Source organism: Demequina zhanjiangensis, from assembly GCF_030418315.1.
GTDB lineage: Bacteria > Actinomycetota > Actinomycetes > Actinomycetales > Demequinaceae > Demequina > Demequina zhanjiangensis.
Map to the genome: position 1 here is coordinate 168,943 of NZ_JAUHPV010000001.1, position 56,165 is coordinate 225,107.

Genomic DNA, 56,165 nt, shown 5'->3' on the forward strand with positions numbered 1-56,165 from the left:
CCGGCGTCCACCCGATCGAAGGCTACGTGGGCCACGGGATCGGCACGGCCATGCACCAGTCGCCCGAGGTGCTGAACTACCGCGCCCGTGGCCGTCTGGCGAAGGTGCGCCCGGGGCTGTGCGTGGCGATCGAGCCGATGTTCGTGATCGGCACCGCTGACTCCGACGTGCTCGCCGACGACTGGACCGTGGTCTCTGCCGACGGCAGCCGAGCGGCGCACTGGGAGCATTCGATCGCGGTGCACGAGGACGGCATCTGGGTGCTCACGGCCACCGACGGTGGCGCCTCGGAGCTTGCGCCGTACGGCGTGACGCCTGTCCGGCCGTGAGGCGGAGCATCAGGGTTCTCGCTGGCACAGGGCGCATGGCGACCGCCTGGGGGACTTCTCACAGGAGGACGGTCGACTCTTGCGGGATGGTGACACGACCCGTACGGTGGGCTTCGACGCGCCGTAGCCTCCCCTCCAGCAGGCGGGGCGTGGCGTGCGATGGCACGGAGGGAGGGGTGATGGCTCGAGGCTTCAACTACGCACCTGGCGCGAGCGAGGACGCGGCTCGCGCTGCTGAGCCTGGCCTCGCCCGTGAGGTGATCCTTGAGCTGAGCGGCTCCAAGAACGCAGTCGTCCGTGAGATCGTCGCCCAGCGCGATGATCTGACGCTCGCCATGTCGGTCACGCTCGCGCATGACTCCACGACCGATGTCAGGGCTGCGCTCGCCTCCAACACTCACGTGTCCTCCACGATCCTCGAGCACCTGTCCGGCGACCGCCAGCGGGACGTGGTGCTCGCGGTCGCGCGGAACGGATGCGCACCGCAAGGCGTGCTCGAGCAGCTCGCGCTGCACAAGCGCAGCGAGGTGCGGGATGCAGCGCTCGCCACGCTCGAGCAGCAGGCGGAGGTGCCTCCCGCCCCCGCCGATCCTGCGGAGGCCGAACCCGCGCCGTCGCATCTCACCAGTCTTCCGGCCCGCGCCGAGCGCGACGAGGTCTCGGAGAACGTCCCCCTGCCGTTCACCTCGAACGGCTGACACACGCACACGCGCGGCGCCCTCTCCGTGGACGCCGCAATGACAAGGAACCACGAGGAAATGGCATTCTCCTTCTCCCGCTCCAAGGCTGAGGACCTCGCTCGCGCGCAGGACCCGAGCACCGTCCCCGCCGACCTGGTCGCGCTCGCCATGCACAAGGACGACGCGGTGCGCGCCGCCGTGGCCGGCCGCCCTGACTGCCCGATGGCGACCATGCTCGTGCTCGCGCAGGACAAGGACTCCGACGTGCTTCAGGCGCTGGTGCAGAACCAGTCGGCGAGCCCCACGGTGCTCCAGATGCTCGCGGACAGCCGCAAGGGATCGGTCCGCACCGCGGCGCGCAGCCGCCTCGGCGCCGCGGACTGACGTAGTCTCACCGGCTCGTCACCCGTCAGCCAGCTGATCGTCAACTACGCCCGCTAGCGTCCTTCTCGCGCCCGTCCTCGTGGACGGCGCGCTGAGGGGAGCGACGGTGGCGCAGGACGAGAGGTCGTGGTCGCGCGCGCTCATGGCGAGCAGCGGCGTCGCACTCGACCATGACGACCGTGTGACAGGGCCGAGCCATGAGTGGCTGGAGGCTGGGGCGGCTGATCTCTCCCGCCCACGGCTGCTGGAGTTCGCCGCACATCGCGACGCCCGCATCCGCGAGACGATCGCCTTGCGACCCGACTGCCCGACAGGCCTCCTCGCCACCCTCGCCTTCGACGACGACCGATCGGTCAGGCGCGCGGTGGCCGCTCATCCCCGCATCGCGCCGGCGATCGCCACCGAACTGGCGCGGGACCGAGACCAGGAGGTGCTGCGCACGCTGGCCCGTAACTCCGCCGTGGACGAGGCCGTGGTCCGCGCACTCGCGTCGCATCGGCGCGGTGAGGTGCGGCGCACCGCGCGGCGTGCGCTCGAGGAACGGGCCTCACGTGGCGCCGATCGGCCTCACGGTCCCGAGCGCGACCTTGAGGACCTGATCCCGCCCGAGCTGCGGGATCGATGGCGCCCACCGAGCGCCGAGGCGAGCCCCGCGCCCACACGGAGTGCTCGCGCGTACGCACCGCGGCCGGTCGTCCCGTCGCGTCCGCCGGTGCCTGAGGGAGCCGCCGACGCTGCCTTGGAGAAGGTGCGGCCGGGAGAGCATGCGGCGCCCACCTTCATGCCGAGCGCCGAGGCGCTCGCAAGGTCGGACACCGCGCGCCAGATGTAGCATTCTTCACAAAGCGTCGCCAACCGGCCCGATGCTCACTAGATTGAGCGGGAATACGAGTGGCCCGAGCACGTGAAGCTTGCGGAGGGGCGTGACATGGCACAGGAACGGCAACCGTTCAGGGGTTTCGCACGCGCGGGAATCGAGCCCGGCGAGGAGCGCGGAGCAGCGCTGCTGGATACGGCGGCGGTGCGCGCCGCACGCGTGACGCATATCGGCGGGACGACGGGTTCCACGCCGGTGCCGGTGGTCAGCGCGGAGGCCGCTGCGGCCATCCTGAACGCTGGAACACCGATCACGTCGTCGCTCCCTCGAGTCGAGGTCGCGTCCGAGCCTCCCGCGCCCGTGCGATCCGTGTCTCCGATCGAGGTCGACACCGCTGGACAGGAGGGGGTCGACGCTCTGCAGCTCGAGTCCGAGCCACAGGCGACTCCAGCCGCTCCGTCCGCCTCCCAGGTCGACACGCCGGCGCTCATGGCTTCCTCCCCACAGGAGGGCGCCGTGCTCGCGGGCGAGCCCGTCGAGGCATCGGCTCAGCGAATCCTCGAGGAGCCCGCGGTCGCGTCGGCACCGCCAGTCGTCGAGGAGCCCGCAGCCGCGCCGTCCGCAACCGAGGCGCCGCAGCCGACGCGACCCGCTTCACAGCCTCTCGCGGGCGCCGCGCGGGTGTCCGCGCCTGCGGGGGACTTCGAGGCCTTCGCCAGCACCGCGAGCGCGTCCGCGCCCCCCATGTCGAGGACCCCGCTGGGCGTCGACCCCGAACTGCGGGACGAGCCTGACGCGGGCGCGCCGGACCTCGAGCCTGACGAGCCGATCGTCACCGGGGCAGGCGCTGCCCCACCGGCATCCGTCGAGGCCCCCGAGGTGGACGACTCGATCGTGGTGCTCGAGGAGCCCGTGCTGATCTCGGGCGGAGAGATCATCCGTCCCCGCACCATGCAGGCTCCGGTGAGGCCGCAGCCGGCGGAGCCGTCGGCGCTGACGCCGAACCCTGACTCGCGCGACGATCTTGCGCGCGCAGCCGATCCCGCGGTGGCGGGGCAGGAGCTGATGGGGCTCGCCACCCACCGACGCGCGGCAGTGCGTGCCGCGGTGGCGGCGCGCCCGGATCTCCCGGCGACGGTGGTCGTCTTCCTGAGCCGCGATCACTCCTCAGAGGTGCTGACCTCGCTCCTGCGCAACCCGCGCATTCCCGCCTCCACGGTGCGCTATCTGGCGGACCACCGCGATCCGCGCGTCGCGGACCTCGCGGTGCAGCGTCTGCGCAACGACTTCCGCTGACACCAGCGGGCTTGTCGCACGCGCGCAGAGGGACTATACTCGTCCGTCGGGCCATTTTTGTGTGCCCGAAATTTCATGTCCACCAAAGTTAGCGGAGTCCATGGCTAAGAAAGACGGCGTCATCGAGGTCGAAGGCACCGTGGTCGAGGCATTGCCGAACGCGTCGTTCCGTGTGGAGCTGACCAACGGCCACCTCGTCCTCGCCCACATCTCAGGCAAGATGCGCCAGCACTACATCCGAATCCTTCCCGAGGACCGTGTGGTGGTGGAGCTGAGCCCGTATGACCTGTCCCGAGGCCGGATCGTCTACCGCTACAAGTGAACGTCGCTGCCGGCCCTGGTAGGGACCGGGACCGACAGCGAAGGAAAGAACCATGAAGGTTAAGCCCAGCGTCAAGCCGATCTGCGACAAGTGCAAGGTCATTCGACGGGGTGGCCGCGTGATGGTCATCTGCGAGAACCTGCGCCACAAGCAGCGTCAGGGCTAGACACACAGAAGAAATCCTCGTTCAGGACCGGGAGACCGGCACCCTCGGCTCGGAGGCCGAGGCCCGCACAGACAATCAGCGGGATCTGAGCGTCAGACCTCCGACTACTGATGGAGTAGCAGCTACATGGCACGCATTGTCGGTGTCGACCTCCCGCGCGAGAAGCGCATGGAGATCGCACTCACCTATATCTACGGAGTCGGGCGCACCCGTGCGCTCGAGATCCTCGCAGCCACCGGTGTGAGCGGAGACATCCGCGTCAAGGACGCAGACGAGGCCGCCCTCGTCGCGATCCGTGACTACATCGAGGCCAACTTCACCGTCGAGGGCGACCTTCGCCGCGAGGTGCAGGCCGACATCCGCCGCAAGGTGGAGATCGGTAACTACCAGGGTCTGCGTCACCGCCGCGGCATGCCTGTCCGCGGACAGCGCACCAAGACCAACGCGCGTACCCGCAAGGGCCGCAAGAAGACCGTCGCCGGAAAGAAGAAGTAAGCCATGGCAGCTCCCACGCGTAAGCCGCGCAAGAAGATCAAGAAGACCGTCGCGCACGGTCAGGCGCACATCAAGTCGACCTTCAACAACACGATCATCTCGATCACGGACCCCTCGGGCGCCGTCGTGTCGTGGTCGTCGTCCGGTCAGGTCGGCTTCAAGGGCTCCCGCAAGTCGACGCCCTACGCCGCGCAGATGGCCGCCGAGGCCGCTGCCCGCCGTGCGCAGGACGCAGGCATGAGCAAGGTGGACGTCTTCGTCAAGGGCCCGGGCTCCGGTCGTGACACGGCCGTCCGCTCGCTGACGGCCGCCGGCCTCGAGGTGACCTCCATCAAGGACGTCACCCCGCAGGCGCACAACGGCTGCCGCCCCCCGAAGCGCCGCCGCGGCTAGCAGCACCGGTCGCCGGGGCCTCACAGCCCCGGCGACGGTCGCCGCGCGTCGCCACCCACACTTCCCTACGCTGACCCTGGAGCCCCCGAAGGGCCCCAGGTTTGCGAGCATCAAATAGCGGGTGCTCGGAAAGGAAACAACCGTGCTCATCGCACAGCGTCCCACCCTCACCGAGAAGGTCATCTCGGAGAACCGTTCGCAGTTCTCGCTCAAGCCGCTGGAGCCGGGCTTCGGCTACACGCTGGGCAACTCGCTGCGCCGCACGCTGCTGTCGTCCATCCCGGGCGCCGCGATCACGTCGGTGCGCTTCGAGGGCGTGCTCCACGAGTTCACGACCATCGAGGGCGTGAAGGAGGATGTCACCGAGATCCTCCTGAACCTGAAGACCCTCGTCGTCTCCTCGGAGCACGACGAGCCCGTCGTCATGTACCTGCGCAAGTCGGGTGCCGGTGCCGTCACCGCTGCGGACATCGCTCCGCCGGCCGGTGTCGAGATCCACAACCCGGATCTGCACATCGCGACCCTCAACTCCAAGGCGAAGTTCGAGGTCGAGCTGACCGTCGAGCGCGGCCGTGGCTACGTGCCCGCCTCGCTCAACAAGGTCTACGACGCCGAGATCGGTCAGATCCCCGTCGACTCGATCTACTCGCCGGTCCTGAAGGTCACGTACAAGGTCGACGCCACCCGCGTCGCCCAGCGCACCGACTTCGACGAGCTGATCATCGACGTCGAGACCAAGTCGTCCATCTCCCCGCGCGACGCGCTCGCCTCGGCCGGCTCGACCCTGGTCGAGCTGTTCTCGCTGGCGAAGGCGCTGAACGAGGACGCTGAGGGCATCGAGATCGGCCCGTCGGACTCCGACGAGGCGCTCGAGGAGGACTACAACCAGCCCATCGAGGAGCTGAACCTCACGCAGCGTTCCTACAACTGCCTCAAGCGCGAGGGCATCCACACCGTGGGTGAGCTCACCGCGCGCAGCGAGACCGACCTGATGGACATCCGCAACTTTGGCCAGAAGTCGATCACCGAGGTCAAGGAGAAGCTGGCCGAGCTCGGCTTCTCCCTGAAGGACTCGGGCATCGAGTACGACGCTGGCGCGGCCGCCGGCGTGTACTTCTCGGGCAGCGAAGACTAAGAGGAGAACACCCCTATGCCTACCCCCACCAAGGGAGCCCGTCTCGGCGGCGGCCCGGCCCACGAGCGCCAGATCCTGGCGAACCTGGCCCAGAGCCTCTTCGAGCACGGTCGCATCACCACCACCGTCACCAAGGCGAAGCGCCTGCGTCCCTACGCCGAGCGCCTCATCACCTTCGCGAAGCGCGGCGACCTCGCCTCGCGCCGTCGCGTGCTCGGCATCATCTCGGACAAGGGCGTCGTGCACACCCTGTTCACCGAGATCGGCCCGGGCTTCGCGGAGCGCGAGGGTGGCTACACCCGCATCACCAAGGTCGGCAACCGCAAGGGCGACAACGCCCCCATGGCCGTGATCGAGCTCGTCGAGTTCGGCGCTCCCGCCAAGAAGGCCGTCAAGGCCGAGGCGGAGAAGGCGACCAAGAAGGCTGCCCCGAAGGCTGAGAAGGTCGAGGAGGCTCCCGCAGAGGAGACCGTCGAGGCCGAGGCCACCGAGGCTGCCGCCGAGGGCGACGAGAAGTAACTCTCCGCAGGGCGTCTGACGCCCCGCAAGAACACCGGGACGGGCCCGCATGACCGAGCTGCTCAGCAGTGACGTCGTGCGGGCCCGTCTCGATTTCTCCTACGACGGCACGGGCTTCCACGGCTGGGCGGCGCAGCCTGGCCTGAGGACCGTGCAGGACGAGCTGGAGGCGGGCCTGTCGCGTGTGGTGCGCCGCACCGATGGCTCCTCTGCCGACGCCTTGCGCGTCACCGTCGCCGGGCGCACCGACGCGGGAGTGCACGCGCGCGGCCAGGTCGCCCATGTGGACATCCCCGCTGACGCGTGGGAGCGGCTTCCCGGGCGGACGGAGCGGGATCCTGCTCAGGCGCTACGTGCACGCCTGACAGGCGTGCTGCCACGCGACATCGTGGTGCGTTCCGCCTCGCGGGCCGCCGAGGGCTTCGACGCGCGATTCTCAGCGCTCGAGCGCAGGTATGCCTACCGCTTGTGCGACAGGCCGGAGCTTCGTGACCCGCTGCGGCGTCACCACGTGGTGTTCCACGCCCGAGCGTTGGACGTGGCCGCCCTCGCGGCCGCCTCGGACACCCTGACGGGGCTCCGGGACTTCGCGGCGTTCTGCAAGGCCCGCGAGGGGGCGACGACAATCCGTGATCTCGTCGAGTTCTCGTGGTCGCGCCCTGAGGAGGGGCCTGACGCCGGGCATGTGGTCGCGACCGTCAGGGCCGACGCGTTCTGTCACTCGATGGTCCGAGGCCTCGTCGGCGCCGTGCTGGCGGTGGGGGAGGGTCGACGCGACCTCGCCTGGCTGGGCGACGTCGCGTCCCACCCCGAGCGTTCCCAGGCGATCGCCGTGGCGCCCGCGCACGGTCTCACGCTCGAGGAGGTCGTCTACCCCGCGGACGAGGCGCTCGCGGCCCGAGCCGTCGCGACGCGAGACAGGCGCAGCGCCGACGAGCTCGAGGGCTGACGCGTTCGCACGTCGACTGGCCGGAGCTCCGGAGCTCCGGAGCGCCGGTGAGGCTGTTCACATCGGCTCGCGCGAGCGCTGTCCCAGGTGCCACAATGGGGGCATCGACCGAGTCCTGGCGGATGTCGGTGGCGTGCGAGTTCTCATTCCCACGTCCCACGGTTTGACCGGGGTACCGACACGCCGGTAAACTCGGTCGTCGTTGTGCGCTCCCCGTGGATGGTGCCTCCCACTCGCCTTTCGCAGGTACGCCGACCGAACCTCTGCGGGCCGTTCGGCCCGCGCCCAGAACTCAGAAAGTTAAGGCTTCACAGTGCGTACGTATTCTCCCAAGGCGGGTGACGTCACCAAGGACTGGTACGTCATCGACGCGACGGACGTGGTTCTCGGTCGTCTTGCCTCGCAGGCTGCTCAGCTGCTTCGCGGCAAGCACAAGGCGACCTTTGCCCCCCACGTCGACTCCGGCGACTTCGTGATCATCATCAACGCGGAGAAGATTGCCCTCACCGGCAACAAGCTCACGGACAAGATGGTCTACCGCCACTCGGGCTACCCGGGCGGTCTGAAGACCAAGGCGATCGGCGAGCTGCTCGAGCAGCAGCCCGAGCGCGTGATCGAGAACGCCGTCAAGGGCATGCTGCCCCACAACAAGCTGGGCCGCGCTCAGATCTCCAAGCTGAAGGTCTACGCCGGTGCCGAGCACCCGCACGCCGCGCAGCAGCCCAAGCCGTTCACCATCGCGCAGGTCGCGCAGTAGTCCTGAAGGAACGAAGAATCATGGCAGATGTGACGACCGACGTCGACAACGAGACCCCCACCGAGTACACGACCGAGTCCGCTCCTGAGCGTGGCAAGGGCACCTCGGAGATCGCCCCCGGCGCCGGCCTCGGCCGCCGCAAGGAGGCTGTCGCCCGCGTGCGCCTGGTCCCCGGTACTGGCAAGTGGCTGATCAACGGCCGCGAGCTCGAGAACTACTTCCCGAACAAGGTGCACCAGCAGCTCGTCAACGAGCCGTTCGCGCTCCTCGACATCGAGGGCAAGTTCGACGTGCACGCTCGCCTCGTCGGTGGTGGCCCCTCCGGTCAGGCCGGTGCGCTCCGCCTCGGTGTGGCCCGCGCGCTCAACGAGATCGACTCCGAGACGAACCGCCCGGCGCTCAAGAAGGCTGGCTTCCTGACCCGCGACGCTCGCGTCGTGGAGCGCAAGAAGGCTGGTCTCAAGAAGGCCCGCCGCGCGCCCCAGTACTCGAAGCGCTAAGCAGCAGAGCACCGCGCATGGCGCGACTCTTCGGCACGGACGGTGTCCGGGGCCTTGCCAACCGCGACCTCACGGCGGAGCTGGCGGTCGACCTTGCGGTCGCCGCGGCCCACGTGCTGGCCGAGCGGGGCGAGTTCTCCGGCCACCGTCCGCGTGCCGTGATCGGCCGCGACCCTCGCGTCTCAGGTGAGTTCCTGAGCGCGGCGGTCGCGGCCGGTCTTGCTTCTGCAGGGGTGGACGTCCTGTCGGTGGACGTCCTTCCGACCCCTGCGGTCGCCTACCTCACCGCCTCCACTGAGGCGGATCTGGGCGTCGTGGTGTCCGCCTCCCACAACGCCATGCCGGACAACGGCATCAAGTTCTTCGCCCGCGGCGGCCACAAGCTCGACGATGCGGTCGAGGAGGCAATCGAGGCGCAGCTCGGCGAGGACTGGGAGCGGCCCACCGGTGCGTCCGTCGGCCGCCTGGTGCGCGCCGAGAACCTCGCCTGCGAGTACATCGACCACGTCGTCGGAGCGGTCCGCGAGTTCACCGGCAAGGAGTCGCCGCTCTCCGGCGTGCGGCTCGTCGTGGATGCCGCGCATGGCGCAGCGAGCGTCGTCGGCCCCGAGGCCCTCCAGAAGGCCGGCGCCGATGTCATCGTCATCAACGCCGACCCGGACGGCCTCAACATCAACGAGGGGGTTGGCTCCACGCATCTCGATCCCCTCAAGCTCGCCGTGCTCGAGCACGGCGCCGACATGGGTGTCGCCTTCGACGGTGATGCCGACCGGTGCCTGGCCGTGGACCACACGGGCGCGGTGGTGGACGGCGACCGCATCATGGGACTGCTCGCGATCGCCATGCAGAGCGCCGGCGTCCTGTACCGGGACACGCTCGTCGCCACCGTGATGAGCAACCTCGGACTGCACCACGCGATGCGTGCCGCGGGCATCGAGATCGTCGAGACCGCTGTCGGCGACCGCTACGTGCTCGAGGCCATGCGCGAGAACGGCTACGTCCTCGGCGGCGAGCAGTCGGGCCACGTGATCCTCTCCAAGTACGCGACGACGGGTGACGGCGTGCTGACCGCTCTCATGCTCGGCTCGCTCGTCGCGTCCGGCGGCTCGCTGCACGACCAGTGCGCCTCCATCGCCACCCTGCCGCAGGTGCTCGTCAACGTCGGCGGCGTGGACCGCAGCCGGGTGCACACCGACTCGGCGCTCGCCGACGCGGTCGCAGCCGCCCGCACCGAGTTGGGCGACTCCGGCCGTGTGCTCCTGCGCCCGTCGGGGACGGAGCCGCTCGTGCGAGTGATGGTCGAGGCCTCGACCGAGGACGACGCCCACCGGTACGCGGACTCGCTCGCCGGCGTCGTCAAGGAACGTCTGGCGCTCTGACAGGCACGGCGCCCTGGCTGGTGCGTGCGCCCGACCTCCGCGGTCATCCTTCCGCCCTACGCGGAATCGGGGCAGCCCCCCATACCGTGGGTGCCGCGCGGCTGGAAGACTGGGCCGGGTGAACGACACCCTGGACTGGATCCTGCATCTGAGCAGCCGCCTCAACGAGTGGATCCTGCACTTCGCGGAATCCCTGTGGATCTATCCGCTGACGTTCCTGATGTCGCTGATCGACGGCTTCTTCCCTGTGGTGCCCTCGGAGTCGATCGTGATCGCCACATCGACCGCCTCGGTGCAGACAGGGACCCCGATCCTGATCTTCATCTTCCTCGTCGCCGCGACCGGCGCGTGGTGCGGGGATCAGGTCGCCTACTGGATCGGGTCGCGCTTCGACGTGCGCCGCTGGGGGATCTTCACACGCGACAAGGCGCGTCATTCGCTCGACTGGGCGGAGCACCAGCTCGAGCGGCGAGGCACGAGCTTCATCATCGCGGCTCGCTTCATCCCGATGGGGCGCGTGGCGGTGAACCTCATGGCGGGCGCGCTGCGCTTCCCGCGCAAGCGCTTCATGGGCGTGGACGCCGTCGCTGTGACGATCTGGGCCGTCTGGGGCATCCTGCTGGGCACCGTGGCCGGTTCGATCTTCGACGAGGACAACCTGTTCGTGTCGGTGGTCGTGGGCATCGTGATGGGTACTGTGCTCGGGTTCTTCGTGGACAAGATCCTGTCCCTCTTCGGGCTCACGAAGCCCGAGCTGCCCGATCTCGCCGGCGACATCGAGCAGCGGCTCGAGACCGGTGAGCTCGAGGTGAGGCCGACCCTCAAGGAGCGCCGTGCCGAGCGCCACGGCGCGCATCCTCGCGAGGACGACGACCAGTGAGCGACCCGTCCGCCGTCGAGGGCGTCGACGGCGTGGACGTCGGCTGGGAGGACGCCAAGGCGGCCAACCTCGCGAACTGGGAGGAGCGGGTGCCTCTCCACGTCGAGGGGTACGGCCTCAACTCCTTCCGTGACGATCCCGCGCATCTGTCGTCGGTGGTGCGCACGGACCTGGAGATGCTGACGCCCCACCTGCCCGAGGGATCGTTGGAGGGGCTGGACCTGTGCCACCTCCAGTGCCACATCGGCACCGACACGGTGTCGCTTGCGCGGGCCGGCGCGGCCCGCGTGGTGGGGGTGGACTTCTCCCCGTCGGCCCTGACGGCGGCAGCAGGCCTCGCTGACGAGCTCGGCGTGCATGCGGACTGGGTCCAGGGGGACGTGCTCGAGGCGCGGGCGCTCGTCGACGCGGCGCTCGGTGAGGACACGTTGTTCGACGTGGTCTACACGAGCATCGGCACCATCACCTGGCTCGCGGACCTGCACGCCTGGGCTCGCCAGATCGAGGCACTGCTCAAGCCAGGCGGGGTGTTCTACATCCGGGACAGCCATCCGATGATGTTCACCCTGGACGAGCGTCGAGACGACCTGACGATGGCGTTCAGGTACTTCGGCGACGGCCGGCCCATGCAGTGGGACGATGCGTCCACATACGTGGGAGACGGCACGATCGCGGCGACGCGCACCTACGACTACCCGCACGCGTTGTCCGAGGTCGTCACGGTCCTCCTGGAGGCGGGGCTCACGCTTGAGGCGATGCACGAGGGCCGCACGCTGCCGTGGCACTTCGCGCCTCGCATGGTGGAGGTGGGGGACGGCGAGTTCGCCTTCCCGGGAGACGAGGCAGAGCGGGTGCCGTGCACGTTCACGCTGGTGGCCCGGAAGCCCGAGTCGCCGCTCGACTAGATCTTGCGGAGCCTGACCGACTGGATGCTGTGGTCCGGGCCCTTGTCCAGGATGATCGTCGCCCGCGCCCGGGTGGGGGCGATGTTGCGGGCGAGGTTAGGCGCGTTGATGGTGTCCCAGATGTACGACGCGCGCTCCACGGCCTCGTCATCGGTGAGGTTCGCGTAGTTGCGGAAGTACGAGTCGGGCCGCGAGAAGGCGGTGCCGCGCAGGGTCAGGAACCTGTCCACGTACCAACGGCGCACGTCGTCCGGCTTGGCATCCACATAGATCGAGGCGTCGAAGTAGTCGGACAAGGCGAAGGCAGGGCTGCCTGGCTCGCGAAGCACCGGCGGAGCGAGGACGTTGAGGCCCTCGACGATGAGGACGTCAGGCTTGCGAACCACGACCCGCTCGTCGGGCACGATGTCGTAGGTCACGTGCGAGTAGACCGGTGCGGTGACCTCGGGAAGGCCCGACTTCACGTCGGCCACGAAGCGTCGCAGCGCCCGCCTGTCGTAGGACTCGGGGAATCCCTTGCGGGACATCAGGCCGCGCTTCTCGAGCTCGGCGTTGGGCAGCAGGAAGCCGTCGGTGGTGACGAGCTCCACGTGCGGCGAGTCGGGCCAGCGCGCCATGAGCTCGCGCAGCACGCGCGCGGTCGTGGACTTGCCGACGGCCACCGATCCGGCGACGCCGATCACGAAGGGCGTCCGGCCGGCGCGCTCGCCCAGGAACTCGCTCGTCGCGCGGTGAAGGCCGCCCGTCGCCTGCGAGTACAGGTCGAGCAGGCGCGACAGCGGTCGGTAGACGGTGTCGACCTCTTCCAGGGAGATCGGGTCGGCCACACCGCGGACTCGGCGGATGTCGTCCTCGGTCAGCGGCAGCGGTGTCGCGTCGGCGAGGGCCGCCCACTCCTCGCGTGTCAGGGTGACGAACGGGGTGCGAAGGGACGCGTCGATCGGGGCCACGGCACCATTCTGGCGCATGCTGTGGAGCCTGCGGGCACTGCCCCGGGTGCCGCCTAGACTGACGGCATGTGCGGAATCGTGGGTTATGTCGGATCCGGCGCGCCGAGTGCGCGCCCTGAGGGCGTCGTCATGGCGGGCCTGGCCCGTCTCGAGTACCGCGGGTACGACTCCGCAGGCCTGGCCATCGTCACCGACGATACGACGCACGTGGACATGGCGAAGAAGGCCGGCAAGCTCGTCAACCTGGGCAAGGAGCTCGCCGAGCATCCGCTGCGCTCCGGCACGGCCGCGATCGGCCACACCCGGTGGGCGACGCACGGTGCGCCCACGGACGTCAACGCCCACCCGCATCTGGCCGCTGACGGCAGGATCGCGATCATCCACAACGGCATCATCGAGAACTACAGCCCGCTGCGCGCCGAGCTGCGTGCCGAGGGCGTGCAGTTCCTGTCCGAGACCGACACCGAGGTCGTCGGCCACCTGCTCGCGCGTGAGGTGCTCGCCGGCCACGACCTGGTCCACGCCATGAGGCTCGTCGCCGCGCGCCTGGAGGGTGCGTTCACGCTGCTGGCCGTCGACTCCCACGAGCCACGCGTCGTGGTGGGCGCGCGCCGCAACTCGCCGCTCGTCGTCGGGCTGGGCGAGGGCGAGAACTTCCTCGGCTCCGACGTGGTCGCGTTCATCGAGCACACCCGCACGGCGCTCGAGCTCGGTCAGGACGAGGTCGTCGTCATCACGCCCGAGGGCGTAGAGGTCACCGACTACGCCGGCAACCCGATCGAGCGTGAGCCGTACAGGATCGACTGGGACTCGGAGGCGGCGCAGAAGGGCGGCTTCTCCACGTTCATGGACAAGGAGATCCACGACCAGCCGACGGCGGTCGCGGACACCCTGCGAGGCCGCATCGACGAGCACGGCAAGCTCAAGCTCGACGAGGGCGTCGTCGCGGACCAGGTGCTGAACTCGATCGACAAGATCATCGTGATCGCGTGCGGCACCGCGGCGTACGCGGGCATGGTCGCGCGCTACGCGATCGAGCACTGGACCCGCATCCCCGTCGAGGTGGAGTTGGCTCACGAGTTCCGCTACCGCGATCCCGTGGTCAACGTGCGCACGCTCGTGGTCGCCATGAGCCAATCGGGCGAGACGATGGACACGATCATGGCGCTGCGTCACGCGCAGCAGCAGGGGGCGCCCGTGATCTCGATCGTGAACGCGCAGGGCTCCACGATCGCCCGCGAGTCCGACGCGGTCCTGTACACGCGCGCCGGGCCGGAGATCGCCGTCGCCTCCACCAAGGCGTTCCTGGCGCAGATCACGGCCGCCTATCTGCTCGGCATCTATCTGGCGGAGCTGCGCGGCAACAAGTTCCCCGACGAGATCCGCACGCTGCTGTCGCAGCTGGATGAGATGCCGGCGAAGCTTCAGCGGGTGCTCGACACGGCGGAGCCGGTCCGCGAGCTCGCACGCTCGCTCGTGAACGACCGCAGCGTCCTGTTCCTCGGCCGTCACGTGGGCTACCCCGTGGCGCTCGAGGGCGCGCTCAAGCTCAAGGAGATCGCGTACATCCACGCGGAGGGCTTCGCGGCGGGAGAGCTCAAGCACGGTCCGATCGCGCTGATCGATGAGGGCCAGCCGGTCTTCATCATCCTGCCGAGCCCGAAGGGGCGCGAGTCGCTCCACAGCAAGGTGATCTCCAACGTGCAGGAGGTCCGCGCCCGCGGCGCCCGCACCTTCGTGATCGCGGAGGAGGGCGACACCGAGGCAGCCGAGCACGCCGAGCAGGTCTTCTACGTGCCGGCCTCTCCCGTGCTGATGAGCCCGCTGCTCACCGTGGTGCCGCTGCAGATCTTCGCGCACGAGCTCGCGTCCGCGAAGGGCTATGACGTGGACCAGCCGCGCAACCTCGCGAAGTCCGTCACGGTGGAGTGACCGTGGCAGTGGTGGGCGTCGGGATCGACGTGGTCGCCATCGAGCGGTTCGAGGACGCGCTCGAGCGGTCACCCGGATTCCTCGAGAGGGTGTTCACCCCTGCCGAGCGCGGGCTGGGCCACCACTCTCTCGCCGCGCGGTGGGCGGCCAAGGAGGCGCTCGCGAAGGCGCTGGGCGCGCCCGCGGGCCTGTCGTGGCAGGACTGCGAGATCGCTCGCGAGGATGGGCAGCGACCGCAGTTCGCGCTGACGGGCACGGTGGCGGCACGCGCCGCCGAGCTCGGCATCGCCACGCTCCACCTGTCGCTCACGCACGACGCGGGCATCGCCTCCGCCGTCGTCGTCGCGGAGAGCTGACCGGAACCCGCCTCGCAGACAGCATCTCAAGGAAGACTGGACCCATGAGCATCGCCATCACGATCGACCACGGCGCGATCGCCGACAACATCAGGGCGCTGCGCGCGCGTGCGGCGGGTGCCCAGGTGATGGGTGTGGTGAAGGCCGACGCGTACGGTCACGGGTTGATCGAGGCGGGACGCGCGGCGCGTGAAGGCGGCGCGGCGTGGCTGGGCACTGCGCAGCCGACCGAGGCTCTCGCGTTGCGCGAAGCGGGCGACGAGGGGCGCATCCTCACGTGGCTCTACGGCCCTGACGGGCCGTTCGACCGGCTGATCCCGGCGGGCATCGACCTCTCGGTCGGGTCGCTCAAGGTGCTCGAGGCGATCGCTGCGGCCGCGCGCGCCACGGGCGAGGCGCCCCGGCTGCACGTCTTCGTCGACACAGGCCTGGGGCGCGAGGGATGCCCGATCGATCTGCTGCCCGCGCTGCTGGACCGCGCGAAGGAGCTGCAGGATGCCGGGACGGTCAGCGTGGTCGGCATGTGGTCGCATCTCGCGTGGGCGGACAGACCCGGCCATCCGACGATCGACAGGCAGGCCGCTGTGTTCGCGACGGCGCTCGACATGGCCGCGGAGCGGGCGCTCACGCTCGAGGTGCGGCACCTGGCGAACTCCGCGGCGACGCTCACCCGCCCCGACCTGCACTTCGACCTGGTTCGGCCCGGCATCGCGATGTACGGATGCCCTCCCGTGGAGGACCCCGACGGCGCGCTGTGGGGCCTGAGGCCTGCCATGGCGGTGACGACCCGGCTCGCGCTCGTGAAGCCGGTGCACGCCGGGCAGGGCGTGAGCTACGGGCACGAGTACACGACGGACAGGGAGACGGTCCTCGGTCTCGTCCCCGTCGGGTACGCCGACGGGGTGTTCCGCTCGTGCGGCGGAGGGCGCGCAGAGGTGGCGGTGCGTGGTTCCCGCTATCCGATCGCGGGTCGCGTATGCATGGACCAGTTCGTCATCGATCTGGGCCCCGACACGGAGGCGACCGAGGGCGACGAGGTCATCCTGTTCGGCCCGGACGGGCCCACTGCCCAGGAATGGGCGGCCGCTGCGGGGACCATCGACTACGAGATCCTGTGCCGCTTCGGCGGCCTTCGACCGAAGGGTGAGGCATGACGACGTACGACGCCCCTGACGCCGACGCGATGAAGGCGCTCGGCCGCGACGTGGTGGGCCCCCTGCTGGGTGCCGGCGACCTGGTGATCCTCACCGGCGACCTCGGCGCGGGCAAGACGACGTTCACGCAGGGACTCGGCGAGGCCCTCGGCGTGCGAGGCCCGGTCGCGAGCCCCACGTTCATCATCGCCCGGACGCACCCGTCAGAGGTCGGCGGGCCGTCCCTGGTTCACGTGGACGCGTACAGGCTCGGATCGCTCGCCGAGCTCGACGACCTGGACCTTGATGCAGCGCTCGAGGACTCGGTGACGGTGGTCGAGTGGGGCGAGGGCGCCGCAGAGCAGCTGTCCCAGGACCGCCTTCATGTGGTGATCCGTCGTGAGCGTGGCGGCGAGCTCGACATGAACGCGCCAGATGCCGGGGTCCGGCAGGTCGAGGTGTCCGGGCACGGTGCTCGGTGGCAGGGCTCCTTCGGCGCCGACGCCTAGGCTGAGAGCATGATCCTCGCGCTCGACACGTCCGCCGCGGTCGCCGTCTCCGTCCTCGACGGTGATGACGTCCGGGCCTCCCGCACCGCTCACGCGCCCCGTGGCCACGCCGAGCTTCTCGCAGGCCTGATCCAGGAGGCGATGGAGGAGGCGGGCTGTGACCGTTCCGCGGTGGAGCGGATCGTCGTCGGCACGGGTCCGGCGCCGTTCACGGGACTGCGCGTCGGCCTGGTGACCGCGCGCACGCTCGGCTTCGCCTGGGGAGTGCCCGTGCATGGCACCTGCTCGCTCGACGCGGTCGGCGCCGCGCTCGCGGACGAGGGCGAGGTGACCGTCGTCTCGGATGCGCGCCGCAAGGAGCTGTACTGGGCCGCGTATCGCGATGGCGTGCGCGTGTCGGGGCCCGACGTCGCGTACCCGTCGGACGTGCCGATCGCCGGCGTCGTCGCCGGTCCCGGTGCGGCGCTGTACGCGGAGGCGCTGCCGGACGGCACGGTGGTCGACATCGATCCCGCGTGGCTGGCCCGGGTCGTCGCCCGTCGCCTCGAGGCGGGGGAGACCGATCTGCCCACCGAGCCGATGTATCTGCGCCGCCCCGACGTGCACGGCGTCCCCGGAGCGTGACCGACGATCCTCGCGCGCCCCGGCTGCGCGATCTGCATGAGACCGACCTCGCCTGGATGGCCGAGGTCGAGCGAGAGCTGTTCGGGCCGTCGGCCTGGTCGGAGTCCCTGATCCGCGAGGACTTCCGGTACGGCGCGCGCCGCTACAGGGGAGTGTGGCTTGGCGAGGAGCGGGTGGCGTACGCCGTGTACGGCTTCGACGGCGACGCGTTCAGCCTGATGAACCTCGCGGTGGTCCCTGCGCATCGGCGCGAAGGGATCGCCCGGCTGGTCCTTGAGGACCTGCTGGACGAGGCGCGTTCGCTCGACGTCGCGGAGGTGTGGCTCGAGGTGGCCGTGGACAACCTGGGAGCGCTGGCGCTGTACCGGTCCTTCGGCTTCGAGGACGTGCGCATCCGCAAGCGCTACTACCAGCCCGAGGGCATCGACGCGCTCGTGATGCGCAGGCCCATGCGGCGGGCGGCGGGCTTCTAGAGCTCGAGGACGGAGGCGTCCCAGTCGGGCCGGCCGCGTCGGTCGCCCGCGCCGTGTGTGCCATCCTCCGCGGGGTAGCCGACGGCGAGCAGCAGCTCGGGATGCCAGGGGCGGTCCCCGAGCAGGTCGCGTGACAGGCCGCCCCTGTCGAAGCCGGCCATGGGGCGCACGTCGAGCCCCGCAGCGCGCAGGGCGACGATGAGGAACCCGATCTGCAGCCACGTGCTGTCGTGCGCGGTGATCGCGCGCGCGTCGGGGCGGCTCTCGAGCACGTCGTACAGCCCGGGGATGCCGGGTGCGGTGACCTCGAGGTGCTCGTGGTACCGGGGGTCGGAGGCGGCGACGAGGATCAACGGGGCGCGATCGAGCTTGAGGCGGTTGCCGCCGTTCGCGTGCTCCATCACGATCTCGCGAGCGTGCTCCGACTGCGCGACGACGATGCGCAGAGGCGACGAGTTGTTCGCTGACGGCGCCCATCGCACCAGCTCGTGCACCGCGCGCATGGTCTCCGGCGATATCTCGCGCTCGGACCAGCGCGTCGCGGAGCGGGCGTCCAGGAAGAGCAGCCGGAGGACGTCCTCGGGCAGGGGGAAGCTCGCGTGGGAGGGATGGGGCACTGCACTCACGTGGAGTACTGACGATTCTGCGCCGTCCAGTATTCCCGCCGACTACCCTGGAGGCGTGGAACCCCTGATCCTCGGCATCGAGAGCACCTGCGATGAGACCGGTGCGGCGCTCGTGCGCGGCACCGAGCTGCTCGCTGACGTCGTCGCGTCGTCCATGGACGAGCATGCCCGCTTCGGCGGGATCGTCCCCGAGGTCGCCTCGCGCGCGCACCTGGAGGCGTTCGTGCCGACGGTGGAGGAGGCGTTGAACCGGGCGGGAGCCTCGCTCGCGGATGTGGACGGCATCGCCGTGGCCTCCGGGCCCGGGCTCGTCGGGTCGCTGACGGTCGGAGTCTCCGCGGCGAAGGCGCTCGCCCTCGCGCTCGGCAAGCCCCTGTACGGCGTGAACCACGTGATCGGCCATGCGGCGGTCGACGAGCTGGTGCACGGTCCGATGCCGGAGCGCACCATGGCGCTCGTGGTCTCGGGCGGGCACACGTCGCTGCTGCTCGTGAACGACATCGCGACCGACGTGGTCGAGCTCGGCCACACGCTCGACGACGCGGCGGGGGAGGCGTTCGACAAGGTGGGCCGCCTGCTGAACCTTCCCTACCCGGGCGGGCCGCACGTGGACCGGCTGGCGCGCGAGGGGGATCCTGAGGCGATCCCGTTCCCGCGTGCGCTGACCAGCGCGAAGGCCATGCAGAAGCATGCCTACGACTTCTCGTTCTCGGGGCTCAAGACCGCCGTGGCACGCTGGATCGAGGCGCGTGAGGAGGCCGGCCAGGAGATTCCTGTGGCCGATGTCGCCGCGTCCTTCGCGGCCGCGGTGGCCGAGGTGCTGGTGGACAAGACCATCGCCGCGTGCCGTGCACACGACGTCGACACCCTCGTGATCGGCGGCGGGTTCTCCGCGAACTCGCAGCTGCGCGAGCTCGCCACCGAACGCTGCGCGCAGGCGGGGATCGACGTGCGCATCCCGCCGATCCGCTACTGCACCGACAACGGGGCGATGATCGCCGCGCTCGGCTCCGCGGTCGCCCGCCGCGGCGTCGCTCCGAGCCTGCTCGACATCGGCGTCGACTCCTCGATGCCGCTGAGCACGATCACGGTCTGAGGTGGCCGCGTCCCCATGAGCATCCGACGGAGGAGCGTGGGGACAGCCCTGCTCGCGGCGATGGCTCTCACCGCGTGCAGCGGGCAGGGGGACGTCGCGCAGATCTCGCCCGACGCCTCACCCTCCGTCTCTCCGGAGGCGTCCGCTTCGCCTTCGGTGACGGTGTCGCCCGAGCCGGAGGCCCTCGCGTGGGGGCCGACGCTTGAGGATTGGGACGACGCGCTCGCGACGGCGGAGGCGCTGACCGTCCGTCAGGCGGCTGGAGCGGTGCTGCTGCCCGCGTACTCGGCCGCGGATGCCGAGGGAGTGCACGCGCTCGTGTCCGACTCGGGCGTCGCCGGCGTCATGCTCATGGGTGAGGCGACAGGCTCGGCCACGACAGCGTCGACCTTGGCGGCATCCGCGCAGGACGGCGCCGGGGACCGCGGCTGGCCGGCGGTCGTGGCCGTCGACCAGGAGGGCGGCCCCGTGGCGAGGCTCGGCGACGCCGTCGCCCAGCTTCCTGCCTTCATGGCGGCCGGCGCGGTGCCGGATGAGGCGGTGATCCGTGAGACCTACGCCCAGGCGGGAGCGGAGCTGAAGGCGCTGGGCTTCACGGTCGACTTCGCACCCGTGGGCGACGTCACCGTGGGTTTGGCGGACCCCGTGATCCGCACCCGATCGGCAGGCGATGATCCTGAGCGCGTCGCCGCGACCGTCGTCGCGGCCTCGCTCGGCTACCTGGAGGGAGGCGTCGCGCCTACGGTGAAGCACTTCCCTGGGCACGGGGCCGTGACCACGGATTCACACGCGAGCGTGCCCACCCGCGACGCATCGCTCGCGGAGATCGAGTCTGTGGACCTCGTGCCGTTCCGCGAGGCCGTGGAGGCGGGCGTGCCGCTCGTGATGATGAGCCACGTCGCGGTGCCCGAGTGGGGAGGGGTGCCTGCGAGCGTGGACCCTCAGGCCTACGTCGCCCTGCGTGACGGGCTCGGCTTCACAGGCGTCGCGGTCACGGACGCGCTCAACATGGGAGCGATCACCGAGGGCCTCGCTCCCGGCGAGGCGGCGGTCCAGGCGCTTCGCGCTGGAGCCGACCTGCTTCTGATGCCCGAGTCGATGGTCAAGGCGCGAAGCGCGATCGTTCAAGCCGTCGAGTCGGGTTCGCTGTCACGCGAGCGGCTCGACGAGGCTGCCGCGCGCGTCATCCTCCTCGCGCGGTGGCAGGAGAGCCTCACGTCCTCCGTGACCGTCGCGGACGGATATGCGGAGGACTTCGCGCGCGAGGCGGTCACGGTCGGCGCGACGGCCTGTGACGCGCCGTTCCTCGGGCATAGCGTCACGATCACGGGAGGCTTCGCCGCCGACAGGGACGCGCTCGCTGCCGCCCTCGAGGCGCACGGCGTCCAGGTGGGCGGCGGAGGCACCTCGATCTGGATCACCGGCAGCGACGACTCGTCGGGAAGTGCGGACGTGGTGGTTGCGATGGGGGGCCCGTGGGCGCTCGAGCGTTCGAACGCCTCCGTCTACGTCGCCGCCTATGGACGCAGCCCTGAGGCGCTCGCGGGCGTGGCCGCGGTCCTCGCGGGCGACGCAGAGCCGCGGGGGGAGTGGCCGATATCGCTCGACGGGGTGCCGGCCGCCTGCTGACGGGTGGCGGGTGGCGTCGGCCGTCAGCGCGGCAACGGCTCCACGAGCAAGGCGGTGTGGCGGCCCGCGACGCGCGTGAGCACGACGGTCGCCGCCTCGGTGCCGCGCAGCTTCAGCTGGGGGCGCAGCCGTTCCGGAGTGACGTCGATGCCGCGCTTCTTGATCTCCACGCGCCCCACCTCCCGCGCGCGCAGCGCCTTCGCGAGCCGCGACGTCGAGTACGGCATCGACTCGAGCACCCGGTAGCCCCGCGCGAACGGAGTGCTGACCTGGGAGTCCGAGGTGAGGTACGCGATCGTGGGATCCACCAGGTGTGCGCCGATGCTGTCGCCGAGCGGGCCGACCAGGCCCGCGCGGATCACGGCTCCGTCGGGCTCGTAGAGGTACTCGCCCAGGCCGCCCATCTCTCCGTGCACCGGGTCCCCGGCGATCTCGTGCGCCTCATCGCCGTGGATCACGAGCGCGGCGTGCCCTTCCCGTTGTGCGAGCGGTCCGCACCAGAGCCCGGCCTCCACCACGTCTCCGTCCACGGAGACCCACTGCGCCTCGACCGGGCCGTGCGAGGCGGAGGGGAGGGCGTCGTGCGGGATGCCGGGGCCCACCTTCACGCCGAGCGCGGGGAACTGATCCCTGAGCGCGAGGACCTCGTCGAGCGGGGGAGAGTAGTCGCGGGGGTCGTGGCGCCGGCCGCGTCCGGTGCGGCGTGCGGGGTCCGCGAAGATCGCGTCGACCCCAGGGACGTCTCGCACCGTCGACATCGAGTCCGCGTGCACGACCACGGAGTCGCGCCAATGCCTCAGGTGATGGTCCGCGAGCAACGCGGTCGCCTCATCCCGCTCGAACGCGACCACGGGGAGGCCGAGCGCGGACATCGTCATCGCGTCGACTCCGAGCCCTGCGGTCAGGTCGGCGACGCGCTCGCAGCCTGCGGCCGCGTAGCGCCTCGCGTGACGCGCGGCGACGCTCAGCCGGGTGGCCTGCTCGAGGCCCTCGCGGGTGAAGAGCATGCCGTCCGCGAACTCCCCGAGCTTGGCCCGCGCCTTGTGCCTCAGCTCCGCCTGGGTGAGCACCGCAGCGACCAGGCCTCCGTCGAGTCCCTGGGCCCGCAGGCGGCTGCCGAAGGAGAGCGGCTCGATCTCTTCGTAGGGAGGCATGCTGTCGATCAGCGCGAGCGTCTCGGGCTCGAGCAGCATGCGTGCGGTCTCGGCCTCCATGCCAGCGATGATTCCATGGTGAGGGGCCGATCGCCGAAGCGTTAGCACTCGACGCGGGTGAGTGCTAATCTGATGGCGCTCCGAGAGGGAGCTCGGCATCGGTCCGGATCGCCTGACCCCCGCGACGGCAGGTCGCCCGGCAGATGTCGCAACCTGAACTTCGAGACGGAAGGTGAGGTCCGCAGTGTCGGTCTCAATCAAGCCTCTGGAGGACAAGGTCGTGGTCAAGGCGGCTGCCGCCGAGACGACCACGGCCTCCGGCCTCGTGATCCCTGACACCGCCAAGGAGAAGCCCCAGGAGGGCGAGGTCGTGGCGGTGGGCCCGGGTCGTATCGACGACAACGGCAACCGCGTCCCCGTGGACGTCGCCGTGGGCGACAAGGTGATCTACAGCAAGTACGGCGGCACCGAGGTCAAGTACGCGGGCGAGGAGTTCCTCATCCTCTCCGCGCGCGACCTGCTCGCCATCGTCGGCTAAGCAGCCGCACGAACGACGAGGGCCCCGGGAGCGGATGCTCCCGGGGCCCTCGTGCGTTCCCGTCCTGTCAGCCCGCCTTCTTGAGGCGGCCCACCAGCATCGCGTGACGCTCGTCCTCACTCAGTCCGCCCCACACGCCGAACGGCTCGCGAGCCATCAGCGAGCGTTCACGGCACATCTCCTGCACCGGGCATCCGGCGCAGTACTGCTTGGCTGCCTCCGCCCGACGGCGGCGTGCAGCTCCACGCTCGCCCTCAGGGTGGAAGAAAAGGTCTGGATCGGCGCCGCGGCAGGCCCCCTGATACTGCCACTCCCACTGATCCTGCGTCGGTGCCGGCAGTCTTGCGATCGACTCCATGGCGACTCCTCCGTGTCGGTCCCCTAGGCGGTCTGAACCCTGATCACGCTTTGACTCCGTTATCAAACCGTGACCTTGACACTAGTTCGGACAAATCGCCCAGGTCAAGAGCTCCTCGTTGAACTCCTGATGCCTGTCTACCGTCTTTGGGAACGTCTTGGCAAGAGGCGCTTTGCCCGGCAGACCGGAGCGCTCCCCGCGGACCGTAGAATCGGTCCATGGCGCCCGCTGATCACGACCCCTTCGGCTACACCGGACTCACCTACGACGACGTGCTCCTGCTCCCCGGCGAGAGCGACGTCATCCCTTCCGAGGTCGACACCACGACCCGGCTGACCCGCGAGATCTCCATCAAGGTGCCGCTGCTCAGCGCGGCGATGGACACCGTCACCGAGGCTCGTCTCGCCATCGCGCTCGCCCGCCTCGGCGGCATCGGCGTCCTGCACCGCAACCTCTCGATCGAGGACCAGGCGCAGCAGGTCGTCACCGTCAAGCGCTCCGAGTCCGGCATGATCACCGACCCCGTGACCGTGGGCCCCGACGCGACGCTCGCCGAGCTGGACGCGCTGTGCGCCCGCTACCGCGTCTCCGGACTCCCGGTCGTGGACGAGGACAACCGCCTGCTCGGCATCATCACCAACCGCGACATGCGGTTCGTGAACCACTCCGACTACGGCTCGCGCCTGGTCAAGGACCAGATGACGCCCATGCCGCTCATCACCGCGCCGGAGGGCGTGAGCAACGCCGACGCGTCCGAGCTGCTCGCCCGCCACCGCGTGGAGAAGCTCCCCCTCGTCGACGCCGACGGCCGCCTCACCGGGCTCATCACCGTCAAGGACTTCGTCAAGACCGAGAAGTACCCGCTGGCCACCAAGGACGACGAGGGCCGCCTTCGCGTGGCCGCGGCGGTCGGCTTCTACGGCGACGCCTGGGAGCGTGCGACCGCGCTCGTCGAGGCCGACGTGGACGCGCTCGTGGTCGACACCGCGCACGGCCACGCGCAGGCCATGATCGACATGATCAAGCGGCTCAAGTCCGACCCCGCCACGCGCCACGTCCAGGTCATCGGCGGCAACGTCGCGACCCGCGAGGGCGCCAAGGCGCTCGTCGACGCCGGCGTCGACGCGGTCAAGGTCGGCGTGGGTCCCGGCTCGATCTGCACCACGCGCGTCGTCGCAGGCGTGGGCGTGCCGCAGGTGAGCGCGGTCTACGAGGCTGCGCAGGCGGCACGCGACGCAGGGGTGCCGGTCATCGCCGACGGTGGCCTTCAGTACTCCGGCGACATCGCCAAGGCGATGGTGGCAGGCGCCTCCTCCGTGATGCTCGGCTCGCTGTTCGCGGGCGTCAGCGAGACGCCCGGCGACCTGGTGCTCGTCAACGGCAAGCAGTTCAAGACGTACCGCGGCATGGGCTCGATGGGCGCCATGGCGTCGCGCGGCCGCACGTCGTACTCGAAGGACCGCTACTTCCAGGCCGACGCCCCCAGCGATGACGACCTGATCCCCGAGGGCATCGAGGGTCGGGTCCCCTACAAGGGCCCGCTCTCGTCCGTCGTCCGCCAGCTCGTCGGCGGTCTCGGACAGTCGATGTTCTACGTCGGCGCTCGCACGATCCCCGAGCTGCAGGCCAAGGGCAAGTTCGTCCGCATCACGCCCGCGGGCCTCAAGGAGAGCCACCCGCACGACGTCCAGATCACCGTCGAGGCGCCCAACTACTCGGGCAAGAGCTGACCGGAACCGCCCTCGCGGCCGTCGGCGCACTGCAGGCCGCGGCGGCGGGCACCGCTGCGGAGGCATCGACGACCTCTGACGGCGGTTCGCAGTTCAGCGCGAAGGTGCTGCTCGCGCTGGCGGTGGCCGCGTTCGCGGCGGGACTGCTGGACACCCTCGCGGGTGGAGGCGGGCTCATCACCGTGCCGGCCCTCCTGCTCGCAGGGGTGCCGCCGGTCCAGGCGCTCGGCACGAACAAGCTGCAGGGATCGTTCGGCACGCTCACCGCGACGGTGCAGGTGCTCCGCAAGCACGGGGTCGCGTGGCGTGATGTGCGAGGGCCGATGCTCGTGGCGTTCGCGGGATCCGCGGCCGGCTCGATCGTGATCCTGTTCGTGGACCCCGAGGCGCTCGAGATCGTCATCCCGATCGTGCTCGCGGCGATCGCCGCCTACTTCCTGCTGGTCCGTGACGCCCACATGCCGCCGCCGCGCGCCCGCATGACCCGCAAGGCCTACGTATCGTCCGTGGTGCCCGCCATCGGCGCGTACGACGGCGCGTTCGGTCCCGGGACCGGCTCGCTCTTCGCGCTTGGCGGCGTCGCGCTGCGAGGCTTCGATCTGCGCCGGTCGACCGCGCTCGCCAAGACTCTCAACTTCGCCACCAACGTGGCCGCTCTGATCGTGTTCGTCGCCGCAGGCAAGGTGGTGTGGCTGCTCGGCGGGCTCATGGCCCTCGGGCAGCTCGCAGGAGCGTGGCTCGGTTCGCACCTGCTGCTGCGCGTCAACCCGATGGTGCTGCGCGTGCTGATCGTCGTCGTGTCCGTCGCGATGCTGGTGCGGTTCCTCCTGGGCTGACCCGGCTCACGGGTAGAGGCCGCGCAGCCTGTGCGCCTCCACGACCCGCTCGACCGCGAGGACCGTCGCCGCCTCCCGGTAGGTCATGCCGTGCGCGCCCGAGTGGGCCACCACGTCGTGCCAGGCCTTCGCCATGCGCTCCTCGAGGCGGTCGTTCACCTCGCGCTCGCTCCACTGGTAGGCCATGTTCGCCTGCACCCACTCGAAGTAGGAGACGACCACGCCTCCCGCGTTGGCGAGGATGTCCGGCACCACGAGCACGTCGCGCTCCTTGAGGATCGCGTCCGCAGCCTCGGTCGTCGGTCCGTTCGCGCCCTCGACGACGATCCTCGCCTGCACCCTCGGTGCGTTCTCCTCCGTGAGCACGCCTTCCACGGCGGCCGGGACGACGACGTCCACGTCGAGCGTGAGGATGGACGCCGGGTCGATCGGCTCGGCCCCGTCGAAACCGACCACGGTCCCCACGCGCTCCACGTGCTCCGCCAGGCGCGCGATGTCGAGACCCTCATGGCTGTAGACGGCGCCGTCGACGTCGCTCACGGCACGCACCTTCACGCCCGCCTCGGCCAGGAAGCGTGCGGCGCCATGGCCCACCTTTCCGAAGCCCTGGACCGACGCCGTCGCATGGTTCGGGTCGATGCCTCGGCTGGCCATCGCCATGAGCGCGATGTGCGCGACTCCGCGGGAGGTCGCCATCGCGCGGCCCTGCGAGCCTCCGAGGCTCAGCGGCTTGCCCGTGACGATGCCGGTGACGGTGTAGCCGCGGGCCACCGAGTAGGTGTCCATGATCCACGCCATGGTCCGTTCGTCCGTGCCGACGTCGGGCGCGGGGATGTCCACCTCGGGGCCGATGATCGGCAGGATCTCCGACGTGTAGCGACGGGTCACGCGCTCCAGCTCTGCCTGGCTGTGCTCCCGCGGGTCGATCGCGACGCCGCCCTTCGCGCCCCCGTACGGCACGTCCACGAGCGCGCACTTCCACGTCATCCACATCGCGAGCGCCCGCACCTCGTCGAGGTCCACTGACGGAGCGAAGCGGAGCCCGCCCTTCGCCGGGCCTCGCGTGAAGTTGTGCTGCACCCTGAAGCCCGAGTAGAGGGCGAGCGAGCCGTCGTCCCTGCGAAGCGGGATGCTGACCGCCATCTCCCGTCGGGGAGCGGCGAGAAGGGTGTGGAGACCATCCGAGATCTCCAGCGTGGCAGCCGCCTTCTGCAGCTGGGCCAACGCGTCGGCCAAGGGGCCGACAGCCTGCGGAATCACCGCGGACTCGGGGTGCGCCATTGCAACCTCCAGGTAACCGTGACGCCAGGTTACGCCCGGATCGGAGGTGCGTCAGACCATGCTCGTGCGGCGGGTCGCAGGCGGCATCGGGTGCCCGTCAGAACAGCATGTCCGAGGCAGGCTCCGGCTCCTCCTGCGGCTCGGGCAGCGACACGGGCCACAGCGGGCTCGGCAGGTCGTCGGTCTCGCCCTTCGACTTGAGGAACGCCGCGAAGCGGGTCGCCCAGAGACGGTGCGCCTCGATCTGCTGGTCGTGAAGGTCATCGAGCTCCACGGTGCCCAGCGAGGGATGCATCTGTGCCATCGCGGGCAGCAGGTCCAAGGTGGCGAGCACATCCGCATCGGCGGCGTGAAGGTCGTCGGCGACCACCGGCACCGCGTAGATCCGGCACATGTCGATGAGCTTCCGGCCGCCCTTGCGGTACCGGTCCAGGAAGCGGTCGATCACGAGCGGGTCGATGATCGGGCGGATGCCCCGCTCAAGGCGCGACTCGAGCGACGGCAGTCCGTACCGGGCCAGCTCGGCCTCGAGGATGCTCAGGTCGTACTGCGCGTTGAACCCGACCACCGGGGTGCCTGAGGACAGGGGAGCGGCGAGCGCCTCCGCGATCTGGTCCAGCGCCACCTTCGGGTCCATGCCCTCGGCGCGCGCCTGCTCCGTGGTGATCCCGTGCACGCGCGTCGCCGCCGCCGGGATCTCGATCCCCGGATCGACAAGCCACGTGCGGGTGGACGGCTCCTCGCCCGCGCGCCTGGTGATGATCGCGGCGGTGACGATCCTGTCCTTCGCGGTCGACACCCCCGTCGTCTCCGTGTCGAATCCCACCATCGTCTCGTCGAGCCAAGTCATGCGCCCACCCTTTCACGCCTGGGCGACATCCGAGCGCCCGCACGTGCCGGGTGTGGAAGCCGAGCCGTCCGCCGTCCTCTCCACTGGCCCGCATGGCCCGGGCCGTGCGCCCGCCACCACCGCTAGGCTGTGACGGTGAGCAACGAGATGGAGATCGGGCGCGGCAAGCGCGGCCGCCGCGCATACAGCTTCGACGACGTGGCGGTGGTCCCGTCCCGACGGACGCGTGACCCGCGGCAGGTGAGCCTCGCGTGGCAGATCGACGCCTTCAGGTTCGAGATCCCAGTCATCGGTGCGCCCATGGACTCCGTCATGTCCCCGGCCACCGCGATCGCGCTCGGCCAGCACGGCGGGCTCGGCGTCCTCGACCTCGAGGGCCTGTGGACGCGGTACGACGACCCCGAGGCGCTGCTGTCCGAGATCGCGACGCTGTCCATGGACGAGGCGACGCTGCGCATGCAGGAGATCTACCAGGAGCCCATCAAGGACGAGCTGATCGTCCAGCGCCTCCAGGAGATCCGCGCCGCCGGCGTGACCGTCGCGGGCGCGCTCAGCCCGCAGCGCACCCAGGAGCACTACGAGACCGTCCTCAAGGCCGGCGTGGATCTGTTCGTCATCCGCGGCACCACCGTGTCCGCCGAGCACGTGTCGGTCGAGGCGGAGCCGCTCAACCTCAAGAAGTTCATCTATGACCTCGACGTCCCCGTGATCGTCGGCGGAGCCTCGACCTATCAGGCCGCCCTGCACCTCATGCGCACCGGCGCCGCGGGCGTGCTCGTCGGCTTCGGTGGCGGCGCGGCGCAGACGACCCGCACCACGCTCGGCATCCACGCGCCCATGGCGACCGCGGTCGCCGACGTGGCGGCCGCGCGCCGCGACTACCTGGACGAGTCCGGTGGCCGCTACGTGCACGTCATCGCCGACGGCGGGCTCGGCCGCTCGGGAGACATGGCCAAGGCCATCGCCTGCGGCGCCGACGCGATCATGCTCGGCTCCGCGCTCGCGCGCGCGGCCGAGGCGCCCGGCGGCGGATACCACTGGGGTCCCGAGTCCTACCACTCGGCCCTGCCGCGCGGAGAGCGCGTGCGGGTCGGCACCACCGGCACGCTCGCCGAGGTCCTCTTCGGTCCGGGCACGCGCGCCGATGGCACCACCAACATCATGGGCGCGCTGAGGCGCTCGATGGCCACGACCGGCTACTCGGACCTCAAGGAGTTCCAGAGGGTCGACGTGGTCGTGAGCCCCTACCAGGCCGGCTGAACCACGTGCGCACGGAGGCGTGCGCGCTCGGCCCCGACACGCAGAAGGAAGCGGATCTGTGCCCGCACTGGTCATCGACCACCTTGTGAAGACCTACGGGGACGTCCGTGCGCTCGACGACATCTCCTTCACCGTGGAGGCGGGGGAGCTGTTCGGCTTCGTCGGCGCCAACGGCGCGGGCAAGACGACGGCCATGCGGATCGCCCTCGGCGTGCTGCGGGCGGACTCAGGCACCGTGACCTGGGACGGCTCCCCGATCGATCTCGCGCGCCGCAGCCGAATCGGCTACATGCCCGAGGAGCGCGGCCTCTATCCCCGCATGAAGGTCGGCGAGCAGCTCGTCTACCTGGCGCGGCTGCACGGCATGGGCAGGGCTGATGCCGAGCGTGCGATGGCGCATTGGACCGAGGTGCTCGGCGTCGCCGACCGCCGCGACGACGCCGTCGAGAAACTCTCCTTGGGCAACCAGCAGCGGGTGCAGCTCGCGTCCGCGCTCGTCCACGGGCCCGAGATACTCGTGCTCGACGAGCCCTTCTCAGGTCTTGACCCTGTCGCGGTCGGGGTGATGAGCGAGGTGCTTCGCGGTGAGGCGGCCAGGGGAGTGCCGGTGATCTTCTCGTCCCATCAGCTGGAGCTCGTCGAGCAGCTGTGCGACCGCGTGGGCATCGTCCGTTCCGGGCGGCTCGTCGCCTCGGGAGGCATCGATGAGCTGACGGCGCTCGAACGACCACGCTGGACGCTTGAAGCCGATCTTCCTGCCGCATGGACGCCGGGCGTGCCTGGGGTCACCGCGGCGCGCGTGTCCGAGCGGATGTGGAGCGTCGAGGCGGCCGACGCGGCGGCCGCTCCCGCAGTGCTCGCGTCGGCCGTGCAGTCGGGTCGCGTGACCTCGTTCGTGCCGAACCGGCCGACCCTCACTGAGCTCTTCCGTGACGTCGTCGCAGAGCCCGAAGGCGAGGCGGCATGATCTGGCTGATCGCCCGTCGCGAGTTCCGCACCCGCGCGCTGTCGAAGGCGAGCCTCGTCACGTCGTCGGTGATGATCGTCCTCATCGTCGTGGGCGCGCTGATCGCGAAGCCCTTCCTGGAGTCGGACGGCGACGCGGAGACCATCCAGGTCGCGTCGGGCCCCACCGCCGCCCTCGCGCCCTACCTTCAGGCGGTCGCCGCGGCCCAAGGCACGGACGTGGAGGTCATCGAGGTCGTCGACCCTGCGACGGATGCCCTCGACGAAGGCGTCGCGGCCGTCCTCACCGGGGCCGTGACTCAACCCGAGCTGTTCGTCGACAGCGCCGATGACGCGGTCGTCGGTCTGGTGCAGGCCGCCGTCCAGGCCGCGGCGCTCGATGCTCAGGTCGAAGCGCTCGGGGGCGACCCCGCCCAGGTGTCGCAGGCGCTCGCGGGCTCGACGGCCGCCGTGATCGTGCTCGGGGACGCGGACGGCTTCGACAGCGGAGAGTTCTTCGCCGGCTTCGTCGTGATCCTGGTGCTGTTCTTCGTGCTGGTGCAGAGCGCCTCGGTGATCATGATGGGCGTCGTGGAGGAGAAGTCGTCGCGGGTCGTCGAGATCCTTCTCGCGACGGTGCGGCCGTCGACCCTGCTCGGCGGGAAGGTGCTCGGCGTCGGTCTCTACGCCCTGATGCAGGCGGCGTCGCTGATGCTCCCGCTCGTCTTCGCCGCCGTCTACCTGGACCTCCTTGGAAGCATCGGGATCAGCGTCGGGGCGCTGCTGCTGAACTTCTCCGTGTGGTTCGTGCTCGGCTTCGCTCTCTTCACGGTCCTGTTCGGCGGGCTCGCGGCGCTCGTGTCGCGGCAGGAGGACCTCGGTTCGGTGACGACGCCGATGATGCTCCTCATGATGGTCCCGCTGTACCTCGCGATCTACCTGGTGCCCAACAGCCCGGATGGGCCGGTGACGGCCGGGCTCACTCAGGTGCCGTTCTTCGCGCCTTTCCTTGTGCCGATGCGACTCGCCTTCGACGCGATCTCCCCGCTTGAGGTGGCGTCGGCGATAGTGCTGTGCCTGATCGCCATCCCACTGTTCGTGTGGCTCGCGGGGCGGATCTATGCGGGTGCGGTGCTCAACACCGGTGGACGCATGCGGATCGCCGATGCGCTCCGGCGGAGGTGACGCGGTGGAACGACGCTCCTGCGCAGTGATCCGTCACGTGGCCTTCGAAGACCTCGGCTGCTGGGAGGACGAGCTCCCGCGGCTCGGCTACGAGGTGACGTATCTCGACGCTGGAGTCGACGACCTGGCACCGTTCCGGGATGCCGACCTGGGAATCGTGCTCGGCGGCCCGATCGGTGTCGACGACGCGTCCGAGTATCCGAACGTTCCACAGGAGATCGCGCTGATCCGCGAGCGGCTCGACTCCGACCTGCCGACCCTCGGCGTATGCCTGGGCCTGCAGCTGATGGCAGCGGCGCTCGGCGCGAGGGTCGGCAGGGGGACGTTCGAGTTCGGATGGAAGCAGGTCCGTCCCACCCCGGTGGGCCTCGCGGGGCCGCTCCGTCGTGTCGCTGGCACCCCGATGCTGGTGTGGCACGGCGACGAGGCCGAGCTGCCCGAGGGCGCAGTGCTCCTCGCCTCCACGGATGAGGTCCCCGTCCATGCGTTCTCGTACGGCAGCTCGCTCGCGGTGCAGTTCCATCCCGAGGTCGATCCCAAGACGTTCGAGCGGTGGATCATCGGCAACATGGTCGAGCTGCGCGAGCTCGAGGTCTCGATCCCGGAGTATCGGGCGGAGATGCAGGAGCGCGGCGCGGCCGCGGTCTACGCGAGCCTGGGGCTGCTCCGCGACTACGTCGCGGGCCTGTGATCGTGTGAGCCGCCGCGGCTAGCGCGGTGGCAGGACGGTGACGGCGACAGGGGTGGAGCCCGCGAGACGCAACCGCGCGACCGCAGTCTCGACCGCCGTCAACGGCCCGCTGAGCACGGTCGTCGCCTCGCAGCCCTCGCCCTCTGTCCAGGCGGCGACCCCGGGGGTGTCGACCTCGGGTGGCGGGCAGTGGATCACGGCGACCGCGCGCACCCCCGGATCATCCGCGGGCACGAGCGCCACCTCGCGGACGACCGCGAGGCGCTCAAGGGTGCGCACGAGCACGTGCGCGAGCCGCTCGGAGGCCGCGAACTCGACGGACAGGGTGCCGATGCCGTCGTGCACGTCGAGGGTGGAGATCGATCCGAAGCTCACGCCGCGCTCGGAGAAGACGCCGGTGAGCGCGGCGGAGGCTCCCGAGCGGTCCTCGACGGTGACGAACGCGAACCAGCGGCGGGTGAGAGCGCTCATCGGCCGCCTCCCCACGAGTGGATCGCCTCGTTGATGGCCTGACCGACCTCCCACAGCAGGCGGGACTCGTCGTGCGCAGGTTCGTCGAGCATGACCTGCGTCCAGCCTTCGGGGCCGACGGCGACGGGGACGCCGAGCACGCCGTGCCAGGGTTGGCCGCCAAGAGTGATCTCACCATCCAGGAGGACCTGTCCGGCGATCACGATGTCGCGTCCGTCGAGGACGGTGCGCACCAGGTCCACCGTGGCGCTCGCGGTGCCGTTGGCGGTCTTGGCGCCGCTCGTGTGCGTGAGGTACGGGCGGATCACGGCTTGCAGATCCGGAGGATAGCGGTCGACGAGCGCGAAGCCGGTGGCGACGTCGGCCTGGGTCGTGACCGTCGACTTGGCTGCGGTGACCTCGCTCGCGAAGGATGCGAGGGTGCGATCACCGCGGAGGCGTTCCACGATCTCGAGCCGCTCGGCGACGTCGAGCCCTCGCAGTCGGACCGTCGACCACAGGGGGACCATCCTGTCGCCGTGCTGGCCCGCGACGAAGCCGCTGACCCGCTGCCTGCGGATCCCGAGCGTCGCGGCGATCTCGCGGCGGAAGCGGAGCGTGTCGAGCCAGGCGCCCATGCCGATCACGCGGTGCCGGCCCAGTCTGCGGGCGAACACGTCGACGGCGAGCTCCACGGGGTTGGAGACGACGATGACGACCTCGTGACCGCTGCCATGCTCGGCGAGAGCGTCTGCGTACTGCTCGAACAGCACGCGGTTGTCCGCGGCGAGCTTGTTCCGGTCGATCGGCTCGGTCGTGTTCGTGGGGACGGTGCGGCCGGCGGTGACGATCACGACGTCCGCGACCACGTCGTCGGGCGCTGTGGCGACGTCGATGTGCGGGGCCTTCTCGTCGTGCGCGTCGATCAGGTCGACGCGGAGGCCGTGGACCGCTGCCTCCGACGCGCCGCCTGCGCGGCCCACGAGCTGGAGGCGGGAGCTCGGCCCGAGCTCGCCCCGTTCGATGAGGGCGCTGCACACGGCGCGGCCCACGTCGCCCGTGGCTCCGATGATCGCTACATCCATGCGAGCGACCCTACGCCGCACATGTTTCGGGGCTGTTGTGGACGTCTCACTGGTGATGCGTCAACATTTCTCGCGCTGCGATCAGCCCGTCAACCAGGGGTTTCATCCGCGAGGCCGCGGAATCTTCGCGACAGCGGAATCTTTATGCCCCAGGGGGTGTCATGCTGTATGTGACACGTGACCAGCAAAGGCGCCCGGTCCGTCGTCCCCGTACATCCCCGTGGGCGCCGCAGAAAGGAGCGCCGCCCATGAAGGCAGTGCGTTTCACCGAGTGGAAGACGAAGCCGTCGCTCCAGGAGGTCCCCAAGCCCAAGCCCGCACCCGGCGAGGTTCTCCTCAAGGTCGCAGGAGCAGGCGCATGCCACTCGGACGTGGCCGTCTACGAGCAGTTCGACGAGAGCACCGCGGGCGCCCAGCTCGCCCCCGAGTACACGCTCGGGCACGAGACCGCCGGCTGGATCGAAGAGGTCGGCGAAGGCGTCCTCGGCCTGACGAAGGGCGACGCCTACCTCGTCTACGGGCCCATCGGCTGCGGACACTGCGCCGCCTGCTCCCGCGGACAGGACACCTATTGCGAGAACGCCGCGAAGACCCCGTTCCTCGCGTCCGGACTCGGCAAGGACGGGGGCATGGCCGAGTACATGACCGTCCCCGCGCGCAACCTCGTGCCGCTCGGCGACGCCGACCCCGTCGCCGCCGCACCGCTCGCCGACGCCGGCCTCACGCCGTACCACGCGATCAAGCTCGCGCTCCACAAGCTTCAGGGAGGCGGCAAGACCGCGCTCGTCATCGGGCTCGGCGGCCTCGGCCAGATCGCCGTGCAGATCCTCAAGGCCACCACCGCGGCCACCGTCATCGCCACCGACATGAAGCCCGAGGCCATGGAGCTCGCCGCCAAGCGAGGCGCCGTCACCGTGGACGGCGGCGAAGGCCAGGCCGACGCCATCCGCGAGCTCACCGACGGCAAGGGCGTCGACGCAGTGTTCGACTTCGTGGGCCTCACCCCGACCATCCAGCTCGCCCAGCAGGTCGTGGCCAAGCAGGGCCGCATCACCGTCGTCGGGATCGCCGGCGGCCCCGTGTCCTGGGACTTCTACTCGAACCCGTACGAGGCAGAGCTCACCAACACCTACTGGGGCACGATCGAGGAGCTCCACGAGCTCGCCGCGCTCTACCGTGAGGGCCACATCGAGGTGGACGTCACCCGGTTCCCGCTCGACGACGCGCTCGCCGCCTACGAGCACCTCGAGAAGGGCACGTTGCTCGGACGCGCGGTCGTGGTCCCGCACCTGGACGACGCGACCACCGCGTCCCTCCAGGCGGTCGCCGACCGCATGCCCGCAGGAGTCTGAGCGGCGAGCCCGCGCCCACCCGAGACGACGAAGGACCCCGAGCCCTCAGCGGCCCGGGGTCCTTCGCGTCTGTGCGGTCAGCGCAGCGTGAACATGTCCACGCCCTCTGCCAGCTCCGTGGCGATCGTGGTGAGCCCCTCGACCGCGGTGCCCACCTCGGAGGCGCTGCGCTGAGCGTCCTGAGCCGAGTCGGACAGCTGGTGCGCCGCCGTGGAGATCTCTGAGGCGCCGTCGGCCGCCACCACGAGGTTCCGCTCGATCTCCGTGGTCGTCGCGCTCTGCTGCTCGATCGCCGCCGAGATCGACGACTGGTGCTCGTCGACCCGCGAGATGGATCCCGCGACGCGCTCGACCGCGGCCTGCACCTCGGTCGAGTCCGCGGCCACCTCCTCGAGCACGGGACGGATGGTCTCGATCGCGTTCGCCGTCTGCTGCGCCAGATCCTTCACCTCAGATGCGACGACCGCGAAGCCCTTGCCGGCCTCGCCGGCACGTGCCGCCTCGATGGTCGCGTTGAGCGCGAGCAGGTTGGTCTGCGCCGCGATCGCGGTGATCGCCTTGAGCACCTCCGCGATCCTCGACGACGAGTCGCCGAGGCGCTGCGTCAGGTCTGCGGCCTCCGACGTCGTGTCGACAGCGAGGCGGGTCTCGCCCGTCGCCGACTGCACGTCGCGCGCCACCGACTCGATGGTGCTCCGCATCTCGGTCATCGCCGCGGTCACCGACTGCACCTCGGTGCTCATGGTGGTCGCGGTCTGTGCCGTGCTGCCCGCGTGGGTCGCAGTCTGCGATGCCACGCCCTGCAGGCCATGGCTCGAGCCGTTGAGCTGCTCGGCGGTGGCGTTCACCGACTCGGCGCCCGTGCGGATGCTGTCCACCGCGGAGCGCATCGCCAGGATCGTGGCGCCGAGCGCATCGCCCATCTGGCCGATCTCGTCCTTGCCCTCGCCCTTGACGTCCGCGGAGAGGTCGTGGTTCGCAACCTTGTGCAGCGCGGCGGTGAGGCGCGAGACGCGCCCGACGATCCGGCCCGACGCGAAGACGATGAAGCCGACCGCGACGGCGGCGACCAGGAGTCCGAGGCCCAGGAGCGACCAGGTGAGGCTCGTGATGCCCGCGTCCAGGTGCGTCGGGACGACCTGCAGGTCGGAGTCCATGCCCCACGCCGCGATGGTCCAGCCCCACGGCGCGTACCGTGCGACCTCGACTGAGGCGCCGTCGTTCGGCAGGTCCACGTGGACGTTCGCCGTCTCGTAGTCGACCAGGCCGGCGCTCGACTCGAGCAGGCTCGCCGCGAAGCTCTCGTCGGCTGCCGTCCCGGCCTCGAGCCCGGGCGGCGGCACGACCCAGTTCCCGTTGGCGTCCAGGACGGTCATGTATCCGTTCTCGCCGACGCTCACGAAGGACAGGGCGTTCAGCATCGGCTCAGCGACCTCGTGCTGGGGAAGGCCGACGAACACGGCGCCCACCACCTCGCCGTCCTCGATGAGCGGGCCGTAGGCCGTCACATAGACCTCGCCGACGACGGTCGCGGTGCCATAGAAGGACTCGCCCGCGAGGAGCGCGGAGACGACGGCGTTCGGGTTGCCATCGGTGTTCGTCGCGCCGATGAAGGTGCCGATCGCGCGGTCGCCGTCCGCGCCCGGCACCGTGGTGGCGATGCGCAGCATGTCGCCTTCGTCGTTCATGCGCTGGAAGACGGTGGCTGCGGCGCCGAGCATGTCGGTGATGTCGTCCACCACGGGCACCGTCGCGTCGAGCGAGGCGACCTGGCCAAGGTCCTCACCGCCGATCAGCATGCGAGGCAGCCCGAGCGTGGTGACGTCACCCGTGGTCTGGTTGGTCGCATCCCACGTCCGGTCGGCGCCGAACTCGATCGCGCCATGCTCATCCACGACGTTGTGCGCGACGCGGAGCTCCGACTCCATGCGCGTGGTCACGCTCGCGACCTGTGTGTCGACGAGCGACAGGGCGGAGAGCGCAGACTGCTGCATCGCCTCGGCGTTGAGCTGGTCGACGTCCTCAGTGGCGGTGTCAGCGAGAGAGTGCGCCTGCAGGGTGCCCACAGCCGTGAGCGCTGCCGAGGCGCCGAGCACGGCGACGCCTCCGAGCGCCACCAGCTGCATTCTCAGGCTCGTGCGAAGGGAAGGGAGTGCCATCGTTCCGGGTTCCTTGTCGTCGTCTGCGTTCGCGGTGCTTCGGTTCGTTCGTCCCCCCGGACAAGCAACCCCCTCAGATCACTCATCGACAGGTGACCGGTGATGTGAGCACTCAGTGGCAATTTGGTGCGTTCCCAGGGATGACGCGCCGCACTGTTCGTAGGCCTTGCCCGGGTCGGTGGGCGTCCGCTCGCTGGCGTCAGGCGCGGTGGATCAGCCGGCGGCGAGGTGCGCGGAGACCGCCCTCGCCGCCGCGCGGGAGATCGCCGCGAGGGTCACGTCGCGGTCGAGCGCGTCCGGCAGGGGGAGCGGCGGGTCGTGCAGCGGAAGGGCGTCGTGCAGACCCATGAGGGCGAGCGCATCGGCGTCGGCATCGACTCGCCCCGCGATCGCCACGACGGAGGTGCGCGTCCCGGCGCCCGAGGCGAGGCGATGGGCGACCTTGGCCACTGCGGCGGGCACCTTGCCCTCGGATGTCTGCGAGTCGAGCGCACCCTCGCCCGTGAGCACGAGGTCGGCGGATGCGAAGCGTTGCTCGGAATCCGTCTCCCGCAGCAAGGTCTCGAGCCCAGGTGCGAGCGAGCCGCCGATGGCGAGCACCGCCGCTCCCAGGCCGCCCGCGGCCCCGGCCCCCGGCGTCCCCGCTACCTCGGCCCCCGCGTCGGACAACGCCTGGGCCCAGACCTCCATGGCGGACTCCAGCTCGTCGACGAGCGCAGCGTCGGCGCCCTTCTGCGGGCCGAACATCCGTGCGGCCCCACGCGGGCCCAGCAGGGGCGAGGCGACGTCGGCCAGGCCCACAGGCGTGCACTCGAGCTGTGGAAGCGTCACGCGGGTGGGGTGCAGGAGCAGGGGATTCGTGCCGTGGGGACGACCGTCAGGCCAGAGCGGCTCCCCGGACTCAGTCCAGACGTGCGCGCCGAGCGCGAGCAGCATGCCCACGCCGCCGTCGGTGACGCCCGTGCCCCCTAGCCCGACGAGCGCACGGTGGGACTCCGTCAGGCGTGCCGCGCCCCGCAGGTGCAGTCCAAGGCCGAAGCTGTGCGCCGTCCTCGCGCGCTCAGGCGTCGGCTCGCCCAGCAGGGGCAGGCCCACCGTGTGCGCCGACTCGACCGCCACCGTGTCGCCGAGCACCACATAGGGCGCAAGCGTCGATCGACCCAGCAGATCGATCGACGGTGTGCTGCCCCGCGAGCCGTACGGCTCGAGCGCGGCCAGCGTGCCCTCGCCGCCGTCGGCCACGGGGACCACGGCGACGTCCGCCTCGGGGGAGACCGCGAGCACGCCTTCGCGCGCCGCCGCGCACGCCTCCGCGCTCGAGACGGATCCCTTGAAGGAGTCCAGCGCGACGACGACGCGCAACGGCCCCCGCCGTCCCCTCGCGCCGTCCTGCGTCATCACGTCAGCATGCACGACAAGACGAGGGCCCGCACCCCTCGCGGGATGCGGGCCCTCGTGAGCAGGGGAGAAGGAGCTCCCTACTCGTTGTCTCCGCCAGTGGCCGCCGTGGCCGACACGTCGGCATCCACGCTGCCGCGCGCGTCGGGCCAGACCCAGTTCGCCACCTCGGGAATATCCTCTCCGAACTCCCGGGCATAGCGACGGGCGGCGAGCCGCTGGTCGAAGAGCCTCTGACGAAGCGAGGCCGCCTTGGTGCCGAGGCTCGGCACGTGGTCGATCACGTCCATGACCAGGTGGTACCGGTCGATGTCGTTCAGCATCGCCATGTCGAACGGCGTGGTCGTGGTGCCCTCCTCCTTGTAGCCGCGCACGTGCAGGTTGTTGTGGCCGGTGCGGCGGTACGTGAGGCGGTGGATCAGCCACGGGTAGCCGTGGTACGCCATGATGATCGGCTTGTCCGTGGTGAAGAGCTGGTCGAACTCACGGTCCGACATGCCGTGCGGGTGCTCCTTCTCCGGCTGCAGACGCATGAGGTCCACGACGTTGACGAAGCGCACCTTGAGGTCGGGCAGCTCCTCGCGGATGATGTCGACCGCCGCGAGCGCCTCCATGGTGGGCACGTCGCCGATGCCGGCGATCACCACGTCGGGCTCCTCGCCGGCAGGCACGTTGGATGCGAACTCCCAGATGCCGGCACCGCGGGTGCAGTGGTCGACTGCCTGGTCCATCGTGAGCCACGACGCCTGAGGCTGCTTGCCCGCGATGACCACGTTCACGTAGTCGCGCGAGCGGAGGCAGTGGTCGTACGTGCTGAGCAGCGTGTTCGAGTCGGCCGGCAGGTAGACCCGGACCACCTCGGCCTTCTTGTTGACCACGTGGTCGATGAAGCCCGGGTCCTGGTGCGAGAAGCCGTTGTGGTCCTGACGCCACACGTGGCTCGACAGCAGGTAGTTGAGCGACGGGATGGGCCGACGCCACGGCAGCTCCTGCGACACCTTCAGCCACTTGGCGTGCTGGTTGAACATCGAGTCGATGATGTGGATGAACGCCTCGTACGAGGTCAGCAGGCCGTGGCGACCGGTGAGCAGGTAGCCCTCGAGCCAACCCTGGCACTGGTGCTCCGACAGCATCTCGACGACGCGGCCCTCGTGGGCCATGTGCTCGTCGTCGAACTCGGACCGGGCGTTCCACACCTTGTTCGTGACGTCCAGCACCGCCTGGATGCGGTTGGAGGCGAGCTCGTCCGGGGCGAAGATGCGGAAGTTGTCCGTGTTGTTCGCCATGACGCCCTTGAGGTAACCGCCGAGCACCTTGGTCGCCTCGTGCGGCCCGTAGCCGGGCACCGGCACGTCCACCGCGTAGTCACGGAAGTCGGGCAGCTTGAGGTCCTGCATGAGCAGGCCGCCGTTGGCCTCGGGGCGTGCCGACATGCGCAGGTCGCCCTCGGGTGCCATGGCGGTCGTCGCGGGCAGCGGTGCGCCGTCCTCGTCGAACAGCTCGTCCGGCCCGTAGGACTGCAGCCAGTCCTCGAGCGTGTGGAGGTGCTCGTCGGTGTCGCGCGCCGAGCTCAGCGGCACCTGGTGGGCGCGCCACGAGCCCTCGGTGATCTTGCCGTCGATCTTGGGCGGGCAGGTCCAGCCCTTGGGGGTGCGCATCACGATCATGGGCCACATCGGGCGCTCCATGTTCGGGTTCACCTTGGCCTCGGCCTTGATCGCGGCGATCTCGTCCATGACCTCGTCGAGCATGGCCGCGAAGCGACGGTGGATGGACTCGTGCGACTCGTCATCCATGCCGGCCTCGAAGATGTGCGGCTTGTGGCCGTACCCCTTCATGAGGTCGATCAGCTCCTGCTCGGAGATGCGGGCCAGGACGGTCGGATTCGCGATCTTGTAGCCGTTGAGGTGCAGGATCGGCAGCACGACGCCGTCGGTGGCGGGGTTGATGAACTTGTTCGAATGCCACGAGGTGGCCAGCGGGCCCGTCTCGGCCTCGCCGTCGCCCACGACGGCAGCGACAAGCAGGTCGGGGTTGTCGAACGCCGCACCGTAGGCGTGGCTCAGCGCGTAGCCGAGCTCGCCGCCCTCATGGATCGATCCGGGGGTCTCCGGCGCCACGTGCGACGGGATGCCGCCCGGGAACGAGAACTGCTTGAACAGGCGCTTGAGGCCCGCCTCGTCGTTCGAGATGTCCGGGTACGTGTCCGTGTAGGTGCCGTCCAGGAAGCTGGACGCCACCAGGCCCGGGCCGCCGTGGCCGGGTCCGATGATGTACATCGTGGGCTGCTGACGCGCCTTGATCATGCGGTTCAGGTGCGCGTAGATGAAGTTCAGGCCCGGAGTCGTGCCCCAGTGGCCGACCAGGCGGGGCTTCACGTGATCGCGGGTGAGCGGCTCACGGAGCAGGGGGTTGTCGAGCAGGTAGATCTGACCGACCGAGAGGTAGTTGGTGGCACGCCACCAACGGTCGATCCCCTCGACCTCCTCGGGGCTTGCGGCGTCGGTCGCGCGGTACGACCAAGGGTTCTGCATCATTGCTGTCCTCCGTCTTGACGGTGACTTCAGGATGGCACGGTTAACGTTCACATCGCGCGGCCAAGGTCCTAGGATCAGGGGCGCAAATCGGGCGCGTGACGCGGTTTCGACGGATTTCGACGACGGCGGCGCTCCCGTGACGCGAGACCTCAGGTTGCGCGCGGTCACTCCAGGTGGAGCCGCTCACCCGACCACCGCTCCCGCAGCCAGCGGTCGTGCGACGCGACGATCACCGTGCCCGCGTACGCCGGGATCGCCTCCTCGAGCGCGGTCACGAGCGCGAGCGACAGGTGATTCGTCGGCTCGTCGAGCAGCAGCACGTCGGGTGGATCTGCGAGCACGATCGCCAGTGCCAGTCGACGCTGCTGCCCGACGCTCAGGCTCAGGGCGGGCCTGTTCTCGTCCCTGCCGTGGAGCAGCCCGAACGATGACAGCGCCGGACGGTTCGGCCCGGTCGCGTCCTCGTACGCCTGCCGCGCGGTGAGTCCAGGGCCCCGGTGCGCCGGGTCGTCGATCCTGGGGTACTGAGCGAGCAGGCCGATGCTCAGGCCGGGCCCGATGCTCCACGATCCTCCGGTCGCGGGAAGCCTGCCCGCGAGCACCGCCAGGAGCGTCGACTTGCCGGACCCGTTGGCGCCGGTGATCAGCAGGTGCTCGCCGGGCGCCACCGCGAGCGAGAGGGGGGCGAGGCGGCGGGCCACCGTCACGTCGGCCGCGACTGCCGCGTGGCCGACCGTGGAGGCGGGTGAGCGCCCCACTTTCCCGGCGTCGAGCCCGCCGAAGGCGAGCGGCGTGGGCGGCTTCCTGATCTGCCGCTCCTCCAGGTCCTCGAGTCGCGAACGTGCGTCGTTGACCCGGCGCGCGACCACGGTCGCATTGCGATCCGCGTAGAACTTCTGCGCCGCCCGCCCCTCCGTGCGGGGCTTCCAGTCCGCGTGCCCCACCTGGTGGCTGTCTCGCACGCCCGCCCGCAGCCGCCTCAGCTCCGCCTGCTCGTCGCGGTACTGGCGCTCCCAGCGCTGCCGCGTCGCCTCACGGTCGGCGAGGTACTGCGTGAAGCTGCCTCCGTAGCGGGTCGCGCCCACGCCCGAGCCAGGACCGCCGTCCTCGACCGCGCTCGCCAGGCGGTGGGGGACGGGCGCCGGGTCCAGGTCGACGAGCGTCGTCGCCACCTCGTCGAGGAACGCACGATCGTGGCTCGCCAGGACGACGGGACCCCGCCACGCCCGCAGCACCGCCACCAGATGGCTCGTCGCCGCGTCGTCCAGGTGGTTGGTCGGCTCGTCGAGCAGCAGCACATCTGGCTGCGCGAGCAGGAGCCACGCCAGGGAGAGGCGCGCGCGCTGGCCGCCCGAGAGTCGTCCCGTGGGCCGCTCGCCAGGGATGTCGATCAGTCCCAAGCCGTCGAGCATCGTGCCGATGCGCGCCTCGATGGTCCATGCGTCGAGGCGCTCCGCCTCCTCGAGCGCGGCCGCGAACGACTCTGCCGCCTTCGCATCCTCGGGCTGTTGCGCGATCGCCTCGCCCCAGTGGTCGACGCTCTCCGCAGCGCGGCGCGCGGGGGAGACCGCCCGCTCGAGGGCCTCCGCGACGGTCTCTGCAGCCGTGAACGGCGGCTCCTGGTGCAGCAGGCCGAGTGTCGGCGCCCGTCCTCCGGGCGCGATCGCGCGCACCGCGCCGGTGTCGGGAGTCAGGGCGCCGGCGGCGAGCCGCAGCAGCGTCGACTTTCCCGAGCCGTTCTCGCCGATCAGGCCGACGCGTTCGCCGCCCGAGATGGTGAGCGACACGTCGGTGAGGACGCGGCGGTCCGGGTAGGAGAAGGAGACGCCGTCAGCGATCAGCTGGGTCGCGGCGTTGTCGGAATGGAGTGGGTGGGTGGCAGCCATGGGCGTCCTCGAGGATCGGGACGGTTCCCGCCGGGCAGAGGCCTCGGGCGCGGGACGTGCATGGGTGCTACAGCTTCACGCCGTTCAGCGTATCCCGGCGTGTCAAGCGCGAGCGTTCCTCAGCCCAGCCGCTCCGACAGCTCGAGCCACCTCTCCTCGAGCTCCGCGTTCTCGTCCTCGAGCTCGCCGATGCGCTTGTTGAGCTTCGCGAGTCCCGCGAAGTCGGTCTGGTCGTGCATCAGCATCTCGTGGTGGATGCCCTCGGTAAGCTCGCCGATCTTGCCCATGCGGCGCTCGACGCTCGTGAGCTCCTTCTGCAGCGCCCTGAGCTCCGCGCCGCTGAGCGTCGGCGCAGGCGTGTCCTCGCCGCCGAGCACGTTCGTCACCACCGCCGCGGCCGCGGCCTGCGAGTCGGAGCCCGTCGACGCGTCGGGGCCGAACGTGCCCACCCCGCCCGAGCCCGACTTGCGCGCCCGCTGAAGGGAGACGTACTCGTCGACCCCGCCGGGCAGATGGCGCAGGCCGCCGTCGAGCACCGCGAACTGCTGGTCGGTGACACGCTCCATGAGGTAGCGGTCGTGGCTGACCACGATCAGCGTGCCTGGCCACGAGTCCAGCAGGTCCTCGAGCGCGGCGAGCATGTCGGTGTCCAGGTCGTTCGTCGGCTCGTCGAGCACCAGCACGTTCGGCTCACTCAGCAGCACGACGAGCAGCTGGAGGCGACGACGCTGGCCGCCCGAGAGTCGCTTCACCTGGGTCTTCAACTGCGCCGAGGTGAAGCCCAGCCGCTCAAGCAGTTGGGTGGGGCTCATCTCGTTGCCGTCGGACAGCGTGATGGAGGAGTACTGCTTCACGAGCGCGGAGACCCGCTCCTCGGCATGCTCCTCCAACTCCGCGAGCTGCTGGCTGAGCGTCGCGACCCTCACGGTCATGCCGCGCTTCACCCGGCCCGACGTGGGCTCGAGCTCGCCCGTGATCAGCTTCAGCAGCGTCGACTTGCCCGCGCCGTTCTCGCCCAGGATGCCGGTGCGCTCGCCTGGGCCGATGTTCCAGTCGACCTCGCGCAGCACCTCCTTGGCTCTGTCGCCGGAGCCGTAGGTGACGCCCGCACGCACCAGGTTCACCACATCCTTGCCCAGGCGCGACGCCGCCATGCGATGCAGCTGGATCGAGTCGCGGATCGGCGGCACATCCTCGATGAGCGCGTTCGCGGCATCGATCCTGAACTTGGGCTTGGACGTGCGGGCCGGGGCGCCGCGGCGCAGCCAGGCGAGCTCCTTGCGCATGAGGTTCTGGCGCTTCTGCTCGGTCGCCGCCGCGATGCGGTCGCGCTCCACACGCTGCAGCACGTAGGCCGCGTAGCCGCCCTCGTACGACTCGACGATGCCGTCGTGCACCTCCCAGGTGCGGTTCGTGACCTCGTCCAGGAACCAGCGGTCGTGGGTGACGACCAAGAGGGCGCCGCGGTTCGCGCTCCAGCGGCGCTTCAGGTGCTCCGCGAGCCACACCACGCCGTCCACGTCCAGGTGGTTCGTCGGCTCGTCCAGGAAGACGACGTCGTGGTCGCCCACCAGCACCTTCGCGAGGGCGACGCGACGCTGCTGGCCACCGGACAGGCTCGCGACGAGCGCGTCGGCGTCGAGGTCGGGCACCAGGCCGGACATGACGTCGCGGATCCTCGGGTCGGCCGCCCACTCGTGCTCGTCGGCGTCCCCGACGATCGCGTGCAGCACCGTCTGGTCCGGGTCCACGCGGTCGGACTGATCGAGCACGCCCAGGCGCGTGCCGCGGGCCGTCGTCACCCGGCCGCTGTGCGGCTCCTGACGGCCGGCGAGGGCCTTCATCAGCGTCGACTTGCCGGCGCCGTTCGCGCCCACGATGCCGATGCGGTCGCCGTCCTCCAAGCCGATCGTCGCGTCGTTCAGGACCGGACCGGTGCCGAAGTCGATCGACAGAGATTCTGCGCCAAGGAGATGAGCCACCCGACAAGGGTAGTCGCGTCAGTGGCCCTGCCTACACTGGCGCCATGGCAGCCCCGAGCCCCGACGAGCTCCTCTGCGTCGCCGACGCCCGCGCCTGGCGGGACTGGCTCGACCAGCACGAGGCATCGTCCGACGGGGTGTGGCTCGTCCTCGCGAAGAAGGGCACCACCGAGCCCACCTCGCTCTCGTACGCGGAGGCGCTCGACGAGGCGCTCTGCAGCGGCTGGATCGACGGCCAGAAACGGTCGCATGACGAGCGCACCTTCCTCCAGCGATTCACGCCCCGCAGACGTCGGTCCATGTGGTCCGCGCGCAACGTCGAGCACATCGCTCGGCTCGAGTCCGAGGGTCGGATGCGGCCCAGCGGGCGCGAGCAGGTGGAGGCCGCCAAGGCCGACGGACGCTGGGACCGTGCGTATGCCGGGTCGGCTGACGCCGTGACGCCCGACGATCTGCTCGCGGCGCTCGACGCCGTCCCTGGCGCGCGCGCTCGCTTCGAGGCTCTCTCCCGGGCGGAGCGTTTCAGCATGCTCCACCCCCTGATGACCGCGCCGTCGGCCGAGGTGCGCGAGCGGAGGATCGCGCGCGCCGTGGCGTCGCTGAGCGACAGCGGGGTGTCGTGACCGTCCCGCCTCCGTGGTGCGGGACGATGCGGTGGTGACGGGCAGGGGAGGGCCGCATGTCCGTCGGCGACGAAGGGACGTCACGTGAACATCAGGCAGGCAGCGATCGGCGCCGCCGCGCTCGACGCGGGCGCGATCATCGTGTTCTCGGCCATCGGACGAGCGAGCCACGACGAGGGCATCCTCGGTGACGCCGGGCTTGGCCTCGCCACGACCGCATGGCCCTTCCTGGCAGGTGCAGGCATCGGCTGGGTGATCGCCCGCGGATGGAAGCACCCCTGCGACTGGAAGGCGACAGGCGTGCCCGTGTGGGCGTCGACCCTCGTCGGCGGGATGCTGCTGCGACTCGCGAGCGGTCAGGGCGTGCAGGTGTCGTTCATCATCGTCGCCGGCCTGTTCCTCGCGGCGTTCCTCATCGGATGGCGCGTCATCTCCGGCATCCTCGCGAAGCGGGCAGGCCTCAAGAAGTGAGATGCGACGTCGTCCGCTTCGTCGCGTTTGAGCACCTCGGCACGTGGGAGGCGGAGATTCGCGCCCACGGCTACGAGGTCCGCTACCTGGACGTGGGCGTGGACGACGTGGGGGAGGCCGCGCGAGCCGATATCGCCATCGTGCTCGGCGGTCCCATCGACGCACCCGATTCCGAGACCTACCCCGTGCTCAAGGAGGTCAGGGCGCTGCTGGAGGCCCGCCGCGAGTTCCCGACGATCGGCGTCTGCCTGGGCGCCCAGCTCATGGCGCTCGCGGCCGGGGCCGAGGTCACACCCGGCGTCCGCGAGGTCGGCTACGGCGTCGTGGACCTCACCGACGCGGGCCGCGCGTCCGCCCTCCGGGCGCTCGACTGCAACCCTGTGCTCCACTGGCATGCCGACACCTTCGGCCTGCCCGACGGGGCCGTGCTGCTCGCGAGCAATGCCGCCAATGCGCACCAGGCCTTCTCGCTCGGGCCATGGCTCGCAGTGCAGTTCCATCCCGAGGCCGATCCGGAGGCGATCGAGCAGTGGCTCATAGGGCACACCTCGGATCTGCGCGCGTGGGGCCTGTCCGTGACCGAGCTGCGTCAGCAGGCGCGCGATCACGGCGACGCCGCCACCATGGGCGGCGTGCAGATGATCCGCGACTGGCTCCGCGCGCTCTGAGTCGCGGATCTGACGCCGGAGCCGTCAGGAGACGGAGACGACGACCTTGCCCAGGTGCTCGCCCGAGGCGACCCGGTCGATCGCCTCGCGGGCCTGCGTCAGTGGCACCACCTGATCGATCGTGGGCCGCAGGCCTGTCCGCACGAGCAGGTTCATCAGGGCTGCCAGGTCCTCACGCGTGCCCATGGTCACGCCCTGGATGCGCAGCTCGTGGAAGAACACGCGGGTCAGCAGGGCGGGCTCGGGGTCGCCCGTCGTGTGTCCCGCGATCGCGATCGTGCCGCCGTTCTTGACGGACGCGATCGAGTGCTTCCACGTGGCGCGCCCCACGGTCTCGATCACCGCGTCGACGCGAGTCGGCAGACGATCGCCAGGCTCCACCGCGGCGACGGCGCCCATCCCGAGCGCGGCCTCACGCTTGCGCTCGCTGCGGGAGGTCGCGAAGACCTCGAGGCCCGACGCGGCCCCCAGCATGATCGCGGCGCTCGCGACGCCGCCACCGACGCCCTGCACGAGCACCGAGTCGCCGGGCTTCAGACCCGCGCCGTGGAACAGCATGCGGTAGGCGGTCAGCCACGCGGTCGGGAGGCAGGCGGCCTCCTCGAAGCTCAGCTCCTTCGGCTTGCGGATCAGGTTGGCGATGGGCACGGACACCTTCTCCGCGAGCGTGCCGGGGTAGCGCTCCGACAGGATGCTGCGCGGCTCCCTGGGTCCCACGCCATGACCGTCGGCGCCGATCACGCCGTGCACCACGACCTCGGTGCCGTCGGGCGCCACGCCTGCGGCGTCGCAGCCCAGGATCATCGGCAGCTGCTGCTCCGACAGGCCGACGCCCTTGAGGCTCCACAGGTCGTGGTGGTTGATCGACGCGGCACGGACGTCGACCGTCGTCCAGTTGTCGCGGCTCTCGGGTTCGGGGCGGTCGCCCACCTCGAGGGCCGAGGCCGGGTCGTCGGGGCTGAATCGGGCGGCGTAGGCGGCAAGCATGCCTCCAACCTACGGCTGTCGAGGCAGGGGCGTCGGGGCGCGAGGTCCCAGATGGCCCGAGGAGCCGCACTCCGCCCGTGCGACCCGCGCTCGCCCGCGGCTCCCACGCCAGCCGTGCGCGTGCTCGTCCTGCAGGCACAGACCCGACACTTCGAACCAATCCCAGCGCCGACACCCCGGCGACACTCCACATCGCCCCGCGACACGCTGGCGTGTCGCATCGCAGATTGGTTCAGAGTGTCGGGACGCGGGGTGGGAGACGCACGAGGGCCCGCACCCCTGACGGGATGCGGGCCCTCGTGGCGGCGCTGGACGCGCCGGAGTCAGGTCAGGAGACCGCCGCGATCGACTGGAGCGCGATCTCGCGCTCCTCGTTCGTGGGGACCACCCAGATCTGCACCGCGGAGTCGTCCGAGGAGACGAGCGCGGCCTGCTTCTTGCGGCCGGCGTTGCGCTCCTCGTCGATCTTGATGCCGAGGCCCTCGAGGCCCTTCATCGACTCGAGGCGGACGATGTCGTCGTTCTCGCCGACGCCGGCGGTGAACACGATCGCATCCACGGCGCCCATGACTGCGAGGTACTGGCCGACGTACATCTTGATGCGACGCGTGTACACGTCGAGCGCGAGACGAGCCTCGTGGCTGCCTGCCTCGATCGCCTTGTGCACGTCACGCAGGTCCGAGTAGCCGCACATGCCGAGCAGGCCCGACTGCTTGTTGAACAGCGTGTCGATCTCGTCGATCGACATGCCGGCAGCACGGTGCAGGTGGAACACGACGGCCGGGTCGATCGTGCCGGTGCGCGAGCCCATCATGAGGCCGTCCAGCGGGGTGAGGCCCATGGACGTGTCGACGGCGCGGCCGGCCTGGACGGCGTCGGCGGAGGCGCCGTTGCCCAGGTGCAGCGTGATGATGTTGACGTCCTTGGGGTCCTTGCCCATGAGGCGGGCGGCCTCGCGGGACACGTAGCCGTGCGACGTGCCGTGGAACCCGTACTTGCGGATGCCGTGCTCCTTGGCCACCCGGATGTCGAGAGGGTAGGTGTAGGCCTCCTCGGGGAGCGTCGTGTGGAACGCCGTGTCGAACACCGCGACGTGCGGGATCTGCGGGAAGGCCGAGCGGGCCGCCGAGATGCCGGCCACGTGGCCGGGGTTGTGCAGCGGCGCGAGGACGGAGAGCTTGGCGATGCCGCGCTCCACGTCGTCGTCGATGATGGTGGGCGCGGAGAACTCCTCGCCTCCCTGGACCACGCGGTGGCCGACGACCGTCAGCGCGCCGAGGTCCACGCCCGAGCCGGGCTCGCCGAGGGTCGCGATGATCTCCTGGATCGCGACCGCGTGATCGGTCACGCGCTCCACGATGCCGGAGGCCAGCGGCTCCTCCTTGGTGGTGTCGACCACCTGGTACTTCACCGAGCTGGACCCGCAGTTGAGGACCAGGGCGATCCCCTCATAGTTCACTGCCACTGTCTGCCTCAACCTTCCGAGTCGATCTGCTGTGCCTGGATGGCCGTGATGGCCACCGTGTTGACGATGTCCTGCACCAGGGCGCCCCTGGAGAGGTCGTTGACGGGCTTGCGCAGTCCCTGCAGGACCGGGCCGATCGCCACGGCGCCTGCGGAGCGCTGCACTGCCTTGTACGTATTGTTGCCGGTGTTGAGGTCGGGGAAGACCAGCACGGTCGCCTGGCCCGCCACAGGTGAGCCCGGCGCCTTGGATGCCGCGACCGACGGGTCGACGGCGGCGTCGTACTGGATGGGTCCCTCGACCAGGAGGTCGGGGCGACGCTCCTTGACGATCGCCGTGGCCTCGCGCACCTTGTCGACGTCCGAGCCGCGGCCGGACTCGCCGGTCGAGTAGGACAGCATCGCGATCTTGGGGTCGATGCCGAACTGCTCGGCGGTCGCGGCCGACGAGATGGCGATGTCCGCGAGCTCCTCAGCCGTGGGGTCCGGGTTGACGGCGCAGTCGCCGTACACGAGGACCCTGTCCGCGAGGCACATGAGGAACACCGACGACACGATCGAGGTGCCGGGGATGGTCTTGATGATCTGGAACGACGGCGTGATGGTGTGGGCGGTGGTGTGAGCGGCGCCGGAGACCATGCCGTCGGCGTCGCCCTCCTGAACCATCATCGTGCCGAAGTAGCTGACGTCCTGGACGCGGTCACGTGCGACGTCCATGGTCGCGCCCTTGTGCTTGCGCAGCTCGTAGTACTTCTGCGAGAAGCGGGACACGTACTCCTCGTCGTGGGGCGAGACGATGCGCGCCTTGTCCAGGTCGAGGCCGAGCTCGGCGCCACGGGCGCGGATCGCAGACTCGTCGCCCAGGATGGTGAGCTCGACGACGTTGCGGCGCAGCAGGGTCGAGGCGGCGCGCAGGATGCGGTCGTCGCTGCCCTCCGGGAGCACGATGTGCTTCACGGAGCCGCGGGCGCGGTCCAGCAGGCGGTTCTCGAACATGAGCGGCGTGACCACGTCGGTGCGGGCCACGTCGAGCAGGCGGGTGAGCGCCTCGGCGTCCACGTGCGAGTCGAACATCGCGAGCGCGGTGTCCACCTTGAGCTGCGATTCGCGGTTCAGGCGGCCTCGGGTCGCCCAGCAGGTGCTGGCCGTGTCGTAGGTGCCGAGCTCGGTGGTCGCGATCGGCAGGGACGAGCCCAGGCCGTCGATGAGGCGGCGGATCGGCTCGGCGGGCTCGAAGCCGCCGTTGAGGATCACGCCCGACAGGGCGGGGAAGCCACCTGCCGCGTGGGCGGTCAGGAGCGCGAGCAGCGTGTCGGCGCGGTCGCCGGGGGTGACGACGAGCGCACCCTCCTTGAGGCGGCCGAGCAGGTGCTCGGGGCTCATGGCGCCCACGACGATCGTGGAGACCTCACGCGACATCAGATCGGGCGATCCGGAGATCACGGTGCCGTTGACCGCCGAGATCAGGGACGCGAGCGACGGGGCGACGAGCAGCGGCTCCTCGGGGAGCGCGCCGCCGGCGAGGCCCTCGGGCAGCAGACGTGCGATCTCCTCGACGTCGGACGGCTCGCAACGGTTGGCGAACACCGCCGCGACGCGCGCGTGGTTGTTCTCCATCTCCTTGCGGGCGCCGTCGACCGTCTGCGCGATCTCGGTGGGGGTGCGGTCCATGCCGCGCACCACGAGCGCGACGGGCGCGCCCAGGTTGGCCGCGATGCGGGCGTTGAGCTCGAACTCGGCTGCGGCGGACTTGTCGGTGTAGTCGGTGCCGACGATGACGACGGCATCGCACTTGCGCTCGACCTCGTGGTAGCGCTGCACGATCGTGGCGAGCGCCGCCTCGGGGTTGGCGTGGACGTCGTCGTAGGTGACGCCGACGCACTCCTCGTACGTCAGGTCGACGCCGTCGTGGCCGAGCAGGAGCTGGAGGACGTAGTCGGAGCCGTCGGCGACGCGTGCCACGGGACGGAAGATCCCGACGCGCCCGACGGTGCGGGAGAGCATCGCTGTGATGCCCAGGGCGATGGTGGACTTGCCTGTGTCGCCCTCAGTGGAGGCGATGTAGATGCTTCTAGACACGACTTCAAGAATGGCACGTGTTCGGCAGTGGTGGTCTGCGACTGAGGGCCCAAGGTCCTGAGAGCGGCCGTTCGTCCAGGTTGTACGGCTTCGCACCGTTGAGAATGTGAGTTGTGCAACGCGTCGTCGCGTGGCGTCAGAGCTCGGCCCTACACTCCGAGACAAGGCATGCCCCCTTGGGCATGCTCGCCAAGGCCCACGCGTCGGGCCGGAGTCTGGGGGTGGGCGCGATGAGCTCTCGCGCGCTCGAGCGAGCCGGGGCGTGGTTCGCGCGTGCCTCGGACCGCGGCGCTGAGAAGGTGCCTGAGGGCCTGGTGCGCACCGTCCAGGGGTCCAACCACTTCTTCCTGCTGTCCTCCGTCACGAACACGCCGATCGCGATCATGATCGCCGTGGCGGCATGGCCGCAGACCCTCGGGCCCGCGATCGCGCACGTGGCGATGATCGCCGCGCTGCTGGTCGCGGTGTTCTTCAACGGCCGCGGACTGCACGTCGCCGCCACCCTCGTCGGTGTGGGCCTGCCGATCATCCAGTTCGTCTACCTTGCGGCGCTGTTCTCGGAGCGGGCCCGGTTCGAGCTGCACCTCCTGCTTCTCGGCGGACTCGTCTACGTGGTGTTCCTGCCGAGCCGCTGGCGGTGGGGGCTGCTCGCCTCGGCGTTCGGCGTCGCCGCGGCCGCGCTGCTGGTGGCGCTGCCCGCGTTCGACGCCCCTCGCGTCGATGTTCCCGACTGGTGGCTGTCGGCGATCGGGATCTACAACATGGGCGCGGCCGCGCTGTTCGTGTTCCTGGTCGGCTACTTCAACTACGGGTACCTGCAGCGGGAGCGGGGAAAGAGCGCCCTGCTGCTCGAGGAGGCGCGGCAGATCGCCGTCACGGACGCGCTGACGGGCCTGTACAACAGGCGCGGGATCGAGCCTGAGCTGCAGGCGGTGCAGCGCGAGGGCGACTTCTCGCTCGCGATCGTCGACGTGGACCACTTCAAGCAGGTCAACGACCACCTGGGTCACCAGGCGGGTGACGACGTGCTGGCCGACATCGCGCGCATGCTGCGCGACTCGCTCCCTCGGACCGTCGCGATCTCGCGATGGGGAGGCGAGGAGTTCCTGGTGCTGATGCCGCAGACAGGGCTGCAGGACTCGCTCAGCCTCCTCGAGGCCGCGCGCCTCGCCATCGACCACGAGGTCACCGGGGAGAGCGGCAGCGAGAGGGTGACGATCTCGGCGGGGGTCGTGCGCGTCGAGCGCCCCGCACCGATCGACATCGTGCTCGCGCGCGCCGACGCGCAGCTCTACGAGGCGAAGCGCGACGGCCGCAACAACGTGCGGGGCGTCGTGCTTCGCGAGCGCGCACGTCCGCGAGGCACCGACGCCGACGCCTAGCGCTGGGGATGCGCGTGGACATAGGGTGGGGGCCGCACGGGGTGGTCGGCCCCGCCGTCCCCGCGAGCAAGGAGCCGGATCCGCATGAGCGCTGAGGCCGCGCCGATCAGCGGCGCCGTCAACCTGCGTGACAGCTACCTTGGCGCACCCTCGCGCACGATCCAGGCCGTCATGGTGCTGGTCGCCGCGCTCTCCGCGGGCTACTCGGCGGTGTTCCTGGTGTACGACCGCGAGGCGCTCGCGGGTCTGATCGCGGTCGATCTGCTGTGCATGGTCGCGCTGCTCGCCGGCGTGGTGCTGGTGCGTCGTGGGCTCCAGCTCCAGGGCGCGTTGCTGGTGCTCACCCTCATGATCCTGCAGATCGTCGTGTCGACGCGGTATCTGGGCTGGCAGTCAGGGGTGCACCTGTACCTGATCTCCGGCGGTGCGCTCGCGATCCTCGTCTTCACGGACGCGCAGCGCGTGCTGCGGTGGCTGTTCGGCGCGGGGGCCGCGATCGTGTTCGTGGTCTGTCAGTTCCTGCTGCCGAGCTCGAGCGCGATCGTGCAGGTGTCGGAGCAGTCGCTGTCGGTGATGTTCACGCTGAACGCGGTGCTGACGGCCCTGGTGACGACCGCCTTCGCGATGACGGCGCATGCGCGCGCGACCCAGGCCTGGAAGCAGGCGGTGGAGGCGACTGCCCGCGCGGAGTATCTGGCGAACACCGACACCCTGACGGGCCTGCCCAACCGGCGGCCTGTGCTGGACGTGCTCGAGGACCTGTCGCGTCAGGGGTCGGGTGCGTTCTGCCTGGCGATCGCGGACCTGGACCACTTCAAGAAGCTGAACGACACGTACGGCCACCAGTGCGGTGACCGTGTGCTCGCGACGGTTGGGCGACGCCTGCGTCAGGAGCTGCGGGTCACCGACACGATCGGCCGCTGGGGTGGCGAGGAGTTCCTGTTCGTCATGCCTGGCGTGGCGGTGGACGACGCGCAGGTGATGATGGAGCGGATCCGCCGGATCGTCGCCGACCACGTGGTGCCGTGCACCGGCCATTCGCATGAGGTGCAGATCTCGATCGGCCTCGCCGACGGGCTCGAGGACGAGATGAGCCACCGGGTCATCAAGCGCGCCGACGACGCGCTGTACGAGGCGAAGGCGGGCGGACGCAACCAGGTGTGCGTGCGCTCGATCCACGATCTTGCGCCGGGCTCCGACGCGGATCGCGCGCTGCAGGCGCATCTGCGGGCGACGCGGGCCGCGGCGCGGCCGAGCGGCACGGACGCGTGAGCGGGACGCGCGGGCGCCTTCGCTGGGGCGCCCTGATGCTGGCGACCGTCATCATGCTGGCCGCGATCGCGGTGACGGGCTCGCTCGGCTGGTGGCAGTGGACCCGCGCGCACGAGACCGGACGCACCGTCTACCCGGAGGCGGCGGTGCCGCTCGCGGAGGTGGTGTCCCCGGGCGACCCGTCGGGACCTGAGATCGGGCGTCAGGTGATCGTGGACGGGGAGTGGGCCGACGCGGAGGTGTTCGTCGTCACGGGTCGCGAGGTGGAGGGTCAGGACGCGCAGCTGCTGGTGCGCGCCTTCACCGTCGACGCCGACGCGACGGGCACCGGCCAGGCGGCGACGCTCGCGGTGATCGCCGGGTGGGCCCCGGCCGACGCGACCCCTGCCGTGGACGTGCCGGAGGGCCCTGTGACGTTGGAGGGGTATCTGCGGGCCTCGGAGGCCGCGGTGCCTGCTCCGACCGGTTCGGACGTCGATGCGACGGCCGTGGGCGCGGCGTCGACCTCGGGCCTTGCGCAGTCGTGGGAGCCGCCGCTGTACTCGGCGGTGCTCGTGTCCTACGACGCAGTCGAGGGCTGGAGCCCGCTCGAGCCGCTCGAGCCGACGCAGGAGACGAACATCCGCAACGCCGCGTATGCGATCGAGTGGTGGATCTTCGGCGCCTTCGCCGCGTTCGTCGCCGTGCGGTGGATGCGTGACAATGGGCGCGTGCGTCCCGACGGGGACGCGGATCCCCGACCCCAGGAGGACCAGTGACAGACCCGGCCGCCGAGCCTGAGACCACCGCAGCGTCGGACGGCGCCCGCGACCCGAAGCTCGCGGGGGCGCTGACGCGTTACCGCGCGATGGCGATCATCACGGGCGTGTTCCTGATTACGGTGTTCGTGGGTCTGCTGAGGTATCTGCCGTTCATCGACCTGACCGACGGCCCCGTCGACTCGTTCTTCTCAGGCGTCGCGATCATCCACGGTTGGATCTATGTGGCCTACCTGATCACTGTGGTCATGCTGTGGTCGCGGATGCGTTGGGGCCTGGGCCGCCTGATCTACATGGCTGCGGGAGGCGTCGTGCCGCTGCTGTCGTTCTTCGCCGAGCGCCGCATCGCGCGCGAGGTCGCCGGTAGTGTGAACCCGTGAACGAGACCACCCAGCACCGCCCGGTCCTCGTCGTCGACTTCGGCGCGCAGTACGCGCAGCTGATCGCGCGTCGGGTCCGCGAGGCGAGCGTGTACTCCGAGATCGTGCCGCACACCATGTCGGTCGCGCGGATGCTTGAGAAGGACCCGGCCGCGGTCATCCTCTCGGGTGGACCGTCGTCCGTCTACGAGGACGGCGCTCCCCACCTTGACGACGAGGCGGCGCTGTTCGCCGCCGGCGTCCCCGTGATGGGGATCTGCTACGGCTTCCAGGTCATGGCGAAGGCGCTCGGCGGCACCGTCGCCAAGACCGGTCTGCGCGAGTACGGCCGCACCCAGGCCCACGTGTCCGACGCAGGCGCGGCCCTGTCCGGCAGCCCCCAGACCCAGGAGGTCTGGATGAGCCACGGCGACTCGGTGCACGAGGCTCCCGAGGGCTTCACAGTGCTCGCCACCACGGAAGGCGCGCCGGTCGCCGCGTTCGAGAACCTCGACGCGCAGCTGTGCGGCGTCCAGTGGCACCCCGAGGTGAAGCACTCGCCGCTGGGCCAGGCGGCGATCGAGAACTTCCTCTACCGCGTCGCGGGGCTCCAGCCCGACTGGACCAGCGAGAACGTGATCGACGAGCAGGTCGAGCGCATCCGTGCCCAGGTGGGCGACAAGCGGGTCATCTGCGCGCTGTCGGGCGGAGTCGACTCCGCCGTCGCCGCCGCGATCGTCCAGAAGGCTGTGGGCGACCAGCTCACGTGCATCCACGTGGACCACGGCCTGATGCGTGCGGGCGAGGTGGAGCAGATCGAGAAGGACTTCGTCGCCTCCACGGGTGTGCGCCTCATCATCCGCGACGAGAAGGAGCGGTTCCTGAGCGCGCTCGCGGGAGTGAGCGACCCGGAGACGAAGCGCAAGATCATCGGCCGCGAGTTCATCCGCGTGTTCGAGGACTCGGCCCGCCAGGTCGTCGAGGAGGCCGGGGCTCACGGCGAGGACGTCGAGTTCCTCGTCCAGGGCACGCTGTACCCGGACGTCGTCGAGTCGGGCGGTGGCGAGGGTGCGGCGAACATCAAGAGCCACCACAACGTGGGCGGGCTTCCGGATGACCTGCAGTTCTCGCTCGTCGAGCCGCTGCGCACCCTGTTCAAGGACGAGGTCCGCGCGGTGGGACGCGAGCTCG

General features: G+C 70.3%; 57 protein-coding genes (2 of these 57 only partly in view). 41 read left to right on the forward strand and 16 right to left on the reverse strand.

What is annotated here, in order from left to right; genetic code table 11:
* The 17 genes from map to QQX04_RS00895 form a co-directional block, all read left to right on the forward strand.
* Positions 1–329, forward strand: the final stretch of a protein-coding gene (gene map, locus QQX04_RS00815) for a type I methionyl aminopeptidase (protein ID WP_301125238.1). The gene continues 481 nt to the left of window position 1, outside the view; the window shows 329 of its 810 coding nt (coding positions 482–810); its start codon lies off the left edge, out of view; its stop codon occupies positions 327–329.
* Between the two features lie 179 nt (positions 330–508).
* A complete protein-coding gene (locus QQX04_RS00820; RefSeq protein WP_301125239.1) occupies positions 509–1,027 on the forward strand; it encodes a hypothetical protein in 519 nt (172 codons plus the stop codon).
* 60 nt (positions 1,028–1,087) lie between these two features.
* Positions 1,088–1,393, forward strand: coding sequence for a hypothetical protein (locus QQX04_RS00825; protein WP_301125241.1), 306 nt, complete (start codon positions 1,088–1,090; stop codon positions 1,391–1,393).
* Between the two features lie 106 nt (positions 1,394–1,499).
* Positions 1,500–2,225, forward strand: coding sequence for a hypothetical protein (locus QQX04_RS00830; protein ID WP_301125243.1), 726 nt, complete (start codon positions 1,500–1,502; stop codon positions 2,223–2,225).
* A gap of 96 nt (positions 2,226–2,321) precedes the next feature.
* A complete protein-coding gene (locus QQX04_RS00835) occupies positions 2,322–3,506 on the forward strand; it encodes a hypothetical protein (protein WP_301125244.1) in 1,185 nt (394 codons plus the stop codon).
* Between the two features lie 100 nt (positions 3,507–3,606).
* Complete coding sequence (infA, locus tag QQX04_RS00840; protein WP_061960952.1) at positions 3,607–3,828, forward strand: translation initiation factor IF-1; 222 nt, start codon at positions 3,607–3,609, stop codon at positions 3,826–3,828.
* A 52-nt stretch (positions 3,829–3,880) separates the two neighbouring features.
* A complete protein-coding gene (gene rpmJ, locus QQX04_RS00845; protein ID WP_062200775.1) occupies positions 3,881–3,994 on the forward strand; it encodes a 50S ribosomal protein L36 in 114 nt (37 codons plus the stop codon).
* Between the two features lie 126 nt (positions 3,995–4,120).
* A complete protein-coding gene (rpsM, locus tag QQX04_RS00850; RefSeq protein WP_301125248.1) occupies positions 4,121–4,489 on the forward strand; it encodes a 30S ribosomal protein S13 in 369 nt (122 codons plus the stop codon).
* A 3-nt stretch (positions 4,490–4,492) separates the two neighbouring features.
* Positions 4,493–4,882: a 30S ribosomal protein S11 gene (rpsK, locus tag QQX04_RS00855; protein ID WP_084074136.1), complete on the forward strand. Its 390-nt coding sequence runs from the start codon at positions 4,493–4,495 to the stop codon at positions 4,880–4,882.
* A gap of 142 nt (positions 4,883–5,024) precedes the next feature.
* Positions 5,025–6,017 carry a DNA-directed RNA polymerase subunit alpha gene (locus tag QQX04_RS00860; protein ID WP_301125251.1) on the forward strand — a complete coding sequence of 331 codons (993 nt, stop codon included), beginning with the start codon at positions 5,025–5,027 and terminating at the stop codon, positions 6,015–6,017.
* 15 nt (positions 6,018–6,032) lie between these two features.
* Complete coding sequence (rplQ, locus tag QQX04_RS00865) at positions 6,033–6,536, forward strand: 50S ribosomal protein L17 (RefSeq protein ID WP_301125253.1); 504 nt, start codon at positions 6,033–6,035, stop codon at positions 6,534–6,536.
* Positions 6,537–6,585: 49 nt separating this feature from the next.
* The gene (truA, locus tag QQX04_RS00870) at positions 6,586–7,485 is read left to right on the forward strand and encodes a tRNA pseudouridine(38-40) synthase TruA (RefSeq protein ID WP_301125255.1); all 900 of its coding nucleotides are present in this window, start codon (positions 6,586–6,588) and stop codon (positions 7,483–7,485) included.
* Between the two features lie 313 nt (positions 7,486–7,798).
* A complete protein-coding gene (gene rplM / locus QQX04_RS00875) occupies positions 7,799–8,242 on the forward strand; it encodes a 50S ribosomal protein L13 (protein ID WP_301125261.1) in 444 nt (147 codons plus the stop codon).
* A gap of 20 nt (positions 8,243–8,262) precedes the next feature.
* Positions 8,263–8,742 (forward strand): 30S ribosomal protein S9, encoded by a 480-nt coding sequence (gene rpsI, locus QQX04_RS00880; protein ID WP_301125266.1) that lies wholly within the window; start codon positions 8,263–8,265, stop codon positions 8,740–8,742.
* Positions 8,743–8,759: 17 nt separating this feature from the next.
* A complete protein-coding gene (gene glmM / locus QQX04_RS00885; protein WP_301125268.1) occupies positions 8,760–10,121 on the forward strand; it encodes a phosphoglucosamine mutase in 1,362 nt (453 codons plus the stop codon).
* A gap of 118 nt (positions 10,122–10,239) precedes the next feature.
* Positions 10,240–11,001 carry a DedA family protein gene (locus QQX04_RS00890; protein ID WP_301125270.1) on the forward strand — a complete coding sequence of 254 codons (762 nt, stop codon included), beginning with the start codon at positions 10,240–10,242 and terminating at the stop codon, positions 10,999–11,001.
* A complete protein-coding gene (locus tag QQX04_RS00895) occupies positions 10,998–11,906 on the forward strand; it encodes a class I SAM-dependent methyltransferase (RefSeq protein WP_301125272.1) in 909 nt (302 codons plus the stop codon). Before QQX04_RS00890 ends, QQX04_RS00895 begins: the two co-directional genes overlap by 4 nt.
* Here the strand turns inward: QQX04_RS00895 and coaA are convergent.
* Entirely contained in the window at positions 11,903–12,874 is a 972-nt protein-coding gene (coaA, locus tag QQX04_RS00900) for a type I pantothenate kinase (RefSeq protein WP_301125274.1), read from the reverse strand. The two genes, QQX04_RS00895 and coaA, sit on opposite strands and share 4 nt — an antisense overlap.
* Before the next feature lie 48 nt (positions 12,875–12,922).
* Here coaA and glmS point away from each other — a divergent pair, with 48 nt between their 5' ends.
* From glmS to rimI, 6 genes are read left to right on the forward strand one after another with little or no spacing between them, the layout of a single operon-like run.
* Complete coding sequence (glmS, locus tag QQX04_RS00905) at positions 12,923–14,788, forward strand: glutamine--fructose-6-phosphate transaminase (isomerizing) (RefSeq protein WP_301125280.1); 1,866 nt, start codon at positions 12,923–12,925, stop codon at positions 14,786–14,788.
* A 2-nt stretch (positions 14,789–14,790) separates the two neighbouring features.
* The gene (locus QQX04_RS00910; RefSeq protein ID WP_301125282.1) at positions 14,791–15,144 is read left to right on the forward strand and encodes a holo-ACP synthase; all 354 of its coding nucleotides are present in this window, start codon (positions 14,791–14,793) and stop codon (positions 15,142–15,144) included.
* Between the two features lie 44 nt (positions 15,145–15,188).
* Positions 15,189–16,298 (forward strand): alanine racemase, encoded by a 1,110-nt coding sequence (gene alr / locus QQX04_RS00915; protein ID WP_301125284.1) that lies wholly within the window; start codon positions 15,189–15,191, stop codon positions 16,296–16,298.
* Positions 16,295–16,786 (forward strand): tRNA (adenosine(37)-N6)-threonylcarbamoyltransferase complex ATPase subunit type 1 TsaE, encoded by a 492-nt coding sequence (tsaE, locus tag QQX04_RS00920; protein WP_301125286.1) that lies wholly within the window; start codon positions 16,295–16,297, stop codon positions 16,784–16,786. The genes alr and tsaE overlap by 4 nt, the downstream gene beginning before the upstream one ends.
* A gap of 9 nt (positions 16,787–16,795) precedes the next feature.
* Complete coding sequence (gene tsaB, locus QQX04_RS00925) at positions 16,796–17,410, forward strand: tRNA (adenosine(37)-N6)-threonylcarbamoyltransferase complex dimerization subunit type 1 TsaB (RefSeq protein WP_301125288.1); 615 nt, start codon at positions 16,796–16,798, stop codon at positions 17,408–17,410.
* On the forward strand, positions 17,407–17,883 hold the full coding sequence (gene rimI / locus QQX04_RS00930; RefSeq protein WP_301125290.1) for a ribosomal protein S18-alanine N-acetyltransferase: 477 nt from the start codon (positions 17,407–17,409) through the stop codon (positions 17,881–17,883). Before tsaB ends, rimI begins: the two co-directional genes overlap by 4 nt.
* Here the strand turns inward: rimI and QQX04_RS00935 are convergent.
* Positions 17,880–18,509, reverse strand: coding sequence for a malonic semialdehyde reductase (locus QQX04_RS00935; RefSeq protein ID WP_301125292.1), 630 nt, complete (start codon positions 18,507–18,509; stop codon positions 17,880–17,882). The genes rimI and QQX04_RS00935 overlap by 4 nt on opposite strands.
* Positions 18,510–18,564: 55 nt before the next feature.
* On the opposite strand from QQX04_RS00935, the gene tsaD reads away from it, so the two are divergent.
* On the forward strand, positions 18,565–19,605 hold the full coding sequence (gene tsaD / locus QQX04_RS00940; RefSeq protein WP_301125294.1) for a tRNA (adenosine(37)-N6)-threonylcarbamoyltransferase complex transferase subunit TsaD: 1,041 nt from the start codon (positions 18,565–18,567) through the stop codon (positions 19,603–19,605).
* A gap of 15 nt (positions 19,606–19,620) precedes the next feature.
* Positions 19,621–21,234 (forward strand): glycoside hydrolase family 3 N-terminal domain-containing protein, encoded by a 1,614-nt coding sequence (locus QQX04_RS00945; RefSeq protein WP_301125296.1) that lies wholly within the window; start codon positions 19,621–19,623, stop codon positions 21,232–21,234.
* Between the two features lie 23 nt (positions 21,235–21,257).
* On the opposite strand, the gene QQX04_RS00950 is transcribed toward QQX04_RS00945, so the two are convergent.
* Positions 21,258–22,448: a class I SAM-dependent methyltransferase gene (locus tag QQX04_RS00950; RefSeq protein ID WP_301125297.1), complete on the reverse strand. Its 1,191-nt coding sequence runs from the start codon at positions 22,446–22,448 to the stop codon at positions 21,258–21,260.
* 184 nt (positions 22,449–22,632) lie between these two features.
* Here QQX04_RS00950 and groES point away from each other — a divergent pair, with 184 nt between their 5' ends.
* A complete protein-coding gene (gene groES / locus QQX04_RS00955) occupies positions 22,633–22,926 on the forward strand; it encodes a co-chaperone GroES (RefSeq protein ID WP_301125299.1) in 294 nt (97 codons plus the stop codon).
* Positions 22,927–22,993: 67 nt separating this feature from the next.
* Here the strand turns inward: groES and QQX04_RS00960 are convergent, their stop codons facing one another.
* On the reverse strand, positions 22,994–23,284 hold the full coding sequence (locus QQX04_RS00960) for a WhiB family transcriptional regulator (protein ID WP_301125301.1): 291 nt from the start codon (positions 23,282–23,284) through the stop codon (positions 22,994–22,996).
* Positions 23,285–23,502: 218 nt separating this feature from the next.
* Here QQX04_RS00960 and guaB point away from each other — a divergent pair, with 218 nt between their 5' ends.
* Both guaB and QQX04_RS00970 read left to right on the forward strand, forming a co-directional pair.
* Positions 23,503–25,014, forward strand: coding sequence for an IMP dehydrogenase (gene guaB / locus QQX04_RS00965; protein WP_301125303.1), 1,512 nt, complete (start codon positions 23,503–23,505; stop codon positions 25,012–25,014).
* Between the two features lie 104 nt (positions 25,015–25,118).
* Positions 25,119–25,850 carry a TSUP family transporter gene (locus tag QQX04_RS00970; protein ID WP_301125305.1) on the forward strand — a complete coding sequence of 244 codons (732 nt, stop codon included), beginning with the start codon at positions 25,119–25,121 and terminating at the stop codon, positions 25,848–25,850.
* 6 nt (positions 25,851–25,856) lie between these two features.
* On the opposite strand, the gene QQX04_RS00975 is transcribed toward QQX04_RS00970, so the two are convergent.
* On the reverse strand, positions 25,857–27,131 hold the full coding sequence (locus QQX04_RS00975) for a Glu/Leu/Phe/Val family dehydrogenase (protein ID WP_301125307.1): 1,275 nt from the start codon (positions 27,129–27,131) through the stop codon (positions 25,857–25,859).
* Between the two features lie 97 nt (positions 27,132–27,228).
* Positions 27,229–27,981, reverse strand: coding sequence for an exonuclease domain-containing protein (locus QQX04_RS00980; protein ID WP_301125309.1), 753 nt, complete (start codon positions 27,979–27,981; stop codon positions 27,229–27,231).
* A 135-nt stretch (positions 27,982–28,116) separates the two neighbouring features.
* Here QQX04_RS00980 and QQX04_RS00985 point away from each other — a divergent pair, with 135 nt between their 5' ends.
* Genes QQX04_RS00985 through QQX04_RS01000 form a run of 4 tightly spaced genes read left to right on the forward strand, consistent with a single transcriptional unit; the run spans position 28,117 to position 32,062 of the window.
* Complete coding sequence (locus QQX04_RS00985; protein WP_301125311.1) at positions 28,117–29,241, forward strand: GuaB3 family IMP dehydrogenase-related protein; 1,125 nt, start codon at positions 28,117–28,119, stop codon at positions 29,239–29,241.
* A 58-nt stretch (positions 29,242–29,299) separates the two neighbouring features.
* The gene (locus QQX04_RS00990) at positions 29,300–30,208 is read left to right on the forward strand and encodes an ABC transporter ATP-binding protein (protein WP_301125313.1); all 909 of its coding nucleotides are present in this window, start codon (positions 29,300–29,302) and stop codon (positions 30,206–30,208) included.
* The gene (locus tag QQX04_RS00995) at positions 30,205–31,371 is read left to right on the forward strand and encodes an ABC transporter permease (protein WP_301125315.1); all 1,167 of its coding nucleotides are present in this window, start codon (positions 30,205–30,207) and stop codon (positions 31,369–31,371) included. Before QQX04_RS00990 ends, QQX04_RS00995 begins: the two co-directional genes overlap by 4 nt.
* A 4-nt stretch (positions 31,372–31,375) precedes the next feature.
* Positions 31,376–32,062, forward strand: a complete 687-nt coding sequence (locus QQX04_RS01000; protein ID WP_301125317.1) for a glutamine amidotransferase-related protein — start codon at positions 31,376–31,378, stop codon at positions 32,060–32,062.
* A gap of 18 nt (positions 32,063–32,080) precedes the next feature.
* Here the strand turns inward: QQX04_RS01000 and QQX04_RS01005 are convergent, their stop codons facing one another.
* Both QQX04_RS01005 and QQX04_RS01010 read right to left on the reverse strand, forming a co-directional pair.
* A complete protein-coding gene (locus QQX04_RS01005; protein ID WP_301125319.1) occupies positions 32,081–32,533 on the reverse strand; it encodes an ACT domain-containing protein in 453 nt (150 codons plus the stop codon).
* Complete coding sequence (locus QQX04_RS01010; protein ID WP_301125321.1) at positions 32,530–33,597, reverse strand: lactate/malate family dehydrogenase; 1,068 nt, start codon at positions 33,595–33,597, stop codon at positions 32,530–32,532. Before QQX04_RS01010 ends, QQX04_RS01005 begins: the two co-directional genes overlap by 4 nt.
* Positions 33,598–33,845: 248 nt before the next feature.
* On the opposite strand from QQX04_RS01010, the gene QQX04_RS01015 reads away from it, so the two are divergent.
* Positions 33,846–34,949 (forward strand): NAD(P)-dependent alcohol dehydrogenase, encoded by a 1,104-nt coding sequence (locus QQX04_RS01015; protein WP_301125323.1) that lies wholly within the window; start codon positions 33,846–33,848, stop codon positions 34,947–34,949.
* 77 nt (positions 34,950–35,026) lie between these two features.
* On the opposite strand, the gene QQX04_RS01020 is transcribed toward QQX04_RS01015, so the two are convergent.
* The 5 genes from QQX04_RS01020 to QQX04_RS01040 all read right to left on the reverse strand — a co-directional run bounded on the left by QQX04_RS01020 (position 35,027) and on the right by QQX04_RS01040 (position 44,911).
* A complete protein-coding gene (locus QQX04_RS01020; protein WP_301125325.1) occupies positions 35,027–37,108 on the reverse strand; it encodes a methyl-accepting chemotaxis protein in 2,082 nt (693 codons plus the stop codon).
* Positions 37,109–37,321: 213 nt separating this feature from the next.
* The gene (locus tag QQX04_RS01025; protein ID WP_301125327.1) at positions 37,322–38,506 is read right to left on the reverse strand and encodes a glycerate kinase; all 1,185 of its coding nucleotides are present in this window, start codon (positions 38,504–38,506) and stop codon (positions 37,322–37,324) included.
* A gap of 80 nt (positions 38,507–38,586) precedes the next feature.
* Complete coding sequence (locus QQX04_RS01030) at positions 38,587–41,040, reverse strand: phosphoketolase family protein (protein WP_301126006.1); 2,454 nt, start codon at positions 41,038–41,040, stop codon at positions 38,587–38,589.
* A 167-nt stretch (positions 41,041–41,207) separates the two neighbouring features.
* Positions 41,208–42,929, reverse strand: coding sequence for an ABC-F family ATP-binding cassette domain-containing protein (locus tag QQX04_RS01035; protein ID WP_301125329.1), 1,722 nt, complete (start codon positions 42,927–42,929; stop codon positions 41,208–41,210).
* A 119-nt stretch (positions 42,930–43,048) separates the two neighbouring features.
* Entirely contained in the window at positions 43,049–44,911 is a 1,863-nt protein-coding gene (locus tag QQX04_RS01040; RefSeq protein WP_301125330.1) for an ABC-F family ATP-binding cassette domain-containing protein, read from the reverse strand.
* 44 nt (positions 44,912–44,955) lie between these two features.
* Here QQX04_RS01040 and QQX04_RS01045 point away from each other — a divergent pair, with 44 nt between their 5' ends.
* From QQX04_RS01045 to QQX04_RS01055, 3 genes are all read left to right on the forward strand, one after another.
* A complete protein-coding gene (locus tag QQX04_RS01045; protein ID WP_301125331.1) occupies positions 44,956–45,534 on the forward strand; it encodes a YdeI/OmpD-associated family protein in 579 nt (192 codons plus the stop codon).
* Positions 45,535–45,618: 84 nt separating this feature from the next.
* Complete coding sequence (locus tag QQX04_RS01050) at positions 45,619–46,005, forward strand: DUF3054 domain-containing protein (RefSeq protein WP_301125333.1); 387 nt, start codon at positions 45,619–45,621, stop codon at positions 46,003–46,005.
* A complete protein-coding gene (locus tag QQX04_RS01055) occupies positions 46,002–46,673 on the forward strand; it encodes a glutamine amidotransferase-related protein (RefSeq protein ID WP_301125335.1) in 672 nt (223 codons plus the stop codon). Before QQX04_RS01050 ends, QQX04_RS01055 begins: the two co-directional genes overlap by 4 nt.
* A 24-nt stretch (positions 46,674–46,697) precedes the next feature.
* Here QQX04_RS01055 and QQX04_RS01060 read toward each other — a convergent pair whose 3' ends face one another.
* The 3 genes from QQX04_RS01060 to pta form a co-directional block, all read right to left on the reverse strand.
* Positions 46,698–47,660 (reverse strand): zinc-binding dehydrogenase, encoded by a 963-nt coding sequence (locus QQX04_RS01060; RefSeq protein ID WP_301125337.1) that lies wholly within the window; start codon positions 47,658–47,660, stop codon positions 46,698–46,700.
* A 328-nt stretch (positions 47,661–47,988) separates the two neighbouring features.
* Positions 47,989–49,125, reverse strand: a complete 1,137-nt coding sequence (locus tag QQX04_RS01065; protein WP_301125339.1) for an acetate/propionate family kinase — start codon at positions 49,123–49,125, stop codon at positions 47,989–47,991.
* Between the two features lie 8 nt (positions 49,126–49,133).
* Positions 49,134–51,203, reverse strand: coding sequence for a phosphate acetyltransferase (pta, locus tag QQX04_RS01070; RefSeq protein WP_301125341.1), 2,070 nt, complete (start codon positions 51,201–51,203; stop codon positions 49,134–49,136).
* Positions 51,204–51,433: 230 nt separating this feature from the next.
* Between pta and QQX04_RS01075 the strand changes: the two genes are divergently transcribed.
* From QQX04_RS01075 to guaA, 5 genes are all read left to right on the forward strand, one after another.
* Positions 51,434–52,585 carry a GGDEF domain-containing protein gene (locus QQX04_RS01075; protein ID WP_301125343.1) on the forward strand — a complete coding sequence of 384 codons (1,152 nt, stop codon included), beginning with the start codon at positions 51,434–51,436 and terminating at the stop codon, positions 52,583–52,585.
* Positions 52,586–52,669: 84 nt separating this feature from the next.
* Positions 52,670–53,857: a GGDEF domain-containing protein gene (locus QQX04_RS01080; protein ID WP_301125345.1), complete on the forward strand. Its 1,188-nt coding sequence runs from the start codon at positions 52,670–52,672 to the stop codon at positions 53,855–53,857.
* Between the two features lie 35 nt (positions 53,858–53,892).
* Positions 53,893–54,615: an SURF1 family protein gene (locus QQX04_RS01085; RefSeq protein ID WP_301125347.1), complete on the forward strand. Its 723-nt coding sequence runs from the start codon at positions 53,893–53,895 to the stop codon at positions 54,613–54,615.
* Positions 54,612–54,995 carry a DUF3817 domain-containing protein gene (locus tag QQX04_RS01090; protein ID WP_301125349.1) on the forward strand — a complete coding sequence of 128 codons (384 nt, stop codon included), beginning with the start codon at positions 54,612–54,614 and terminating at the stop codon, positions 54,993–54,995. The genes QQX04_RS01085 and QQX04_RS01090 overlap by 4 nt, the downstream gene beginning before the upstream one ends.
* Positions 54,992–56,165: the 5' portion of a glutamine-hydrolyzing GMP synthase gene (gene guaA / locus QQX04_RS01095; RefSeq protein WP_301125351.1), read on the forward strand. 407 nt of this gene lie beyond the right edge of the window; the window shows 1,174 of its 1,581 coding nt (coding positions 1–1,174); its start codon is at positions 54,992–54,994; its stop codon lies off the right edge, out of view. Before QQX04_RS01090 ends, guaA begins: the two co-directional genes overlap by 4 nt.

Bases quoted from the DNA above. Each gene is read 5' to 3' on its own strand.
- QQX04_RS01010 (WP_301125321.1), bottom strand. From the start codon at position 33,597: ATGGATGTAGCGATCATCGGAGCCACGGGCGACGTGGGCCGCGCCGTG.
- QQX04_RS01080 (WP_301125345.1), top strand. From the start codon at position 52,670: ATGAGCGCTGAGGCCGCGCCGATCAGCGGCGCCGTCAACCTGCGTGAC.
- QQX04_RS01035 (WP_301125329.1), bottom strand. From the start codon at position 42,929: ATGGCTGCCACCCACCCACTCCATTCCGACAACGCCGCGACCCAGCTG.
- QQX04_RS01015 (WP_301125323.1), top strand. From the start codon at position 33,846: ATGAAGGCAGTGCGTTTCACCGAGTGGAAGACGAAGCCGTCGCTCCAG.
- QQX04_RS00995 (WP_301125315.1), top strand. From the start codon at position 30,205: ATGATCTGGCTGATCGCCCGTCGCGAGTTCCGCACCCGCGCGCTGTCG.
- QQX04_RS00945 (WP_301125296.1), top strand. From the start codon at position 19,621: ATGAGCATCCGACGGAGGAGCGTGGGGACAGCCCTGCTCGCGGCGATG.
- QQX04_RS01020 (WP_301125325.1), bottom strand. From the start codon at position 37,108: ATGGCACTCCCTTCCCTTCGCACGAGCCTGAGAATGCAGCTGGTGGCG.
- QQX04_RS01085 (WP_301125347.1), top strand. From the start codon at position 53,893: ATGCTGGCGACCGTCATCATGCTGGCCGCGATCGCGGTGACGGGCTCG.
- QQX04_RS01030 (WP_301126006.1), bottom strand. From the start codon at position 41,040: ATGCAGAACCCTTGGTCGTACCGCGCGACCGACGCCGCAAGCCCCGAG.
- QQX04_RS00835 (WP_301125244.1), top strand. From the start codon at position 2,322: ATGGCACAGGAACGGCAACCGTTCAGGGGTTTCGCACGCGCGGGAATC.
- QQX04_RS00975 (WP_301125307.1), bottom strand. From the start codon at position 27,131: ATGGCGCACCCCGAGTCCGCGGTGATTCCGCAGGCTGTCGGCCCCTTG.
- coaA (WP_301125274.1), bottom strand. From the start codon at position 12,874: ATGCGCCAGAATGGTGCCGTGGCCCCGATCGACGCGTCCCTTCGCACC.
- rpsI (WP_301125266.1), top strand. From the start codon at position 8,263: ATGGCAGATGTGACGACCGACGTCGACAACGAGACCCCCACCGAGTAC.
- infA (WP_061960952.1), top strand. From the start codon at position 3,607: ATGGCTAAGAAAGACGGCGTCATCGAGGTCGAAGGCACCGTGGTCGAG.
- QQX04_RS01005 (WP_301125319.1), bottom strand. From the start codon at position 32,533: ATGAGCGCTCTCACCCGCCGCTGGTTCGCGTTCGTCACCGTCGAGGAC.
- QQX04_RS00980 (WP_301125309.1), bottom strand. From the start codon at position 27,981: ATGACTTGGCTCGACGAGACGATGGTGGGATTCGACACGGAGACGACG.
- QQX04_RS01060 (WP_301125337.1), bottom strand. From the start codon at position 47,660: ATGCTTGCCGCCTACGCCGCCCGATTCAGCCCCGACGACCCGGCCTCG.
- guaB (WP_301125303.1), top strand. From the start codon at position 23,503: ATGGCGCCCGCTGATCACGACCCCTTCGGCTACACCGGACTCACCTAC.
- QQX04_RS01045 (WP_301125331.1), top strand. From the start codon at position 44,956: ATGGCAGCCCCGAGCCCCGACGAGCTCCTCTGCGTCGCCGACGCCCGC.
- QQX04_RS01025 (WP_301125327.1), bottom strand. From the start codon at position 38,506: ATGACGCAGGACGGCGCGAGGGGACGGCGGGGGCCGTTGCGCGTCGTC.
- rplQ (WP_301125253.1), top strand. From the start codon at position 6,033: ATGCCTACCCCCACCAAGGGAGCCCGTCTCGGCGGCGGCCCGGCCCAC.
- rpsK (WP_084074136.1), top strand. From the start codon at position 4,493: ATGGCAGCTCCCACGCGTAAGCCGCGCAAGAAGATCAAGAAGACCGTC.
- tsaE (WP_301125286.1), top strand. From the start codon at position 16,295: ATGACGACGTACGACGCCCCTGACGCCGACGCGATGAAGGCGCTCGGC.
- QQX04_RS00960 (WP_301125301.1), bottom strand. From the start codon at position 23,284: ATGGAGTCGATCGCAAGACTGCCGGCACCGACGCAGGATCAGTGGGAG.
- QQX04_RS00820 (WP_301125239.1), top strand. From the start codon at position 509: ATGGCTCGAGGCTTCAACTACGCACCTGGCGCGAGCGAGGACGCGGCT.
- QQX04_RS00825 (WP_301125241.1), top strand. From the start codon at position 1,088: ATGGCATTCTCCTTCTCCCGCTCCAAGGCTGAGGACCTCGCTCGCGCG.
- QQX04_RS01075 (WP_301125343.1), top strand. From the start codon at position 51,434: ATGAGCTCTCGCGCGCTCGAGCGAGCCGGGGCGTGGTTCGCGCGTGCC.
- rpsM (WP_301125248.1), top strand. From the start codon at position 4,121: ATGGCACGCATTGTCGGTGTCGACCTCCCGCGCGAGAAGCGCATGGAG.
- tsaB (WP_301125288.1), top strand. From the start codon at position 16,796: ATGATCCTCGCGCTCGACACGTCCGCCGCGGTCGCCGTCTCCGTCCTC.
- glmS (WP_301125280.1), top strand. From the start codon at position 12,923: ATGTGCGGAATCGTGGGTTATGTCGGATCCGGCGCGCCGAGTGCGCGC.
- rpmJ (WP_062200775.1), top strand. From the start codon at position 3,881: ATGAAGGTTAAGCCCAGCGTCAAGCCGATCTGCGACAAGTGCAAGGTC.
- QQX04_RS00950 (WP_301125297.1), bottom strand. From the start codon at position 22,448: ATGGAGGCCGAGACCGCACGCATGCTGCTCGAGCCCGAGACGCTCGCG.
- glmM (WP_301125268.1), top strand. From the start codon at position 8,760: ATGGCGCGACTCTTCGGCACGGACGGTGTCCGGGGCCTTGCCAACCGC.
- truA (WP_301125255.1), top strand. From the start codon at position 6,586: ATGACCGAGCTGCTCAGCAGTGACGTCGTGCGGGCCCGTCTCGATTTC.
- alr (WP_301125284.1), top strand. From the start codon at position 15,189: ATGAGCATCGCCATCACGATCGACCACGGCGCGATCGCCGACAACATC.